Here is a 56,871-nt window from a genome sequence, read left to right as displayed (position 1 = left end):
TCAACTACAATAAAGATAGACTTTGTTGAGATTTGTATAGTTAGGATAAACTATCATGGCTGCCGCCGTTTTAATTGAAAATTTAAAAAAGCGCTACGGTACGGTTGAAGCCGTGAAGGATGTTTCCTTCAAGGTAGAACCAGGGGAAATCTTTGGTTTACTCGGTCCCAATGGAGCGGGAAAAACCACTACCCTGCGTTCTTTGTGTACTCTGACCACACCGGATGCGGGTATTATAGAAGTATCTGGCATATCTGTTATCAATAACCCTAGGGCAGCAAGAAAACGGCTAGGTTATGTCGCCCAGGAAGTGGCGCCAGATAAAGTACTGACTGGACGCGAACTGTTGCAACTGCAAGCCGCACTTTATCACATACCTGGCGCAGTGGGAAAACAACGAGTGAACACAGTGCTGGAGTTACTCGGTTTGCAGGAATATGCAGATAAAAAGACTGGCACTTACTCTGGCGGGTTACGCAAGCGCCTAGACTTGGCAGCAGGATTACTCCACGCACCAGATGTCTTGGTTTTGGATGAGCCAACAGTAGGTCTTGACATAGAAAGCCGTTTTGTGGTATGGGATTTCCTGCGGAAGCTGCGAGAAGCTGGAACAACGGTATTGATTACCAGTCATTATTTGGAAGAAGTAGACGCTTTGGCTGATAGGGTGGCGATTATTGATCGTGGAGTCGTGATTGCGACAGGAACACCTTCGGAATTGAAAGATAGAGTAGGGGGCGATCGCATCACTTTACGAATCCGCGAATTTTCACCCGTTGAGGAAGCCGAGAAAGCCAAAGATTTGCTGAAATCTTTGTCGTTTGTTCAAGAAGTGATTATTAATAGCGCTCAGGGGAATTCCCTCAACTTGGTGGTAACGCCGCAAAATGATGCTCTGATGACCATTCAGCAAGCTCTGAATTCCGCTAGTTTACCGATTTTTAGTATCGCCCAATCTCGCCCAAGTTTGGATGATGTTTATCTTGCAGCGACAGGACGAACTTTGATGGATGCAGAACTTGCGGCTGTTGGAAGTCGCGATCCGAAGGCGGAAAAGAAGCAGAGTATGAGATAGATACTAGGGAATGGGTTCGTAATGAGCGCTTAAGCGCTTACTACAAGCCCAATTTACAACTAACAAATGTACAGACGCGCCATGGCGCGTCTCTACAACTAACAACTAACAACTAACAACTACTATGAGTGGTACTGTTTTACCTCCAAAATCGGATATCAATTGGCAGCAAATAGCATCACCTCAAGCTTACAAAGTAGATGCTGCTCCCAATGTATTTGCTGAATTTGTGCAAGAAACGCTGGCTTTGACTCGCCGCTTGTTTATTCAATTGCAACGGCGTCCTTCAACCTTAATTGCAGGAATTATTCAACCAGTCATTTGGTTGGTGCTGTTTGGGGCTTTGTTTCAAAATGCGCCTCAGGGTATCTTTGGTAATACGACAAATTATGGGCAATTTCTGGGTGCTGGTATAATTGTTTTTACCGCATTTGCTGGAGCGCTCAACGCTGGCTTACCCGTGATGTTTGATCGCGAGTTTGGCTTTTTGAATCGTTTGCTGGTGGCTCCACTCGCATCAAGATTTTCGATAGTTCTGGCGTCGGCAATCTTTATTATCAGTCAGAGTTTGGTGCAAGCTGCGGTTATTGTGACAGCAGCAGCCTTTTTAGGAGCTGGGTTCCCAGATGCAGTTGGTTTGGGTGCGATCGCCCTGATCGTCTTTCTCCTTGCATTAGGCGTGACGGCTATCAGCCTTGGTTTAGCTTTTGCCTTACCTGGACACATCGAACTCATTGCGGTTATTTTTGTGAGTAACCTGCCATTGTTGTTTGCGAGCACAGCTTTAGCTCCTTTATCCTTTATGCCTCAATGGTTGCAGGTTGTGGCGACGCTGAATCCCCTCAGCTATGCCATTGAACCCATTCGCTACTTGTATCTTCACAAAGATTGGGGATTAAATAGTGTAGTGATGCATGCTTTTTGGGGTGATGTCACCTTTGGCGGTGCGTTGCTTGTGTTGCTAGGCTTTGCCGTTGTCGCATTATTGAGTATTCAACCCCAACTGCGACGGACTCTTGCTTAAGATAGAAGCATTATCTAATTTTGCGCGATTGTAGGGGAAAAATACCTTAATCCCACGCCTGCAAGGTGTGGGTTTCCAAAATTCTTGGAGGCTTTTATGAAAAAACCATTTTTACCGCTTAAGCAGATTGTTGTTGTGACCGTTGCTGGAATCAGCTTAGTTTCCTTGCTATTGCCTCAACCCACCTTAGCTCAATCTAGAAGTATCCTACAAGACCTCGATCCACAACAGAATGACGATCCATTATCACCTCGCAGCGATGAGGTGAATAATTCGGGTTTCTTTAATTTAATTCATCGCGTTCAACAAGGAAGTACGGTTTGGAATGCAGATGAACAGAATCAACAACTGAATGACGCTGCAGCAGCATTCAAGAAAAAGCAAGAACAGTTCTATCTGCAAAATCCAACTCAACAGCAGCCAAACCAACCACGCTTTCAGGTGAATACACCTCAGGTTATTACACCGCAATCGGGTAAGTAAGGTGACAAAAAAAGAACACAGAACGCAGAACTCAAAAACTTTTTATTATTCAGACGTGTGTTCTGTGTTCTCCTCAATGACTAATAGCTTTTACAGCCCCAATGCCGCTAAAACATCGCTAGCGTGAGAGGATGTGTTGACACTAGAGTCAACATGAATAATTTTGCCGTTACCATCAATGACGTAGGTAACGCGCTTGGCATAACCACCACCATCAACATCGTATGCTTTAACCAAGGTTTTATTGGTGTCAGCTAGTAGCGGAAAATTGAGATTATATTTTTCGGTGAATGCCTGATGAGAAGCTTCATCATCTACACTGACTCCTAGCACCACAACATCTTTGCTCTGATAATTGTCAATGGCATCTCGAAAGCTACAGGCTTGTTTAGTACAGCCTGGGGTATCGTCTTTGGGGTAGAAATACAAAACCACCTTTTTGCCCTTGAAATCAGATAATGAGACAGTGTTGCCGTTGGTGTCTTTGACGGTAAATGTAGGCGCATCACTACCAACTGCTAATGGCATAGTTTTAGTATTTTCCTATACAAGGTTAACTTCAGGGTAAGTTATTGTTAGTAACATTGTTCGACTTTCCCTGATGGCGGTTATTGTATCAAACTTTATACACTTTTTTTATTGCATCTGCTCTAGTGGTTTATCGCATTTAATGTAGTAAAGACTTTAGTCATAGGTTCTTTAAGCGCTTAAGCGCTCACTACGAAGCCTTCAAAATAAATGCGATAGACCACTAGGTCTTCCATTGCATTTTGCACTTCATTTCTTGTAGGTAGAAAAATACAGAACACAGAACTCAAGAATTATTCTGCCTTCTGCCTTCTGTGTTTTGCGTTTTGCACTCTTGAGAATCTATTCTGAAATACGTTCTAAGTTCTATATTTTGGGACTAAACCTTACCATTGATTGAACTTAGCTGCATGGATCCCAAATATTTTGTTAAATAGGGCGAGAAAACTTCGTAAATTAACGTTAGGGGTTGCCCATGATGCCAAAACAAGTAGTGGCGACCCCAAAAAGGCCCAGTCTCATTAAAACCTAACTCCAAAGCTTTCGAGTTACCGGAGTAAATCCCTTGGACATCCCGATACAACTCTGTACGGAGACGAGCTAAACTTGCCCAAATAGGTAACGAACGATTTTGCAAATACTCATCTACATGAGAACCTTCCCACCATGAGGTGGCATACGCCAACCGCTGACCAGAGGCAGTACGCAGCCAGACCTGCCGCCGCAGCCTTGGTCCTGGCACAGCTTGTATGAGGTCGGGGGCACCATCCAAGTCCATGCCAATTAATGACATATCGATGACATCCACTTCCGTAGGCTCGCCTGTCAGCAGTTGTAAGTGTCTTGTTGGGGAGCCGTCACCTAAAAGGAGTAATTGCCAAGTCGGTGCCAGCTGAGTGTGTGGCAAACCTTGTTGAATGACTTCCTCGCCACCTTGCCAAAGCGGAGTGAGGCGGTGCCACCCCGAGGGTATTGTTAAGTTGTTTATCGGTGTAACAGTCGCTGTCAAGGTTCTTTACAAAACTTCACTAATCTCTATAAAAGCATAAGTTGAAGTTCTAAGTACGAGAAGGAAAAAAAATAGGTATTTTTTACTATTTACCAAAATCTAACTTAGGACTCGGTAACACTAGTTGCCTCAACAGGGCGTGGAACCCACCCACAGTGGTGGCTCCTTAGGACTCAGAACTAAAAAATGCGGATGGCGAGACTCGAACTCGCAAGGCAAAGCCACACGCCCCTCAAACGTGCGCGTATACCAATTCCGCCACATCCGCAAGCTTTCTTTGACTATGAAAGTATAGCATAAGAGAAACAATTACAGTAAGGTGATACCCAAGTTAGAGAAAATTTAAGTTCAGATATTTAGAAATATCTCAAATGGGTATACTCGACGGACAGAAATGTAGTAGCTGCACAAGTGATATTAAAAAGGGGTATAGCGACGAGCGGTGGCAACCGCAGCTGCTCGGAAATTGAGTCTAAGCTGTCGCGCACGGTACGAAAAAATGCCAAACTCGGGAAACTAACTCCAGATTAGCAGCAGCAATATTGCTAGTCTAGTTAATACCCGTAGAGGCAAGCAGCCAAATCCTTCCTGATTTTTGGGAAGAGGTTTGGGAATCTCCAGTCAGAATTTGAGATGAGGCTCTGCGTAATTTCAATTTTGACGGCAGAAAATGTCAATCTACATGGACTGATATCAAAGCTAGAAGATGAAGTTTGACAAAATATTAATTGCTAATCGGGGAGAAATTGCGCTTCGCATTCTCCGCGCCTGTGAAGAAATGGGGATTGCGACAGTTGCGGTACACTCCACCGTTGACCGTAATGCTCTACACGTCCAACTTGCCGATGAAGCGGTTTGCATTGGCGAAGCTGCCAGCGGTAAAAGTTATTTGAATATTCCCAATATTATTGCAGCGGCATTGACACGTAATGCCAGCGCTATTCACCCTGGCTATGGATTCTTGGCTGAAAATGCTCGGTTTGCAGAAATCTGTGCTGACCATCATATTGCTTTTATAGGTCCATCTCCCGAAGCTATTCGGCTCATGGGGGATAAATCTACTGCGAAAGAAACCATGCAAAAAGCTGGGGTTCCTACGGTACCTGGTAGCGATGGCTTGGTAGAGTCGGAACAAGAAGGCTTGGTGATCGCTAGAAAAATTGGCTACCCAGTGATGGTTAAAGCCACAGCGGGCGGTGGTGGACGAGGTATGCGCTTAGTAGGTTCTGAAAATGAGTTCGTCAAATCCTACCAAGCAGCCCAAGGTGAAGCGGGAGCTGCATTTGGTAATTCTGGGGTCTACCTAGAAAAATTTATTGAGCGTCCCCGCCATATTGAATTTCAAATATTGGCTGATAACTACGGCAACGTCATCCATTTAGGGGAACGGGATTGTTCGATTCAACGCCGCAACCAGAAACTTCTAGAAGAAGCCCCTAGCCCGGCTTTAGACCCAGACCTGCGAGAGAAAATGGGAGAAGCTGCTGTCAAAGCTGCCCAATTTATTAACTACAGTGGGGCTGGAACCATTGAGTTTCTCTTGGATAAATCCGGTCAATTCTACTTTATGGAAATGAACACCCGGATTCAAGTCGAGCATCCAGTGACGGAGATGATTACTGGGATAGATTTGGTTGTCGAACAAATCCTTATTGCCCAAGGGGAAAGACTCAAGCTGACACAAGACCAAGTCGTCTTGCGAGGTCATGCGATCGAGTGCCGCATTAATGCGGAAGATCCTGACAATGACTTTCGCCCCTCTGCTGGACGTATCAGTGGTTATCTCCCTCCTGGAGGTCCTGGAGTTCGCATTGACTCCCATGTTTACACCGATTACCAAATTCCTCCTTACTACGACTCACTCATTGGCAAGTTAATCGTTTGGGGCGCAGACCGTCCTACTGCTATTAACCGCATGAAACGAGCACTGCGAGAATGTGCCATTACGGGACTACCCACGACTATTGGATTTCATCAGAAAATTATGGAACACCCGCAGTTTTTGAAGGGGCAAGTCTACACTAATTTCGTACAGGAGATGAAAACTTTAGTGCAGTAGTGTTTGTGACTGAGTAGTAGTTAGTAGTTAATTTTTGACTGGCAACAACTAACCCTATGGCTAACGCCACGCCTTACGGCGAACGGGTATCTCCTCCCCTGAGGCTACGCCAACGCCAGTCACCTGCGGAGGAGCCAGTGCGGTCTTGGGGTCTCACGCCACTCCCCTCAAGTCGGGAAACCCTCCTGCATAGCGCTGGCTCACCACGGGGGTGGCTCCCCAAGTGGAGCATCTGGCGTTGGAAACCCTCCCGCAGTGGTGGACTCACAACTAACAACTAACAAACCCCAAAGCCTATTGGACACGAGACAGCATGGTCAGCAGTCCTTGCTGACCCAGGAGAATTTCCCGTAAAAAACTGAGGATACCTACCCAAATGATGGGGGTAATGTCCACTCCACCGATAGGTTGTACAATCTTTCGCAATGGCACCAAAAAGGGTTCAGTAGGCCAAGCTACTAGATTAAAAGGCAAACGATTCAGATCAACCTGAGGATACCAAGTCAGAATAATCCGGAAAATAAACAAAAATATCATCAGTCCCAACACTGGACCGAGAATCCAAGCAGTAATGTCAACACCAGTCATGATTTAAGCTTGACTTTTTTGTGTAAATAAAGGAAAGAACTGAAACAGGGTGAGCAAATTTTAAGCTTTGTAAAGCCTTTCTCTAATTTTAACTAAATGCTGTTACCCAAAGGGGAATATAGCACTACTACAGTCTATCCTTGACAGGATAGGAGTCGCCGTTAACCACTACGGTGAACTACTCCCTACTGCCATAAATGGCTTCTCAAGGGTCTGATAGACTATTAAAATTGTGATAAGAGTGTAAAAAAAGGTTGAAATCTATGACGCCATCTTTAGCAAATTTCCTTTGGAGTCTGGTTTGGGGTACAGCAATTGTCGTTATCCCTGCCACACTAGGATTGATTTTTGTTAGCCAGAAAGATAAAATCCAACGCTAATAAGACTTTTGTAGAGACGTGGGATACCACGTCTCTATTCTTAAAACTGGTTTTGTGTGAGTGAATTGCTTAATTGCAGATTCTTCGCAATTCATCATAATATTTATACTAAGCTGACAAACACAGGGTTCTTAGCTTTAGGTCATAATGTAGAGACTAGAGACGCGTTAGCAAAGCTCCACGCAGAGCGAGGCAACTTCGCGTCTTTAAAGTATATTGTGTCTAATTACAGTAGAGATTTAAATTCTGACTCGCTAACATAGATTTTGATATTGGGTAAACAACAATGCTAATGTTTGGGCTGAACTCAGCCAGTGTTCTGGCTCAGGTAAATTTTGGGGCAAACTCAGCCAGTATTCTAGGAATTTTCTTGGCTGTGGCTGGGGCAGCACTCTACTTTCTGCGCTCTGTGCGTCCAGAACTCTCACGCGACCAAGATATCTTTTTTGCTGCGGTGGGATTACTTTGCGGCTTCATTCTCGTCTTTCAAGGTTGGCGTCTTGACCCGATTTTACAATTTGGTCAGTTGCTGTTGGCAGGCTCAACGATATTTTTTGCGGTTGAAAGTATTCGTCTAAGGGGTATAGCAACCCAGCAAGCCAAGCGTAACACCCCTATTGTGGATGACGAACGAGAAGTCAGCGACAACTACAGGTATAACAGGAAATATAAGGCACAGGTAGACGCTGAATTAGAACCCCTGCCTTATGAAGATGATTACGATGAGCGCCCCGTGCGTGGTCGAATTTCGGGTAGTAGGGATAGCCGTTCATCTCGTGATGATTACTACGAAGATGAAACCCCGCGTCGTCCAGAACGTCGCAATGGCAGTGAAAGGCTGACAACAACTGACAAAACTGACAAAACCCGTCGCCGTAGTTCTGGGCGTTCTGTGCGCCCCTCGGAAAGGTTTGATGATGAGGATTGGAGTGCTTCCAAAACAGTTGATAATTGGGATAGTTCAACTACTGAAGAAAAAAGACCTCCTCGTCGTGGTAGTAACGGACCAGTACGTCCAGAAACGCGTGATGAAGATGTTCCTCCCAGACCTAGAAAACGTCGTACACCAACTGAATCGTCTCCCCGAAGAGAACGTGAGGATGATGAGGTTATTTCCACAGAATATGTAGATTACAAACCAATAGACCGTTCAGAGCGTTCGGGTGATGATCTTGATAATTCATCGAATTTTGATGATGATGTATAAATCAGCTTAGGTGGAGGACGCAGGGGTAACGGGACAAGGTTGAGGTGAAAAAAGTTACACCTAGTTTTTGGCTCCAAAGGCAAATTCCTTGGGGTCTTAGTTTTGCAATGGCAAGTTTGCTTGTATCCTGTGGTTACAGCGATACCCCGATTGGACCAACATCTCTCAACAGCCGCTACACTGAACAGCAACCGGCATTGAGTGGAAATGGTCGTTTTTTAGCATTTGTATCTAATCGCAATGGTAGTCATCAACTGCTTATCTACGACTTGGAACAACAGCAGTTTGTTCAGACACAAGGCTTAAATCGACCGGAGACAATTACCGAAAGTCCTAGCCTTAGCTACACCGGACGTTATACTGCCTACATCACGAGCGACCAAGGTAGACCAGTTGTGGCTCTCTATGATCGCGCTAGCCAACAGTCACAAATCCTTACCCCAATCTATCGTGGCTGGGTCAGAAATCCAAGTATCAGCCCAGACGGGCGTTATGTTGTTTTTGAAACTGCTAGCCGTGGTCAGTGGGACATTGAAGTTCTAGATCGCGGACCAAACATTGAGTTAGATATTCCCAATGGCGCAGCCGTGGCTACACCCCCGTGAGGAGTGGGGGAGTGGGGGAAGCAGGGGAGTAGAATAATTTTTGACTCTTGACTTTTGACTAATGACGAAACACTCTATTTTTGTCCCTGTATTTGCCATAACGAGTTTGTTAGGTGGCTGTGCTGGCTACCCGCGCTTAGTGAATTATGGATACGATCCAGGAGGTCAGAGTCTTAATAGTTCTGCTTCGGAATTAGAACCCCAAATTTCAAGAAGATACATTGTTTTTACGAGCGATCGCCAGGGCAGCCAAGATGTTTATATGTTTGATGCGGTAACTCGTAGTTTGGTTGATTTGCCTGGCTTAAATTCCTTTGATACTGTCGCTTCTCATCCTGCTGTTTCTGAGAATGGTCGTTATATCGTGTTAATCGGTAGTCGTCAGGGGCGAGCAGCTATTTTTCTTTATGACAGAGAAACACGTCAACTAAGAAACTTGACTGCTAACTTGCAAGCAGAAGTCCGTAATCCAACAATTAGTGCTGATGGCAGTAGGATTGCTTTTGAGTCTAGTGTTAATGGACAATGGGATATTTTAGTTTATAACCGTTCTGGGCAACCGTTAAATGTGCCTCAAGACCCACGTTAGTGGGGAGATGAGGGAGATGGAGGGGAGGAAACGGGGAGGGGAGGAAAGAACCAACATCTCCACTCCTCCACTCCTCCACTTCCCCTACTCCCCTATTTCTTGCTGCACGGCTTCGATGAGCGATCGCACTTGTTGAGTTCCTTGGGAAGGCTCAAATGCTAAGGGGAATTTACCTCGAGCTAACATTCGCAACCCAAGAGGAGCAAGACTTAGGAGTCCTTTGATGTCTCGGAAATAGTTCCCCAGCACTTGTAAGCCAAATTGACGCTCATCAATCCACCCACCTTCTTTGACTAAGTCTACTAGGACTTTGCGATGGCGAATTGAACGGCTGTCGCTAGCTTGTTTGTGTTCGAGAATTTCCTGCTTAATTTTAGTGATTTGTTCTAGTGGGGCAACACCCATTGGACATACAGAATTACAGTAAAAACAACGGGTGCAACCCCAAACTCCTTTAGTTCCTTCATTATATTTTTCTAAACGAGTTTCCGTTGTGCTATCACGAGAGTCTGCCACCATGCGGTAAGCTTTGGCAAGGGCGTGGGGACCCACAAAATCTGGGTTTACTTCACGAGCATTGCACTCAGAGTAACAAGCTCCACACATGATACAGTTACCAGTTTCATCAAGGCGCAATCGCTCTTGGGGTGTTTGTAAAAATTCCCTTTCTGGGACACTACGTCCTGCTGTACTCACATAAGGAGCAACTTTCTCAAGGTGGTTCCAAAAACTGTTCATATCCACCACTAAATCTTTGATGACAGGCATATTGCCCATTGGTGCGATCGTTATTTCTGGAATAACATTCGCATGACATCCTGTTATTTGGCTCTGTTGTAATTTGGCAATTTCACTGCCAACATTTTCCTTACAAGCCAAAGCCGAACGTCCATTGATTCGCATAGCGCAGCTACCACAAATTGTATTGCGGCAATTTTTGCGAAACGCCAATGTTCCATCTTGCTCCCACTTAATACGATTGAGACAATCTAGAATTGTATTCCCCCCTTCGGCATCCAAAAGGTAAGTTTGCACAACCGGCGAGGAATTTTGTTGCTGCCTTATGACCTTAAAAAGAACTTCCATTGCCACCAACCAAAGTTTTGAAATTGTTATACATACCTATGAAATTATTCCCACATATGGGTTGGTTCCAAACAAGTGAGCTATACTCTTGTTGCCCTTAATTCAAAGCTAGCTGTTAATAGGCTGATGATTAAACTACTTAAACTCTAGTTTAAGGATAATCATGGAAATCTTAGTTATATCAGCGCCCCATGGGTTTAGCACCTGATGTGTCAACAGCTAGCCCAGCAGAAGAAAGTAATCGCTGCTTGACAATTAATTCATCTGTTTGGGCTAATGCACAAGGGGAGTAGAAAAAAGGGACAGGGTGAGTAGGACTTAAGTTCATCCCTTAACTGAAAATTTTCAAATTAAATGCTCCTTAGGTTATAACTGTATTTTAATGTCAACACGAGTGAAAGAAGCCCTGACTGGAAAAATCGTTCCGTCGGTCGCAAAGTGCCAATTTTTTGGTTATATAGAATTGTTAAAGCTCTTAATGAACATCTTGACCTCTTAATCAAGAAACTCAAAGGATGTATCTCACTTGTTAAAACTGCTTGTCTAAATTAAATGAATTTTTATAAAAGCCGTTCAGTAATACTCATCCCGAGGTTAGGGTTTTAGAAAAAAGTGTACTAGCAAGTTTAATTCAAAATTAAACACTACTTTTGCTATTATTAAACCATGCTACTATTTAATATAAAATTACGAGGCAACAAAACCAGTATCAATCGCCATATAAGTGCGGCTGTTACTGCTTTGTTTCTTTGTCATAAAGTGGAGGCGAGAAATTTCGTGTCTCTACTGGCAGGATAAAAGGTTGTATGTCGGCACAACCCTATGAAAGTACTATAATCTGTCTTATGCTTCCTGAGTATGAGGGGGGAAAACCCTACGAGTCAAGGGTAATAAAGGCAGATATAGGAAAGTAAAAAGCCTGCAATTTGTTGGATCTACGACTTGTTTCTAGTGGTAGAACACAACGGCAAAAAGGCGAGAACTCTGAGTGACGGCTTCCGCCGATTGCGCGGAGCGCAGTGCCTCTTGGGCAATCACAAGTTCGGTGGGGAGGAAAATTCTCACCTCTTTTTGCCTCCCCAATTTGTAAAGGTTGCTCAAAGTTTCACCACTGTATTAGTGCCAAAAAAGAGAATTATTTCATTTCAAATGGCAAATAATGGTTAAAAGTGCCGTAAAATTACCAAAATTAATGCCTGTGACAACTAGAACTGGAATTTGTTGTGGGGAACCATAACAGATGCTCTTATGGCTCTTCTATTTGGAGGAATCAGCCCTTGATTTTAGAGTCTTAAGTAACTGCGTGCAGATGTTAAGAAGCCAAGTACTGGCAAAAGACAATTTGTTTATTTGTTTGGAGAGAGTGAGGATATTTAGAGCGTAATGACTGAAACCGCTACCGCACCATTAACTGGAAAAGCACTGCTAGCTAAAGTAAAAGAACTTTCTAATTTACCACGGCGCGAAAGAGCCAAGCAGTGTGGTTACTATACAGTTACTAAAAATAACCAAGTTCGTGTCAATCTTACCGATTTTTATGACGCTTTGCTATCGGCTAGGGGAATTCCCCTAAGTCCAGAAGCACCTAAAGATGGTCGTGGACGTGAACCGACCTATCGGGTAAGTGTCCATCAAAACGGTCAAATTGTTATTGGTGCAACTTACACCAAAGCAATGGGCTTAAAGCCAGGTGATGAGTTTGAAATTAAGCTGGGATACAAGCATATTCACTTAATTCAAGTTGATAGTGATAAAAAGCTACTCCAGCATGATGAAGATTTAGAAATCGATGAGGATCTCGAAGACGAGGAAGACCTAGAAGACGAAGACGAATACGAAGAAGAGGAGGAGTAAAGTTTTCTTATAGTAGAGACAAGTTTAAGGTAAAAGCCTTATAACTTGTCCCTACGTCTAGAGTAAAAGCTTTTAAATTTCTTTAAGCTCAAAAATACGATGAGACATTTTGCATAATTCACTAATTTTGGTACAAGCTGGATTAAAAATAGAGAAAAGCTAATGGTCAGCAAGACTTGAGGCAGTTGCAAAAGAAGTGATAACACTGCTATCCCTGTTCTAAAACTGCTACAAATCAAGAAACCTTTTCTCTTGCCAAGCCTGAAATCTACTATGCAACAAGTCTATCGTCTTTTTTTACGTGATTTTATATCGTTATTTGAGCCATCAGCCAACTTCTTACTGTCATCTTTAAAAGATGCACCAGTATTCATTGTTGTAATGGCTTTTTTTATTGTTTGGGTGGGCTGCTGGTTGCCAATATCAGCATTAACAGCATTTGCCCTGAATTGGCAACTCTCTAAACCTTTGCAGCCAGAACAAAAATTACCTTTACTGATATCTCTGTACCTGTTAGCCCCCTTCATTTTATGGGGAGCTAGTTGGCTAACTGACAAACCTTTCTCAGATTACGGCTTTATTGGAAACATTTCAACACTATATTCTTTAATACTGGGTTTAGCCTTGGGAGTCTTGAGCATAGCAGTGGTCTTTTGGGGGCAATTGTGGTTGGGATGGTGCTGTTTTCAATGGTCGAATATCAAGCTTATGCAACCTGTGTTGCTACCTATCTTATTAGTGGCGTTGTTTGTAGGTGGTATTGAGGAGTTAGTTTTTCGCGGGTTTGTGTTTACTGAACTAAACAAGGATTATTCTATTTGGGTAGCAGCGCTCATCTCTAGTTTGATTTTTGCGTTTCTACACTTGGTTTGGGAGCAAACAGAAACGACACCACAATTGCCTGGACTTTGGTTTATGGGAATGGTGTTGGTACTAGCACGGTTTGTCGATGAAGGTAGTATAGCCTTAGCTTGGGGACTCCATGCCGGATGGGTTTGGGCGATCGCCACTTTAGACACAGCAGATCTCATTCATTACACGGGTAACGTCTCGGACTTAATAACAGGTAAGAATAAAAAACCCCTTGCGGGTGTAGCAGGAATTGTTTGTTTACTCCTGAGTGTGGGGATTCTTTGGGTTTTTTCTGAGAATATTGCATTTCGCCCATAGACTCCATCTATGTGACTTCTCGTTACAGCCGTTTGCATTTCAATAGACCACATTGCAATGAAAGTGCATGCTACGTCTGGACAGGGCTTTCAATTTTGGTTATGTGGTTCATTTATTTGAAAACCGCTTTCAAAGGAGTGTAGGGGTGTAGGGGTGTAGGGGTAGAATGTGTTTTGAATGCAGGAGTTAAAAAAGAATTCTTTGCCTTACCCCCAGCCTACGGCTCGCTCTCGTCCCAAGGGGACACGCTGCGCGAACGCTAACACACCCTTATACCCTTACCCCCCCCTAGTTTTTGTAAGTAATCACAAAGGTGCAACCAAGCCTGTATTACGCGGAAGAGAGCATTTGGGAGTACGACGAACAGGTGAGGTCTTACTATCTGCATCACTTTTACAAAGAACAGCCAGGCTTAAATATTGCTAACTCTGCGGTACGCGAAGAAATTCGTAAAATCATCGGCTTCTGGCTGCAACTTGGCGTGTCTGGCTTTCGCATAGATGCTCCCCCATTTTTGATTAACCCATCGTATGCGTTAGTAGAGACGCCAGAACGCGCGTTTCCACAATTTGATGACGGGCGCGAGTGCAGCTTTACCTACAAGGAGGGATGAGGAAAATTGCTGAACTCCTGAAATTGTTAGCAGGGGAAATTTTTCGGTATCGGTGGATTGCAAACTCTCAAGCTCGGCTTTAAGTAGATTACGACGGAGAAACCTTTATGGCAAAAATTGGATATCATGCTTCCCACGAACAGTTCAAGCCCAGTGAACTGCTCAAGTACGTCAGTTTCTCCTAAACCTTATAAATGAAAAACTTTTGGTGAGACTTGGTTGAATTATAGTTCTTATCCTAACAAGAAACTTAATGAATTGCTCTTTTAAAGGGTTATTCATTTGAAGACCTTTTTCTCGCATCTCTTGAATTAAAGAGATTATTCCCTGTTTCATCCCTGGCTCTTCTTCAAGATAGCTGGGTAGAGAATTCGCCATTTTTTTAATCAAAGCCGATACTATTAAAATAGTTTCTTCACGGCTGATTTCTGGGTCAATACATTGTTTAACAGCTTGCTCATACTTATCAATTGCATCTATCAAAACTTTACAACTTAATTCAGTATTAACCACTAACTGCTGATTATCATTACTTAATTTGTTAAACTTATCGTCCTTGGAAAGGTTTGTATTTATATATGATTCTTCTTCCATATATGTAATAAAATTTTATTTTCCCTTTCAAAAATCAAGATATACAGATCAACTATCTCTAAAAATTTTGTTATTTACAACAAGTATAAATACTTTCTACAAACAACAGTAAAAAAGTTAGAAAAGTGGGATTCCCGGTGGATAGAAAAAACCTCGCCTGACAAAATGACAGTGGAGGGAGTATTCGTGATTATTATTGCAGCATATGCTATCTTTATCAGTCCAAACACAGGATATTACGCAAAATATTACTATTTTTTAATAAAAATTTATAAAAAGATCTACGCCAAGCAATAATATCATGTTCGGGAAATTACCCATAATAAAACTTGTTTGTAATAAGGACTTTAGTACTTGCTTTCTCAAGCAAGAGGACTCTTGTCCTCACTAGGAATTTATTAAGGTTATTTAAACGGACATAATATGACTCATGGTTTAACTTCTCTTAGCACTTCATCCATTGGATAGTTTTGGTCATCAAATACTAGTGAGACTTCAGTTCTCGTTAATGGGAAAGGTTCCAATAGCTTGCCTTTCTGGCAGCTTTCCAGCCGCCACCAAAGAGTTTGCACAGCGATTTCTTTACCATTCACTAACTCAAAAGTGATTTCACCTATGTTATTTAATCCTACAACTTCTTTACCTTGTCCTTTTTTACCTATATAATCTCGATAGTTTTTTGCCATTGCCAGGTATTGTTCCAAAAGCGGCTTGCGGTCTTGTCCTGGTAGAGGCGCTTTGACAGAATATGATTGGACAGGATGAGAGCTTCGCAGTTGATTAATTTTTTCCGATTTGGCTAACAAAAAGTCAATTCGATACCACCATTCAGGTTTTTTGGTGATTTGTAATGCTCTAAAGCAATCGCGCTCTTGCACTAAATTTACTTTGGCTGGACTACCTTTAAGCCTCCAAGGAAGATGTTGAACTGTGTTGTCTACAAGAGTGTAAAAAACACCAATTTCTAGTTCCTTCCCTCCTTTGTTCTCCCACCCTAAAATCTCTATTGTTGGTATATATTTGATAATCCTAAAAGGAACAAAACCCTTGGTGTGTAATGAACGACTACCACCTAATCCTTTGGCTTCATTCTTAAGCGAACTGCTAGTAAATTGGGCAACAACTAATTGTAGAGATGCTGCATCCAGCGTCTCTACATAGTGAGAACTTTGGAAAGGACGTATTGCCAAGTATTGCAAGCGAGCTGCAAAACTGTAGTGAACATCACCAGATAAGATAATGACACGGCTTTTTTGGGCAGGTAACGCCCGTAGTGCTAGTCTGGCAAACAGCCTTTCAATTGCTGTTTCTTCTAAACCCCAAGCTTCTGGGTCGAAACCCCAAGCAGCACACCCTAGTTTTTCTGTGACACTTTTAGCTATTTTTTGTACGGCTTCTAAAAAGGGTAAGCCAATGACTGGACCGGGTGATATCACCAAAGTTACCTTTGCATTTTCTGGACGAACGACTTTTGATATTTGTTCATCGCAACCTTCAACGCTTAAAAGTGCAGGAAAATCAAAGTCCTGACCTGGGAATGCCCGCCAAGTGCGTGTGTCTAGAACTAAAACTTCATATTCTGGACCAGTTACAGTATAGTGCCATTTCAAAGAACCTTCTTGATAGGTAACTCGTCTAGGATGACTTGTTCTAATATCTGTTAGGGATGGCAAACCAACGCGCAAAGTAATTTCTTGTTCGTGTTGTGCGGTTATCCCAAAGGAAGTTGACCACGCCTCGGCTGCTTTGAGGAGTGCATCTCCTGGTTTGCCTTGTTCAAACTGTTCTGGTGTGTTTCCCCAAGCTTGGCAGACAGCATAGGCAAGTAAAGCATTTTGCAGTACCCGCCTACCAAGAGGTTTATTGAGGGTGCGATCGCACCACGCCACATTTAAAAACCAATCATCAGTAATTTCATGATCATCAAATATCATGTATGTAGGAATATTTGCTAATGCACGCCGAACATCCTTAAGTGTTGCCTGAAAATCTTGTAAATAGCCAACGTCTTCTCTAAATGAAGTTCGACCTCTTCCAAATCTGGGTGCATCGGGATGAACATCTTCAAATGTTGGGAAATCTTCGGGTTTAGTCCACAGCACATCACTCCAAGCAAATAAATACATTGTCAAGAATTCACCTAATGTGAATAAATGACTTTTGGCAAGATTGGAAATCGTGTTAATTTTGCTCAGACTTGCCGTAAACCCAGCAGTATGTGTTGCTAAATTGTTCCGCTTTCCTGGATTTAACTCCTCAACATTTTTGACATCTGGTAATCTTTCCGTCCATCCCAAAAGAGTTTGACTAGCATCCATTAACATGAAAAGTAAGGCATCTGCCACATCATCTACATAGATTTGATCGCCTGTGAGGAAGAGTTGATGCGGTCGTTTTTTTGGGTCTTGTTCTAGCGCTTCTTTAATCATTTTATCTACTGCCACCAGTGCATCAAGACTTTCACCATGAGGCTTGCGACAAGAACCGTGAATGATTCGCACATCATTTAAATGACTAGGCACAAGTGCAAAACTAGGCAACTCGTATTGAGGATATGTAATGTTTTTAATTGACCCTTCTGGAGTTAATACACCAGGTTGATGCAGCGTTTCTCCATAACCAAAATATAAGTTGTAAAGATAATTATCGCCATATAAAAGTATATTTGATGAAGTTTTAGCAGTGACAGCAACTATATGCAAGTGAGTACCAAATTGAGTCGTTTGTCTACTACCACTAAATAGTCTTTTTTTGTGAGTATCAAATATTTCTAAAGTAACATTACGGCTTTCTTTCAAGGCTAACCATACAGTTACTGCATTAGGTTCAGTGCGTCTGAGAATTGGTCCTGCAAGAATAAGTGGCAGCTGATTAATTCGTTCTTGTAGAGATGTCCATGTCATGAATCTTCTGCCATCAATAATACAGTTTGAGAATATTATTGCCCTAAAATATGTCGCTTTTAGAGAAATAATATTCTACAACTTTAAGACCCATTTACGAAACAGTTCTACGATAATGCGCCAGCGTCCCTCAATTTCTTCAACGACATCATGACGCTTTAGAGTATTAAGTGCTTCTTGTAAAGGAGCAATTTCTATGCTTGTACTTTGAGATAACGCCTCAAGACTTAGCCCTTCTGGTGATGGTGCTAAAGCCCTAAGTATCGCCTGCTGACCAGCAGCACCCCGCACCGCCTGACCCCAAACGCCATCAAAGTAGTAGCGTCCCCGCTGGAAAAACTCAGAGTCGTTGACAACAGCCTCGACCTCCTCTATTTTAAGGATATGATCTTGGGCACGTCCTGTGTTAAAAACCTCGTCATTGTAGCGCCGGACGAGTTGGAAACCTACAAGCTGTACTAAATAAGGTTGTCCGTGCGTGAGTTCGTAGATTTTATCAAGAGCTTCCGGCGTGTAGTCGAGCGGAAAGTCTTCGATAGCTGGATTTGCTAACATCTGATGGGTAGGTTTAGCTTCGATGAAACCAACGTGGATAGGAATGACGCTAGCGAAGAAAGGTTGAAAGTAATCTGCAGTCATCTCTTCCAACGTATGCAACCCTGCGAAGGCAAAGGCGATTTTAGAGCTTTTGTGCGCTAACCCCCGGAGATACCCCATAAAGTCTACAGGAATTTTTCCCGCCTCAATCAGTTTCTCGATTTGTTCAAACTCGTCTAAGGCGACAATTAAACCCTTAGTTCCTAGTTCTCCCTCCACCTGTGTCAAGTATCTTGAAAACGTCCGTTGCGGAAGACTCAGCAAATCCTCATTGCTTGGAGGTGGAATTTGCATCACTTCAGAAATGGCATCAGAAATCGCCATCAGCACCTCTACCACTCCTTGGGGAGCATCTGCAACTTCTAGGAGGTTGACATAAGCTACCTGTACACCTTCTCCTACAAACTTGGCGACATTCCGCAAGATGGAAGTTTTGCCCATCCGCCTATGACCATAGATAACAACAGACTGGAGTTGAGAACTTCTCACCCACAACTCCTCTAACTGTCTCATCACATCTTCTCGCCCAACAAACAGTTCTCCCTCTACTGGAGGACCGACAACATAAGGGTTCTTGACAGGTTCAATGATGGAAATTTTCCCGACATCCTTGGCTATCCTCTCCAAGGCTGTTTTCCAAGTTTGGGCAATGTCCACAATTAACCCGCGTTCTGCTTGCGGCAGAGTATCAGGATTATCTAGAATTTCTGTGAGTTCCCCTAAAGCACGGTTGAGTGCTGAGGAGCGTTGATAAGCAGACTGACTGCGCTGTATAATCTCGGCATTCTCAACGACACAACGTAGAGATGTGAGAGTTTGCCAGGTAACTGGACGCAGCAGGGGTTCTTGTGGAAAGGGAGGAATTTCAACTGTAGCGATCGCATCTGGTTCCTTTGCTTTGTTAAAAGCTGCTAAAGTTTGGGCAAGGGTGAACATTTCTTCACCATAGAGAAGAGAACGCACTGTTTCAAAAGCCTCCTCAGCTTTCGCTAGTTCTTTTTCATGCAGATACCAGAAACCAGCTGCAGTCGCACGGGCTGGAGTGTCTAAGCGAGTGTCTGTGAAAAAACGAGGTTGGAGTTGTTCTTTCCAACGACGAGGAAAGAAAAAGAAAAATGGCAAAGAAAAGAAATCTTCGACAAACGTTGACTTGAGCGTTTCATTAAGAGAAGCAGAGGAAAAACGCACAAGTTGCCAATCAAAAGGGTCTTCTGCTAGCTGAACGACACGAAAGACGACTTGCTCTGGAGGCGTTTCTGCTAACACCTGATTTACAGCTTGAATCACGGGGATGAATTGAAGAGTGTAAGCCAGCAGTTGGTTAGCATTATGCAAACCAGTCTCCCACTCTCGACGCAGCCAATTTTTCAACCGAAAAGACAGGGAGTAAAGCGGAAGTGCGGTAACACGGGGGATTTGCCATTGTCTATTGTGGGGGAACCGCACAACAAAAGGTAAACCCAAAAGCCAATTTTCCGGACGGAGTATCGCCACGCCAAACGCCACGCCAAACGCCACGCCTAACACCACGCCAAACGCCACGCCAAACACCACGCCTAACACCACCCCAAACGCCACGCCAAACGCCACGCCACTCGCCACGCCAAACACCACGCCACTTGCCACGAATGACGCCACGCCAAACGCCACGCCGCCCGCCACGCCACTCGCCACGAATAACGCCACGCCTAACCTCACGCCAAACGCCACGCCAAACACCACGCCAAACGCCACGCCACTCGCCACGAATGACGCCATGCCTAACCTCACACCACTCGCCACGAATGATGCCACGTCACTCGCCATGCCAAACACCACCCCACCCGCCACGCAAATCGCCACGCCACTCGCCACGCCATACCAATTAATAGGAATGTGCAGTTGCTGAAGAAACCCACCCAGAAAAAGCGATGTCACAACTGTTAACACCAACCCTTGGAAAAGCAAATTCCGTTGAATAGGATTTTGACGCAGCAACTCCCATTCCTTTCGCCAATTCATTTCCCATGAAGGAATATACCCACCCCCGAAAGTGTCCACGTACCACCGCAAAGCTTGGGGGAAGTAAAACACCCAGTACAACAGGCGCAGGTAATCCAGGGGGTTCCACAGCGAGAGGGGGCGCTTCAGTTTGGGGGCTAAGTCTAAGCGTGGTACAGGGGTTTGTTGGTTCATTGCAGGTTCTCCGCCATTCTCACTCAGCCGCACAACCCGCCAGGAAATGAATTTCCTGGCTCATAGCCAAAGTCCTCTGAAGAGGACTGCAAACCATAACGATTGTGAGAGTCCACTTGAGTGGACTTGCGCTATCAGCCTGGGATTTTAATCCTAGGCGGTCGTGGACGATATACGATAATTGTGCAAGAACTGAATTCATTCCACACCTTCCACATACCGCGCATAAGTTCGATAGCACAGCTGCATGAGTTTCCGAGGATGTCCGCCGCTTTCCTCCACAAGTTGCACAATTTCCTCCTCACTAAACCTCACAGAAGTCCCTGCCAAACGACTAGCAATAAAAGCACGCATGGTGGTTTCATCCCAAGGCTGAATGTGTTCCTCTTGGCAAATCCCTTCCAGCGGCGATGTCTTACCTTCATCATGACTATCGTTAAATAAGTCGTTGAGTGGTTCAGTCGCAGCTAAAATCAGCTTCAGCGGGGCATTACTCCCCTCGGCTAACCCGCGCAACTTATCTCGTACTCCACGGGTAAACCCTTGCCAAGTCATCTTTCCTACATTGTCTAAGGAAAGTAGCACTTTATTTTTATGTCCTTTCAAATTCCGGTTTAAAATAACCCCTTTGCTTTCCGGGATACCCACCTCGTGACACAACTCACTGTAGAATTCATCTTCATTATCGACTTCATTCAAATCTAAAAAAACTGGCTGACGCGGCGGTTGTAGACAATTTTTCGCCTGTTGGCAAATAGCCCATAGCAGTGAGGATTTGCCGATACCTTCTTCTCCTATCACTACTACACTACTACCGCTGTTAAGCACCTCGAACACCCCCTGCATTTCGCGTTCCCGTCCAAAGAACCGTTGTGTATCTTCTACTCTGCCGTTTAGGGGAATGAAGGGGTTGGGACTTGCCTTTTCAAATCTCGGTTGTGAGTCAGGAATTAGGTCTTTTTTTACATAAATAACTGGTTTGAGATGTTCTGGAATACCTTGTAGTCGAATCTCTACACAGCCAAACTTATAAGCATCTTCAATCGAACGATTTGCTGCTAATGCTGTGTAAAAACCAACAGCAAAGGAAATTGCAGCTTTATCGCCAATTGCGTCATTCATCCCAATCACAAACGGGATATGTTGAGCGATCGCCTGTGCCTGAATTTCAGAATAGCAAGCATTCAGCACTACACAATTTACGTGCTTTGCGAACAACTCAAACATTGCTGCCAAAGCATCAGGTGTCACAGGCTGGAATTTGCCTACTTCATTCTCAAAGCCAAGTTCTCCCTGACTTGTGCCATGTCCAGAAAAATGTATAATATTTGGCTCAACATCAAATATAGCTTGAGTGATATCCCCTACTCTTACAGACTCTCGCTGTTCTAGCTGATATTTTTCTGGCGCTTTGGCTATTCGCAATCTTTCTTTAATATCTCGTAACTCTTGCCCTAAACGTAGCCGAGAAGCATCACTCGGATCGGCTGCTAAAAACAGGATTTTTACAGAAATAGCACCGTTCATTCAGGCAATTATAAGAGTTAAATTACTGAAGAATATAACACCTAATGACTGAGTAACGCTTCTAGGGTGTGAGCATTTGCCAGTATCAACTATGAAATCATGTTATTTCTTTTTGAATTGTATTCGGATGTGGGGTGTAATGAATTCTCTAATCCCTCTACACCCTACACCCTAACCTAATACCTAATTCTTGGATCTACATAAGCATTTACAATATCAATCACAATACTTGCAATCACAACAATTGCCGCAAAAAATACCAGAACTCCCTGCACCAAAGGATAATCTCGCGAGTTGATGGCATCATATAACTTATTTGCCAGTCCGGGCCAAGAAAATGTGACTTCAGTCAAAATCGCTCCACCTAACAAAGAAGCAAAGGTCAACCCCATAACTGTAATCACGGGAATAAGAGCATTTTTTAAAGCGTGAGAAAATAAAATTTTTCTTTCAGGAATACCTCTTGCACGCGCAGCTTCTACATAATCTGCTTGCAATGTTTGCTTTAAATTCACTCGCACAATCCTCTCAAAAATACCACTTAGCAAAACTCCCAAAGTGATACTAGGAAGTGCAAGATAATGTAAAGCGGTGAAAAATTGACTTAAATTTATACTTAATAAACTATCAATTGTATATAAACCAGTGATACTTTGTGGGGCTGGCATAGTTGTAGGAAAGCGCGTTCCCAAAGGAAACCAACCCAATTGCACTGCAAAAATTAATTGCAGAATCATCCCCGCCCAAAACATGGGGAGCGAGTATGTGATAATACCAAATAATCGCCCTCCAACATCCAAATAAGTTCCAGGACGAGAAGCAGAAAGAGTTCCAATCCCAATTCCAACTATCAGTGCAACTGCCATACTGCAAACCGCTAATTCCACAGTTGCTGGGAAATATTGTCCAATGACCTCCCAAACAGCTTGTCCGCGACTAGCTAAGGAAGTTCCCAAATCTAGACTTAGTAATTGTCCCATGTAATTCAAATACTGAAGCCATATAGGAAGGTTTAAACCCAGTTGTTTTCGCAATTCTTCCTTAGCACTTTCTGGCGCACGTCCGCCGAGAATGGCATCTACTGGATCTCCCGGAGTTGCTCGTAGTAAGAGAAACACCACTGTGGTCACAGTCCATAGCATCAACGGAGCCAAAAGTAAACGGGTAATAATGTAATACTGTAAGGCTTTAGAACGAGACATAATATTTTGCGAGTTGTTAATTGTTAGTTATTAATCGTTAGTTAAGAACAACTAACGACTAACTTTTGACTACTTTTTAATTGTTTTGTAAATGAGATTTTGAGTTGGATCAAGTTGCACGCTACTGACTCCTTTGCGAGCAAATACATAGTCTTTGTTTTGCCACAGAGGAACATAAGGGACATCAGTTGTTACCTGTGCTTGAATGTTGGCAAAGATTTTCTTCCTTGCTTCGGGGTTTTGTTCCTTGCGTTGGTCTTCAATCATTTTATTCATGGTTTCGCTATAGTAAAACGACCCCTGACTCTGACTTCCTCCTTGTTCACACCCTTTAGCATCCGACCCTTTATCGCAATCCAAAAACGGTTGAATGTAATTATCCGCGTCCAAAAAGTCGGGATACCAATCAAGCAATGCGGCTGGATACAAACCCCTGCTTATATCTTTAAAGAAGGTAGCGGCTTCTACAGGGTTGACTTCAAATTGCAGCATCCCCTCCATTTTTTGGTCGGCGTAAGCTTTTAGTGTCTGTGCTGCTAAATTGCGAGTCGGAGAACTCGCAGGATACCAAAGTGGTATTTTTACGGGATTCTGTTTGGAGAAGCCAGCCGCAGTTAACAGTTGTTTAGCTTTATCTAACGCGCCATCGCCGTATTTATCTTTAAATAATGGCTGGGAAACATCAAACGTCGTCGGTACCATGCTGTATAAGGGATCAGCTTGACCTAACAAGACGCGCTGATTTATGAGTGGACGGTCAACCATCGAAGCTATGGCTTGTCGAACTTCTGCTTTATCCAGAGGCTGTTGATTCCGGTTTAAAACTAGATAACTAACCACACTACCCTGCGCTGTAATCGCTTGCCAATCACCTTTTTTAGCACCGTCTTCCAAGCTGCGAATTTGGTCGGGTTCCAAAGACAAGTACGCAACATCGACTGCACCTGTGCGGAAGGAATTATACAAATTCGCTGAACTGCTGAGAATTTGCAAATTAATGCCAGTATTTGCTGGCTTTTCTCCCCAATATTTATCAAAGACATCAAATTGTAAGGAATCTGTGCCATATCGCGCTAACTTATATGGACCCGTACCAATAAAGATATTTGGCTTAAATTTTCCTGCACCAATTTCGTAAGCTTTGGGTGAAACTGGAGAAACTCCCGAAAATGCCAGCAGTGATGGGAACGCCGCAAACGGTCTTTTTAGCTTTATTGTTAACTCATACTCACTAGTGGCTTTTACCGTGTCCACTACATCTGCAAGTAAGAATGAAGGTTTCCCACCGTTTTTGATAAAGCGTTCAAGACTAAATGCCATTGCTTTGGCGTTAAAAGGAGTTCCATCGTGAAACACAACTCCCTGACGCAGGGGAATGGTGTAAGTTAAACCATCAGGACTCACCTTGGGTAATGCTGTCGCTAACTGCGGCTTCACGTCGGTGCTTCCAGGTTGATAGCCGTAGAGGCGATCGCTCATGTTGTACACTAACCCAAGCGATGCTAATTCATAAGCATCAGCTGGATCGAGGGTACGGGGTTTTTGTGTTGTCCCTATGGTAATGCGACCATTCCCTGTTGAGGTATTGACTGAATCAGATGATGTTGTCGTGACTTGTTGGCTTCTTGAGCAACTTACCACTAAAAGTAAACATAAACAAAATAAAGAAAGGAATCTAGTAATTTGACTCCACTGTCTCACGGACAAGGAAAACCTGCTCATAAGCAATTTAAAATTTAAAAGGACAAAAGCTGGTGTTGGCAAGCATCTTACCTAGTATTTGCCTGTCATTTAAATATTTGACCAAACTAAGGGTGTAGGGGTGTAGGGGAAAAAGAGGGAATTGTATTTTTGTCCACTCTGCCCCGGAACCAATAAGGATACAAGCCCCTCAATTTATTGATGGAGACCCCTACACCCTTATACCCTGCCCGTAGGGAATTGACAGCTTAACATTGATATTTTTGAACTCAGTGGTTTGATATTTTACTATATGTTTGACTAATTGCCCCACGCTAGTTTTTCCAATTTATACTTTAGTTGATACCTTTTTATGAGTTAGAGGTATTTTTGCTATCAACAAAGACTTCGTTTCTGTACGTAATAGGTTGAAATCAACAAATGGGTGCAAGGACTACATTTAATTATCAACTTTATGACAGCGCTTAAGTTGAAAATAAAAAATCTTAGACAAACATATAGAGTTTTCTGTTCCAGAGTAACTGAAAAAAATATTTAATTAAACCTCCAAACATTAGCTAAATTTGTTTTAAATTCACAATATACAGCATCTACATTTGTTAAGCTTTTCCCGTAGGCTAAAAGGTGTACGTTAGTGAGTTGCCTACGTGCATCCCTATCCAGAAAAAAATACCTAGCTCAAGGGAAACAGACTGATACTAACATGACAATCAAGAATAGTAGATTGAGAGTCTAATAGCGAGACTAAGAGTGTGAAATACTTCTTTCTATCTGAGGGTTGGACAGTTGGCAGAGTGTGGGCATCTGATGGTCTTTGGCAGATAACCGCATGGCGACGCCAACCAGACATTCAGCGCATGAATATCTGTTTAGTAGAACAAAACGAAGTGTTGTGGCTTTATCGGGTTGAAGATGTCATTTTAACCGTGGAAGTGAAGCCGACAACACAACTACAAGTCAGTAAATCAGGTCAAGCCATCGGTCAAGTGGTGCTCAAGCGGTTAATGAGTGCCGAACAGGTTATTGACCGCTTGGGGACAGCATCAGCTAGATGTCAACTGCAAGATATTCAATTTGTGGTTTAAATGTAGGGACGCAGGGGCGCAATAGATTTTCCTGCGCCAGTGTAGGGGTGTAGAGGGTATTGAGGCACTTTAGCCCACAGCGCACTCCACAAACAGTCAAGACCTCTAGAGTTACGTAGCTTGAAACACTGTCAAGCTACGTAAATGCTTATGTTTACACGCTTGCAAACAGCTCTATCAAACGTTACACTTTTTTAAACATTCTCATTTTTTGCTTGGCGATCGCTACTCTACAGGATAAAACTCCTGAAGAGTGTAAGTATTGCCAAAGTAACCACACTGTCTGACTCATAAGACAAACCTGTGGAAAATTGATGTGGCAATAAGAAAAACTGAAAAATTGCTTTGTAAACATAAATCATCGAGGAGGAGCGTAGTCGATGGGACTACCCTGGTACCGAGTACATACAGTTGTTCTGAATGACCCGGGGCGGCTGATTTCTGTACACTTGATGCACACAGCCTTGGTGGCAGGCTGGGCTGGTTCGATGGCTTTGTATGAACTGGCCATCTATGACCCCAGCGACCCAGTACTGAACCCCATGTGGCGTCAAGGTATGTTCGTGCTGCCCTTCATGGCACGCTTAGGTGTCACCCAATCTTGGGGCGGTTGGAACGTCACTGGCGGTCCATCAACCGATCCTGGTTTTTGGTCATTTGAAGGCGTCGCTGCTGCTCACATCGTTCTTTCCGGTTTGCTGTTCTTAGCTGCCGTTTGGCACTGGGTTTACTGGGATTTGGAGTTATTCCAAGACCCGCGCACTGGTGAACCCGCCCTCGACTTGCCAAAAATGTTTGGCATTCACCTGTTCTTGTCTGGTCTACTCTGCTTTGGTTTTGGTGCTTTCCACCTTACTGGATTGTTTGGACCTGGAATGTGGGTTTCTGATGCCTACGGCTTAACAGGTCATGTCCAACCAGTGGCACCGGAGTGGGGACCAGCAGGCTTTAACCCGTTTAACCCTGGTGGTGTCGTCGCTCACCACATTGCTGCTGGCGTCGTAGGTATTATTGCTGGTTTATTCCACCTGACAGTTAGACCCCCCGAAAGGCTTTATAAGGCTTTGAGGATGGGTAACATCGAAACTGTACTGTCCAGTAGTATTGCTGCTGTATTCTTCGCAGCATTCGTCGTTGCCGGCACGATGTGGTACGGTAACGCTACCACCCCAATTGAACTGTTTGGTCCTACCCGCTATCAGTGGGATCAGGGTTACTTTAAGCAGGAGATTTCGCGCCGGGTACAAGGTAGCCTTGCTCAAGGTACAGACCTTTCTGAAGCTTGGTCGCAAATTCCGGAAAAACTCGCATTCTACGATTATGTCGGTAATAGCCCTGCTAAAGGCGGTCTATTCCGTACAGGTCCGATGGATAAAGGTGATGGTATTGCCCAATCTTGGCAGGGTCATCCGGTGTTCAAAGATGCTGAAGGTCGCGAATTGACAGTGCGTCGCCTCCCCAACTTCTTTGAAACCTTCCCAGTCATTCTGACTGACAAGGATGGTATTGTCCGTGCTGACATTCCTTTCCGTCGGGCAGAATCCAGGAATAGCTTTGAACAATCAGGCGTTACCGTTAGCTTCTACGGTGGGGACTTAGATGGTCAAACCTTCAAAGACCCAGCTGATGTGAAGAAGTATGCCCGTAAGGCTCAAGGCGGCGAAGTTTTTGAATTTGACCGGGAAACCTTGAACTCTGATGGTGTATTCCGCACCAGTACCAGAGGTTGGTTTACCTTCGGACACGCTGTATTTGCGCTGTTGTTCTTCTTTGGTCACATCTGGCATGGCGCTCGAACCATCTACCGAGATGTGTTTGCTGGTGTTGATGCGGATCTCGAAGAGCAAGTTGAGTGGGGTCTGTTCCAGAAAGTGGGTGACAAGACAACCCGCCGCAAGGAAGCTCTCTAAAATTTTGTAGCAAATAGTTAAGAATGGTCTAATGAAAGGGACTATGGATTGGTGACTGGGAACCGGAAGAATTCTTCCTCATCCGCAATCCCTAACCCCCCATTCCCCAGACCATTCTTTCCTGTAGCTTGGTACACTAAAATTGGTGGGTAAATAGGCAGGAACTAAAGCTATGGAAAGCGTTGCATACATTTTAATTTTGACTTTGGCAATAGGAACTCTCTTCTTTGCGATCGCCTTCCGCGAACCTCCTCGCGTTCAAAAGAAAGAAGAGAAATAGGACACCAAGTCCTCTGAACGGATGAGGTGTAAAATAAAAAGGCTGTAGGGGAGGGGAAACAAAAACGAAAAATCCCTTACCCCTTCGCATTTTTGGAGGGTTTCACCATAATATTGATAAATAACTATTGACTAGATAGAGAAAAAAGTATTAATTAATGTAAAAGAAGAAAGAATTAATGGTATAATGTATGATCTGGAAGGTAATGTGTTCAGATCAGCTTTTTCGCGCTAGGATGAAAAAGGATGTAAGTGTGGAATGCCTATTTGGCTCTTGCATATACATCGCTAGGAGGCAAAACCTTTACGGAGACGAATAACCGGGAAACAATCAGCATGGTCAATCAGAAATTAACCGCTCCTGAAATTGGATTTACTCACGAAGATTTCGCCGCTCTACTAGACAAGTACGATTATCATTTTAGCCCAGGTGATATAGTACCAGGTACAGTTTTCAGTATAGAGCCACGCGGCGCTCTGATTGACATAGGTGCTAAAACAGCAGCATATATACCTATACAAGAAATGTCTATCAACCGGGTCGATAGCCCGGAAGAAGTATTACAATCAAACGAAACGCGGGAATTTTTCATCCTCACCGATGAAAACGAAGATGGTCAGCTCACGCTCTCCATTCGCCGTATTGAATATATGCGGGCTTGGGAACGCGTAAGGCAGTTGCAATCAGAAGATGCAACTGTCCGTTCTGGTGTTTTTGCCACCAATCGTGGTGGAGCTTTGGTGCGAATAGAGGGGTTACGTGGCTTTATTCCTGGTTCCCACATCAGCACCCGCAAACCAAAAGAAGAGTTAGTAGGCGAAGATCTGCCGTTGAAGTTCCTAGAGGTAGACGAAGAGCGTAACCGCCTTGTTTTATCTCATCGTCGTGCGCTAGTTGAGCGTAAGATGAACCGCCTAGAAGTTGGCGAGGTAGTGATTGGTACAGTGCGTGGTATCAAACCCTACGGTGCATTTATCGATATTGGCGGTGTCAGCGGTCTACTGCACATCTCCGAAATTTCCCACGAGCATATCGATACACCTCATAGTGTCTTCAATGTCAATGATGAAGTGAAAGTCATGATCATTGACTTGGATGCAGAACGTGGTCGTATTTCCCTGTCCACAAAACAACTAGAACCCGAACCAGGTGACATGATTAAGAATCGTAATCTGGTCTATGACAAGGCAGAAGAAATGGCTGCCAAGTATCGGGAACAAATGTTAGCTAAGCAGCAAGGGATTACTGCCGTACCAGTAGCAACAGAAAATACTGACGAAGTTGTGGCTGAAGACATACCCGCAGCAGTTGAAGAAGACATACCCGCAGCGGTTGAAGAGGAAACACCTGCAGCGGTTGAAGAGGAAACACCTGCAGCAGTTCAAGAGGACATACCCGCAGCGGTTGAAGAGGACATACCAGTAGCAGTTCAAGAGGAAATACCAGTAGCAATTGAAGAGTAACGGATTGCTGTTGTGCTTGCCTACAGCGGCTGCTTAAAAAGAAGCATTGGATAAGGACAAAGAGGGGTTCTCCCTCTTTTTTCATGACTCATTGTTGACCACAAGTGAATGTCCCCAGCTTCCGGTAAAGACAAACGTTTCAAAAGGCTTACGCTGACGTGGAGACAACTGGCGCTGTCGGTATTGTTCTGGTAGTGTTTCGGAATGACCAGGGTATCCAACTGCCATCGCCGTAAGGCGGGCGCAAAGCGCCATCGCCGCTACTGGCTCATATCCCTCAGGAATGTTGTACAATTCCCTTGCCTTTTGCACATCAAATCCTGCCATTTGATGGATAAACAGACCCAGAGAAGTCGCCTGAATTGCTAGATGACTAGCTGCCGCCCCAACATCATGAAATGCATGACGGTTTTCTACACCATTCTTCTCAAAGTAAAGCTTCGCCACTGAGATCATCAAAACGGGAGCGTTCTTCGCCCACACTTGATTTCCCTCTGCCAAACAACTCAGCAGCAGACGCTTGAATTCCTCTGGATTATCCGCATTACTACGCTAGTGGCGATCGCCTTCGTGGATAAATTTGGTCGCAAGCCGTTGCTCATTTTAGGGTCAATCGGCATGACTTTGACCTTGGGAAGGAATCGAGTTAGAAGACATGTAATTGGCATAGAACTAGTACGGGGCAACAGAAATCTTCTCATGGTTTATGATTCATTGGTACGATAACCACACTTTAAGCGACGGATACCACGACAGTTACAAAGCTTAGAAATGCTTAATACTTCGTTACGATAGAGACATAAAGAGAGGTTAAACCAAACCTCTGCAAATTGAAATCAAAGGTGAACGGTATGAACGGGACTATTCGCGTAGGCAATCTCTTTGGGATTCCCTTCTACATCCATCCGTCCTGGTTTTTAATCCTGTTCCTAGTGACTTTAAGCTATAGCAGTGGACTAGCGGCGCAATTTCCCCAACTTGGAGGGGGATTAGCTTTACCACTAGGATTGCTGACAGCGCTCTTGTTATTTTCCTCTGTTGTTGCTCATGAATTAGGACATAGCTTTGTTGCTATTCGTCAGGGAATAGATGTCAAATCAATCACACTATTCATATTTGGTGGGTTAGCAAGCTTAGAAAGAGAGTCGAAAACCCCATCTGAAGCTTTTTGGGTTGCAGTGGCGGGTCCTCTAGTTAGCCTATTGCTATTCGCCACACTTACAACTATTGGTTTTGTGGCTGCTCCAACAGGACCATTGGCAGCGATTCTTGGTGTACTGGCTTATATTAACCTGGCATTAGCTCTGTTTAACCTCATTCCAGGCTTGCCTCTAGATGGCGGAAATATACTGAAAGCTATTGTTTGGAAGCTTACAGGCAATCCTTATAAAGGTGTGGTTTTTGCCAGTCGAGTTGGGCAAATATTTGGTTGGGTCGCCATAGCTTCTGGTTTACTCCCACTAATATTATCTGGTAGTTTTGCTAGCTTCTGGAACACGTTAGTCGGTTTCTTCTTACTGCAAAATGCAGGGAATGCAGCTCAGTTTGCCAGAGTACAGGAACAGCTTACAGGTTTAACAGCAGCCGATGCAATCACACTTGAGAGTCCAATTGTGTCTGCTCATCTAACCCTGAGAGAGTTTGCTGACGAGCGTATCTTGAGTTGGCAAAACTGGAGTCGGTTTTTAGTGACTGATGAGAGTGGACAATTGGTAGGAGCAATATCAGTTGAAGATTTGCGCACCATCAACACAGGACTGTGGTCAGAAACTCAAATCCGAGAAGTCATGCGACCAGTAGAACAGTTTCCCACTGTGGAATCTGATAAACCCTTGTTGGAAGTGGTGCAGCTTTTAGAACAACAGAAGTTATCTGCACTTCCCGTGATTCGTGACAACGGGATACTCGTTGGACTTCTAGAAAAAGCTTCAATTATCAACCTCCTTCAAAGGAGAGTGCAAGCGAATCCTGCATAATGTAGATTATTTTGACACACTCCAAACCCGGTTTCTTAAAGAAACCGGGTTTTTGAGTTGCTCTATAATTTCTCTGTCATAATTGTCAAACATTGATGCAACGTAAAAATACGTTATAGTACCAATGTCGATGGTATAAAATAGTTTTTAAATTATAGCGGTTTGCAATTGGGTAAGGTACACAAAGAAATAATGAACCACAGATGCACACAGATGCACACAGATAAATTTGTACTTCATTCAAGTGAGAAGCGCTATAAGTTATTGTTACAAACAATCGCCAGGAGATACCGTACTACAACCCAACAGCTAGACTAGAACAACAGGGTAACAATCACAGGAACATTATGATGAGTGACCGAGATTACACCTTAATTCTTGATAAGAGCGGTAGCATGTCCATTCCTGACCAAGCAGGTGGTAGAAGTAGATGGGAGATAGCCCAAGAATCTACACTTGCTCTAGCAAGAAAGTGTGAGCAATTTGACCCTGACGGCATCACTGTTTATGTCTTTTCTAGTAGATTTAAACGCTATGAAAATGTAACTTCAGCAAAAGTTGCACAGGTATTTCTGGAAAATGACCCGGTTGGCACAACGAATTTAGCAGGTGTACTACAAGACGCAACCAATAATTATTTTCGGCGCAAAGCTGCTGGTCAAACCAAGCCGAATGGCGAAACAATTCTAGTTATTACCGATGGCGAACCAGATGACCGCAAAGCAGTATTTGAGGTGATCATTCAAGCATCTCGCCAGATGGAACGCGATGAAGAATTGGGAATTTCTATAATTCAAGTAGGCTCAGATGCCCAAGCAACTAAGTTTCTCAAAGCTTTAGATGACCAAATGCAAAGTATCGGTGCTAAATTTGACATCTGCGACACAATCACTTTGGATGATATGGAAGATATGAGCCTCGCTGATGTGTTGATGAACGCAGTTACTGATTGATTAGTCATTGGTTTTAGACAAATGACTAATGATAAATATGGAGAATATAAAAATGTTAGAAAATCGTGATTATACCTTAATTATTGACAAAAGCGGCAGCATGGCAACCCCAGACCAAAAGGGTGGGAGAAGCAGATGGGCTGCTGCACAGGAATCGACCTTCGCCTTAGCGAGTAAATGCGAGCAACTTGACCCAGATGGTATCACTGTTTATCTATTTTCTGGAAAATTCAAGCGCTACGAAAATGTGACATCAAGCAAGGTGATGCAAATTTTCCAAGAAAATGACCCCTCTGGTACAACTGACTTGGCTGGTGTTTTGAAACACGCAACTGATAACTACTTTCAACGCAAAGCTGCTGGTCAAACTAAGCCAAATGGTGAAACTATTTTAGTTGTGACTGATGGTGAACCAGATGACCGCAAAGCAGTCATGAAGGTGATTATTGAAGTTTCTCGGCGCATGGACCGCGATGAAGAACTTGCTATTTCTTTTATTCAAGTAGGTACAGACTCACAGGCGACTCGCTTTCTTAAGGTATTGGATGATGATTTACAAGGAGCAGGTGCAAAGTTCGATATCTGCGACACCATCACTATAGATGACATGGAAGATATGAGTTTATCAGAAGTCCTACTCAATGCTATCAATGACTAAGCATCTCCCTAACTTTGGACTGAATTGAGGAGCAAACTGAATGTGCAGTAGTACTAAGTACAGCTTTGCATTAATTCGTGGCGTTTTAATTTGTAGTAAGTGCTTTAGCACTCTTGGTGCTGACTACGAACGATATGCATCATCTTCATTTCGTTACCAACTTTTGCAATCCTGTACTAAGGATTTAACATCATGGATTCCATGGACAAACTTCTCGCTGAACTGAAAGCTGAATACGAGGAACAAAAACCCGAACTGCATTCACCTCAGCCCACCTCAGCAAAACCAGTCAGCAAACCGCCATCAAAATCAGAATCGTTAATAGATAGCCTTTTAGCAGAAGTCAAAGCTGATTTTGAGCAACAAGATTTAGCTGAAAAATTGCAAAGACAGCAAGAACTAGAACAAGAGCAAATTAGACAAGAACAACTTAAGGCTAAAAAGTTGGAGGCATTGAAAAATCAAGCCAAAGATTGGCTAGCTAAATTAGACCCGCTTTCATCAGAAGGGCTTTGGTTTGAAAGATTTGCTGAAGGATATCCCTCCAAATTAGAGGCTACAATCGAATATTTACAAACGAATGAATAAATGTTAAAATTTCAGCAATCTTATGATTTACTTAGTATTGTGTGCTTTATAATTGATAAGGAGAGTGTTTCTAAAAAAGTGTAGTTATCAAATATTTCCCTTTTTACTATTTATTTGAGATACGTGCTTTACACCCCATTCATGCATTGCATAAAGGATTGGTTGAAGACTTTCTCCTAAAGGCGTTAATGAATATTCGACTTTTGGAGGAATTTGTGGGTAAACTTTTCGATGAATAATCGCGTCTTCCTCCATCTCCCTAAGTTGCTGGGTCAGCATTTTTTGAGTAATTCCATCTAAACCTCGCTGTAATTCGCCAAAGCGTTTCACACCATCCATCAATTCTCTAATAATCAAAACCTTCCAGCGTCCACCAATTACCTTTAGCGTGGTTTCCACCTCACAAGTCAGTCTGCTATGGTTTTCCGCTTCAGCTTTCATAGTTTCTTTTAGGTAAGTACCTTACTTTTAAGTGCCTACTTTCCATGTTAACTTTACTTAGTTTAAAGTTAGTACGGATAAAAAATTTAACTGCTAACAAAGGGACTGGTTCATAGTTGCGTTTATGCGTAGCTACAAGCCTAATGACCAACCCCAAAACCCTCATTTGCTATTGGGAATTGATTCATGACACATATTCTGCATATTGACTCTAGTCCTCGTGGAGAACGTTCTTTTTCGCGCAAGTTCTCTGGTGAGTTCATCACAGCTTGGAAAAACACCCATTCTGGAGATACAGTGACCTACCGGGATTTAGGTCACAATCCAGTTCCCCATGTAGACGAATCTTGGATTGCAGCCGCTTTTACACCACCAAATGCTCGCACACCCGAACTGGCTAAGGCAATTGAATTGTCTGATACTTTAGTTGATGAGTTTTTGACAGCTGACCTCTATGTCTTTGGTGTGCCGATGTATAACTTTAACGTACCCTCTGCGTTCAAAGCTTACATTGACCAAATTGTTCGCGTTGGTCGCACCTTCGCTATCACAGAGCAAGGCGGCTTCAAGGGGTTGGTTGACGGCAAAAAGTTGCTAGTTGTCACAGCTCGGGGTGGTAACTTTTCACCAGGAAGTCCTGCTGCACCATACGATTATCAGGAACCCTACTTGAGAGCGGTTTTTGGTTTTCTGGGAATTACAGATATTACATTCATTAATGTGGAAGACCTCAGCGCGGATGATCACGCTCGCGAGCAGTCTTTTGCAAAAGCAGATGAGGCGATCGCCCAAGCTGTAACTAGTTGGTAATTTCATATCTTGCAGCTGTTGCCGACACCATCTTAATAGTGTCGGCACTTTTGTCAAGTCCCGATAGACAGAGTACCAAAAATCAGATGTATATTGTTCGGTTTATCTAAGGCAACTTCCGTGGGCGCAAGAGCTGATTTAGGCGTGAAGTTAAGCGGCTCAAGAGGCGGTAGCTCCTGCGGACAACATCTAGAACAAAGTAGGGCAAACGGAGCCGAAGCGGGGAGAGGAGAGGGCGATACAGCCAGTAGTATGCCTTCTTCAGGTTATTCCACTTTGAGCAGTTCTCCTCATGGAGGAAGTCTGAAACGTCCACAACCAGTCCTCTCCCTTTGTGCATCATCACATTGCGCCCGTGGACGTCATGGGGGTGGAGACCACGCCCACAGGCATAGTCCAGGGCAGAGTCGATGTCCCGTATGACCTGCTCTGGAATCCTTAGACCAAGGTGCATACAGTCGTAGAGAGTCACTCCACGCAGCCGCTTCAGGACTAAGAAGCCATCTCCAGCGTACAGACACTCGGAGAAAGCAGGGTGGGAACCCAGGCGGCGGTAAACCTCCACCTCCTCAAAGAAGCCTGGGCGTCCGGGCGCGTAAATCTTTACCACCTGATCTGGATAGTCAGGGTGATAGACCACTGCCGCGTAGTTCCCCGCCCCGAGAAGCTGCCAGGGGTTGGGGAGATGGCGGACTTCCACCGGGTTGTGGGGATCGACGCTCTCAATCCGGAAGTTGGGAAGTAACTCTTGGTGGATACTCTTTATCAGCCGATTTATGTGCGCTCCATCCATACCGGGTTCCTTGAAAGTAGCTTCGCTGTAACCAAGCGCCATGCAAGAGCAAAAACCTTATATACATAAATAGCTTACACCCTTATCCCCTAGCATTTCCTTTGTGTTCGTACTATCTTGGAATAAGAATTATTTTCAAGTACAACACGCAAGTGAAACCAGCTACAGGAAAGGAAGCAGCCCAAGCAGCTATATTGCTAAAAGAATATGGTTGCTTTGTGGGTGCAAGCGACCACAGTGTTAGTAAATCAGTGTATGGACATGACCCTGATGGAAATGAGTTTGAAATTATGTGGCTTTTGCCTAGAGACGCTTCGGGAGAGATGAAGCATCAAGCGATCGTTGCACCTTTGAATTTAGCGCAGGAAATGGAGACGTATAGTTTTTAGATAGTTTTTCAAACGAGGTACGCAAGTACAGAGAAAGCACAGGAGAAAAACAGAGGAGGGACAAAGTAAGCTTACGTTGCTCACAGCTTCGATAGAGGCGTTCCTATTTATTTGGTGCAGTAGCTCCTGGGTTATGTATTTGTTGCTACCACTTGGTGCTATCTCCATGTTAGACTTGGCAACAGATGATTCATAGACTACATGAGGCACATAAACGTACCACGTACTCTTAGCTTGTCCCTGATTCGGCTGAAGTGGCTGCACGAACGTCACTTTCCAATGGTCACCGCCATATCTTTGGGCATTACGATCAATAGACGAGACGCGAAATTGCTGAGATGCTTTGGCTTCATACCTGTCTTGTTCTGCTAAATTGGGTGCTTGTGTCCGCCAGTCTTGCTTGAAAGTTGTATTTATCCTCGCTCTGAGAGTGGCTGAGGTTGATGGAGCTTCTGATAATTGTACATGAGGTACATAAACGTACCACGTACTCTTAGCTTGTCCTTGATTAGGTTGAAGTGGCTGCACGAACGTCACTTTCCAGTGGTCGCCACCATATCTTTGGGTATTGCGATCAATAGACGAGACGCGAAATTGCTGAGATGTTTTAGCTTCATACTTGTCTTGTTCTGCTAAATTGGGTGCTTGTTCTCTCCAGTCTTGCTTGAAAGTTGTATTTATTCTCGTTCTTATAGTGATTGGCATTGATGCATCTCCTCATATCACAACTTGAAGCTTTGAAGCTTCAGTTATTTGTCAATTTATGACCTCAAACTATCACAAGTCATACTGAGGCGTTAAATATATCACAAATCTATTAAAGAGATATTAGTACGTAATACAATTTTACGTTTTCCAAAAAAGCTTCAACCTGGTAAATAAACTCACAAAACACGCAATCGTTAACGTATAAACCACACCTTTCAAAAAACCTATCAAGGGGGTCTGTGTAAACTGTAAAATGAACGGTTCAAGTTGAGTTAATCTAAGAATGGGCAACAGAAAATTAGCAAACGCGACATAGGCAATCATCGGATTTTGCCCATTATCTATTAACAATTGAAGAGATTTTCTGTGTTTAAAAATATCTATGAGTATAGTGAAGGTAATCAGGAGAAACAGTGCGATCGCCGTGGTAACAAAGTAGTAACTTAACGTAGAGGGGTCTTTCTTAATTCCATTCTCAAACGGTTCAAAGACTAAACCAAGTGCTAACCAATAAACAGCCCATTGGTAAAATGATTTCAGTAATCTTTCCGTGTCATTAGATGGATTGACAAATAAAAACCCGCTGATTAAACCAAGAACTGCGCTTAGTAACGTTGTTTGCCATACCCATCTAGCCTGTAAACCAATCAATAGACCCGAAGAAATAGCTAGCATTAATAGAATGATGCAATAAAAACGGGGTTTATTCCAGTTTTGTTTAATCTCCTCATCTCCCTCTTTGAGGACTGGTGTTTTCAGCCAAGTTAGAATTAAATCTCCTGCAACTGTCCCAGGAATAACAATAAACAAATACTTCAAATAATCAAATTGAAAAATCCAGGGAACAGGCGATGCTTTCCAAAATACAGCAATCCAACTTTCCTTAACAATAGCTGATAGCCGTAGAGCAATCAATAAGCCTAAAAATCCTAGACGTAACAACAAATTATTCTTAGTAAAAAACCAGGCTAGTGAACCAAAAACCGCCATATTTGTCAGGACGACTAAGATAATATCACTCCTTGAAAGCGAAAATCCACTTCCATCTGGATATCGGAGAAAAGAGACGAGGATAATTGCTGCTATGGAAGCACCAAGGGAAATCCATTTTGTGAACTGCCTAAATTTGAGGTTTACAGACAACCGAACAAACATCAAAAAAAGTATCAAGAAACCCAACAAAGCTATCCACCATGTTTGTTCGGTTGGTTTTTGATTTATCGTAAACGGTCTAATATGTTGAAGGAATATCGCAAATATTCCTAACAAAAACCCTCTTTTAAAAATGTATAAAAGAACTTGTTTTGTAGTGAATCCTTGAGCAAGGCGACTCGATAGCGCCAAGGGAATAGCTGTTCCCATACAAAACAAGAAAATTGGAAATACAGTATCTACCCAAGTTAACCCAGGCAGATTAGCATTAAAAGTATGGGTAGGTGGCGGCTCTTGAGCATGGTACATCCAAGCTGGCAAAATCTTGTACCTTATAGTCCCTGATAACACCATTCCTAAAATCGCAAATCCGCGCAGTGCATCTAAAGCATAGGCGCGTTTGGGGCTGGTAACAGTGATAGTATTCTTTTGTTCCATAGAACTTACCCATTTTAAGTTCTAGCATTTTGATCTACTCTTTGTTTGATGAAATCCTTCAGCTATTTCTAGCATTTGTTGAAATGAGATTTGTCCGTTTATCGGTATACGAGGAATTTCATAGTAGTTTTTTAAGCAGCCGTAATCTAGGATTTTATTATCGTATAGATAGCTTGATAAATAATATTTAGATGCATAGTATTGCACCTGTTTGTTATAAGCTCCATAAGGGTATGCAAAATGAGATGCTACTTTTTGTTGTGGGTCTAAGTCGGATGTACATTTTCTCAGTTTAATCTGGGCTTGCAATAGTTCCTTAATTAATTCCTCACGAGTCAGTAACGTTAAGTTTTTATGATTCAATCCATGAGATTGAATATCATAAAAACCTTTTTTCAAGCCATCTCTCAATTCCTGACATCCTATGTGAATTGAAGCGGTACTCCTTTGCCGATCTAAAGTGGCTGGATTGATAAATAAGACAACTTTTACTTTCTTCCCATATTTCTCTTCGAGCTTACTCAAAATGGGTAGTAAATTCGTGTATACTGTTTTATAACCATCATCAAATGAAATTAGGATAGGCTTTTGGTTCAAATGCTCCTTAGGAACTTTTTTTGATTTTTTTAAGAAAAAATCATATAAATCCTGAGTTGTTAAAAACCAATAATTATTACGGATTAAATACTCTAGAATTTTTTCTAAATCTTGCTTGGGGTAATGCATCACTCCTAGAGACGATTGAGGGGCAGAAGTTTTAGCATCAATGATGCCATGAAACCCCAAAATAGGAATGACAGGTACAGTGAAAATTAAATTTAGAACAGAAAAAAGAATTATAACAACTAGAACCAAACGTAAGGAAAAATTTTTATTTGTTTGAGAGTTCACTTTGATTCATTCAATTGAGCTAATCTGCTTGGAAACAGAGCCAGGTTTCTCTTAATTTAACTAGTTATGAACTAGTGGTACAGCGTATAGAAGTATCACGCTTCGCTTGACAAGCGCTTTCTTCATGTTGTCTGCCACTATTCAGCCTCCATGACCGCATATTCGGAAGCATCAAGGCTACACAACCCATCACAGCCAAAAGATGCATTGACAGTGGAAGGCGCATAGACCGTACTAATTCATAGGAGGCCTATAACCTGTCTCCAGGAAATTTAAGTAATGTATCTAAGTTTACGATAAATAGTGCCTTTTGCCTCAAGTTTGGCTCGTCTTTGTTGTCTGTCTTTTTGCTTATTCTAAATCTGCCATGCCTTAAGCCATTTATTCACAAATGTGTTGAAGAATTTTTTCACCTGATGCTTGCGACGCCACCGCTGGAAAGCGAGTTCATATTCTTCGCCTTTAGTTTGAAAAGTATTCCAGCCATCAAGACCTGCCGCTAATCCACAGCATAGCAAAATGTACAGTGACCAGGAAAGACCGCCACCACGCAGTAGATCCACGGACAACAAAAAGGCATTGACAATTGCATAATTACCAAAACGCTTCTTGAATTTACTTTGGCGGTAAGTGTTAAAAGCTTGCCGATGTTGTATTTCTCCTTGTTGTTCCAGCCAGTCTCGTTCTGCTTGTTTAAGTGTCTCTAGGGAGATTTCCAATTCTGCGGCAATTTCTAGCAGTTGCTCATAGGAGAATTCTTTGTCTTTGTCGTCAGCTTCAGTGGCGATCGCCAGATTGAGAATTTGCTGTATGTCTTCTTGGCTATAAGTCCGGGTTACTCTAGTCTCAAAAGCTGCCATAGTCTTTTTCTTTTATTTCTTTCAATAATAAACTTTTGTCCTATAGATGCATTACCACTATGCGATCGCCTACGGCGGGCGCTCTGCGCGTAAGTCCTGCGGACTGGCTACGCCGCCCGTTGGGCATTGGCGCAGAACGCGGCTCCCTCTGACAGCATCACATCAGCAATGCTCTCCCTACTACAGCAGTCCTAAATCATTTGTGGTTTCTCACAAATGAAAAATGACGAATGACTAAGGACAGCCTTCTCGTATCCCAGAGGCTGCGCGAACACGAAAAATCTCACAACTCAAATAGGATTGCTATATTTTTAGACTAGCAAATATAGCTGGTGATGTGATGGTGAGTTAGGGAAGTACCACAAATCTGGAATTTGGAAGGTTGCTAAACCAACCTTCCTCTGTTTAATTCCTTATACAGCGGTTTGCAACTGAGTGAGGTACACAAAGAAATAATGAACCACAGATGGACGAGCCAGCGCCTTGCACAGAGAAGTTGCAAGGAGGGTTTCCCTCCGGGCAAACTGAGCGCAAAGCGCACGCTACGCGTTAGCAAAGCTCCTCCGCAGGAGGCACGGGGGGTTCCCCCCGTTGTGGCGACTGGCGTACAGATGGACACAGATAAATTAGTACTTTATTCAGATGAGAAGCGCTGTATACGACAAGGAGTTGCAATTGCTATTTTGTATTAGTCCGCGTTGAAGATGCACACACTTCCTAGTCTTGCATTGAGAAATGAAATTAGGTTGAAAAAGTGTTGATTAAGGGAGCCTATTTGTTATACCAAGCTTGTCGCCACTTCTTCATTTGGTCAATCTCTGTCTGTTGTGAAGTCCTAATCTCTTGAGCCAATTGCTTAATCTCAGGACGCTTGGATTTACTCAAGGCATCCTTAGCCATTTCCACAGCACCTTCATGGTGAACAATCATTGCATTCATAAAGCGCATGTCGAATTCAGCATCAGCAGATCCCAAATCCTCAAGCATTTTCATACTTTTCTGTTGTTCTTTTGACATTGGTGCTACAGGTTTACCTTCGCCGCCATAGGCGACAGGTTCTGCGCTAGCTTTGGGATACCAAGCTTGTCGCCATTTCCGCAACAGCTCATTTTCTTCTCTATTTTGAGAAACAATAATATTGCGTGCCAGACTCTTAATCTCACGGCGTTGAGATTTTTGCTCGGCTTCTTTTGCCATAGCAATTGCTCCTTGGTGATGCAACCTCATCCCATCAATAAACCGTAAATCGTAATATTCATCTGCTGGACCTAAATCCATGCTGTGATTCATACTACTACCATGATGCATACCGCCGCCGTGGTTCATCTGCTGCTTGTCGTTAGCCTCAGTGGTAGTGGTATTTGGGGCTTGGGCTTGATTTTGGGAAGCAGTTGTAGAACAAGCTGTTAGGGATGCAAGTGCAACAAATGTGAATGCAAAAAAACCAGTTTTCCAAGAAATAGCTTGCATAGATTCGACATTCATCTAAGGAAGTGTTCTTCTACTATTTTGAAATCTCTAGTTAACTAGAGTGTCAACTACCTTGTCAAAGTAGCTGACCATTAAGGCAAGAACTGTACCAAATGTTTAGTATTGCAAACCAAAATGAAATTGGGATGAAATCCTTTTTACTCCTAAAACAGTTATACAGACGTAAATGAAATCAGCATGAAATCTGACTATTTAATTAGTAGGAAATACTCTTCATGCCATTAGCGGCTTGCAAATCTCAAAAAAAAATATTAGTACGTGAATTTTAACCATTTGTAACAAGCTCAATTCCTTTAGGTAACCTCACCTTACTTTGTCCTTAACCAAAAAATAGGAATATTTGCTTTGTAAGACCTGAAGTTTTCTGTTTAAGAACAGCAAATGCAAAATTTCAAGCGTAAACGATATCTCTTACTCAGCCTGCTGGTAGCAGCGGTCATAGTAGTAAGTGGTATCCAGTTAGCCAGCGCTAGGCTTGCTACTACTAGTCTTGTTGGTGACCTTTCTGATGGTGCAGCATTACTACCTACAGGTCAAGTTGTGACGCCAACAGCTGCACCAGGTTCCACTTTTACAATCCTTGATACTGATCGGCGCTCAGATGATAATGCAGCCGCAGCCGAAGCTGTAACAACTGCCCTCAGTTCAGACGGCAAAACCCTACTAGTTCTGACAAGCGGCTATAACTTGAATTTCCGGGATGAAAAAACCGGCGAATACTTTACTTATCCAGTGTTAGACCCTCAGACAGGGTTGCCAAGTACCATCACAACCCGGAAGGCAGAATGGGTATTTGTGTTTGATATCAGCAGCGGTAATTTGGTTAAGAAACAACAAATTAACATTCCTAACACTTACAATGGTTTGACTTGGGCACCAGACAATCAGCGCTTCTACGTCTCAGCCGGGATTGACGATCGCATCTACGTTTACAAAAACGACGGTAGTCAGTTCGTCCCAGATGCACCCTTCATCCTTCTAGGTCACAACACAGACCAAACTGCACCCTTTCCTAAGTATGATGGTGGGCTGTTAAAAGATTCCCCAGCTCAAGCGGCAGCAGGATCACAACAAATAACAACAGGCGCAGTTGTGGCAGGACTTGCCGTCAGTAAAGACGGCAAAACCTTAGTAGCTGCTAACTTTCAAAACGACTCTGTGTCGATTGTTGATACTGACACCCGGCAAGTACTCCAAGAAATAAAGTTTTTTGTACCAGGTAGCAAAGTCGCAACAGGGGAGTTTCCCTTTTATGTTGCAATTAAGAGTACAAAAAGCGGCGCCGCTGCTAAAGTCTTTGCAAGCAGCCAGCGCGACGACGAAGTATTGGCTGTTGACGTTACGACTCAGGCAGTAACCCGCATTTCTGTAGGTAGCCAACCTAACAAAATAAGACTTTCACCTGATGAAAGCCTACTGTATGTGGCTAACGGCAACAGTGACTCAGTTTCCGTCATCGACACAAGTAGTAATAAGGTCGTACAAATCATCAACTTATCTCGACCCAGGGATAAGTACAAAGGTGGCAACCCAAACTCTCTTGCTTTCAGCCCTGATGGTAAAACCCTCTACGTCACTTTGGGCGGTGAAAATGCTGTAGCGGTGGTGAACTTGAGAAACAGTCGGGTTATTGGGCGCATTCCCACAGGCTGGTATCCCAACTCCGTCAGTGTGAGTGACGATGGTACAACACTCTACGTCGTCAATGCTAAAGACAATGCTGGTCCCAACCCCTCTAACAGCAGAACTACGACAGCAGGGACAGCCCGTAACACAACGTTTAGAAACGAATATAACTGGGCGCTGGAAAAAGCAGGCATTGCGGTAATTCCAGTTCCAGATGCTGGCACTCTGGTTTCTCTATCGGAGCAAGTAGACGAAAATAACGGTTTCAAAAACCGTCGTCCCGACCCAACGATGGCTTTCTTGCGTAACCAGATCAAGCACGTTATCTACGTAGTTAAAGAAAATCGTACGTACGACCAAGTACTCGGCGATTTATCTGTTGGTAACGGCGACCCAGAACTCACTTTATTCCCACAAGCGATTTCTCCTAATCATCACAAGCTAGCACAGGACTTTGTCACTTTTGATAACTTCTATGATAGTGGTGAAACAAGTGGCGTGGGCTGGAACTGGTCTACCTATGGACGAACGACAGATTACACTGAGAAAACTCAGTCGGTGTCCTATGGCAACTCCTCCGATAGTGACGGTCTCACCTACGACTACGAGGGCACAAACCGTAACATCAACATTGCATTACCAGATTCCTCTAAACCTACACCACAATTGAGTACACGGGTTACGGAAATTCTCGATTCTTCTGGTAATTCTTCCATTTTGCCTGGTTCCAAAGACGTTAACGCTCCAGAAGGCGATGGCGAACTAGATTCAGATGCAGTTGGTGGCTATCTGTGGGATGCAGCGCTGCGTGCTGGCAAAACTGTCCGCAATTACGGCTTCTTCATCGATCTCGCCTATTACAGTACCAGTAACGCGCAAGTCGATCCCACAAAGTCCGATCCCAATAACCCACTCTACATCCCCATTTCCCCAACACCTTTTGCTGATAACATTCCCCAGTCACCAGTAGCCAAGGTCGTGTTGCAGGATAAAACTGACATCTATTTCCGAGGTTACGACCAGAAGCACCCAGATATTTATTTGTACAACGAATGGGCACGCGACATTGATAGCTATCTGGAGAAGAATGAGCTGCCCAACTTATCATTGGTACGTCTGCATCACGACCACTTTGGTAACTTCAACAGCGCTGTGGCTGGTTTGAATACTGCCGAGTTGCAAATGGCTGATAATGACTATGCTGTTGGCTTACTAGTGGAAAAAATCTCCAAGTCACCTTTGTGGAAAGACACAGCCATCTTTGTCATTGAAGATGACTCTCAGAACGGACCTGACCACGTCGATGGTCATCGCTCTGTCGCTTATGTCATTTCACCTTACACTAAGCGAAAAGTCCTTGTCAGCACCAACTACAACACTGTCAGTATGTTGCGAACAATGGAGGATATACTGGGGATTGGCTACCTAGGCATTAATGATGCCAATGCCACGCCGATGTCGGATGCATTCACTAGACAGCCCGACTTTACTTCTTACACAGCTGTTGTGCCTGGTAACTTGTGCCGCGAGCCTGTAGATCCAAGCCTCGTACCAGCTTGCAAAGATCCCAATGCACAAAAGAGCGCAGCTATTCCCTCCCGACATAACAAATCCTGGTGGGCGCAAGCAACCAAAAACTTCTTTTTTGGAGTTGAAGATAAGCTTGATCCTGAGAAATTTAACCGTGTGCTATGGGCTGGTATTAAAGGCGACAATATGCCTTATCCAACAGAGCGCAGTCATAACAACCTCCGCGAAAATCGAGCGCAACTGCTCGACAAATGGCGTTTGAGTGACACCCACCTTTCTGCTCTAGCAAATTAACGTTGTCCTCAAGGTGGAAATAGCCTAAAAGCCTTATCCTGTTAAGCTTTAAGCTAATACGGGGTATGTAGTAATCACTAAAGTGATTACTACATACATCTTTTGTCTAGAACCTAGCAGGCGTTGCCTTAGTGAGGTACTAGGGGCAACACAACCCAATCTCTAATCACTCTTAACCTATTGCTTGCCCAAAGTTAACTTAATTCATGCCTTGATATAACCTGTCCTTACTGAAAATATCTGTTAATTTTTGACATACTTGCAATCTAACAATAGATCTCACAATCGTTGTCTATAACGCTGAACTGGAATCGGAGCTTGATTAATGGTGCTAAATCGAGTGGGGCAAATCTCATTTGTCATTGCTGCTGTACTTTTAGGTTGGGGAGTGGAAATTGCGGCACAAGCTGCGCCGAAAACGCTAACAATTTATTCAGGGCGAGAAGAAAAAATTATGCGTCCCCTGATTCAAAAAGCTGAGAAAGATTTGGGGATACCTATTGAGGTGCGCTATGGCGACTCCACAGAATTAGCGATCGCTCTGCTCGAAGAAGGCAAAAATAGCCGTGCTGATGTGTTTTACGCTCAAGATGCAGGTTCCTTGGGAGCTGTCGCCAAGGAAGGGCGAACCCAGGTTCTCCCTGCTCAGTTACTGAACAAAGTTGAGCGGCAATTTCGCTCTCCCGCAGGGCAATGGGTTGGCATTTCTGGGCGATCGCGGGTGATTGATTACAACACTAAGCTTGTCAAAGCTAGCGAACTCCCAACAAGTGTCATGCAACTAACCGATCCCAAGTGGCGCGGTAAAGTCGGCTGGTCACCTACAAATGGTTCTTTCCAATCATTTGTAACTGCCATGCGGCTTATGCAAGGCGACCAAAAAACCCTAGCGTGGTTAAAAGCAATGAAAGGTAATGACGCCAAAGCTTATAGCGGCAATAGTGCCATTGTTGAGGCTTTGGGACGGGGAGAAATCGCTTTGGGGCTAGTGAATAACTATTATTTATATCGATTTACCAAAAACGATCCCAACTTTCCCGTAGCAATCCATCATACACGCGGTGATGCGGGAGCATTAATTAACGTGGCAGGTTTAGCAGTGCTAAATACAACCGACCAAAAAAGTGATGCGGAAAAGTTTGTTGCTTATATGCTTAACCCAGAGGTGCAAAAGTACCTCACTCAGGAGTTTTACGAGTATCCGTTGGTAAAAGGTATTCCAGTATCGCAAAAGCAAATTCCACTTGAGCAACTGCAATCTCCTCAGCTTGATCTGAGCAAATTATCAGATTTGAAAGGAACGCTCTCATTGCTCCAAGAAGCAGGTGTGTTGTAAATAGGGACGGGGGGACAGGGGGAAGTCTAATGAATCTCTTTTTTCCCTCCACTCCCTTCACCCCCTCCACTCCTCCACTTCCTGTGATCCCTACCAGAAGCTATGCAAGTTAGAGGCAGAAAAACTCATCAGCCACCTTTGTTTCTTGTAGGCGCAGCCTTACTGACGGCTTTGGCGATCGCGCTGCCTTTGACTTACCTAGTGATCAGGACGGCTGGTGTGGGCAAAGAACAGTTATTTGCCTTAGTCTCGCGTCCTCGCACGCTTGTAGTCTTACTAAACAGCGTTGGCATAGCCGTGGCAAGTACTTTATTTTCAACTGCGATCGCATTGCCACTAGCGTTTCTCACAATAAGGACGGATTTACCTTGGCGGCGATTTTGGCTGATTGCTACCACTTTACCTCTGGCAGTGCCTGACTATGTAGGTGGTTTTGCCTTGATTGCTGCTTTTGGACCAAAGGGTAGCTTGTTGCAACTTTGGCTAGAACCTTTGGGAGTGCAGCAGTTACCAGAAATCTACGGTTGGACTGGAGCAATTTTGGGACTCACTTTGTTTTCCTATCCATATTTACTGCTGAGTATCCAGGCTGGGTGGCAAGGCATCGATCCAGCAATTGAGGAAGCTGCAAAGAGTTTGGGTTATAACCAACGGGAAACCTTTTTTCGTATCATACTGCCTGCTTTGCGTCCGTCAATTGTGGCAGGGGGATTACTAGTCGCCTTAAATGCCTTGCAGGATTTTGGGACAACTTCAGTGATGCGGTTTGATACATTTACGCGAGTCATTTTTCTGCAATACAGATATACATTTGATCGCAATCAAGCGGCGGCTTACGCTTTGATGCTAGTGGGTTTGGTATTGCTGCTGTTGTGGTTAGAATACAAAGCACAATCCCGATCTGCCTACTACAGTCGTAATACTAAGTCCTACCGTCTGCCAGCATTGATTCATCTCGGTGTTTGGAAAGTGCCTGCAATTTTGTTTTGCTTCGCCGTGGCTAGCCTGGGTTTATTGTTACCAATAGGTGTCATTTTGTTCTGGCTAGTGCGAGGATTCACAGGCACAGCGGTGGATGAGATTGTATCTTTACCACAATTGATGCAATTAGCTTGGCACTCGACGGTAGCGGCGGGATTAGCAGCGATAATATCCACCCTTTGCGCCTTGCCAGTGGCAATCCTCTCAGTCCGTTTTCCAAGCCGCATCACGACCGCCATTGAGCGCACAAGCTACATCGGCTTTGGCTTACCTGGAATTGTGGTGGCATTGTCCCTCGTATTTTGGGGAGCAAATTACCTGCCTTGGTTGTATCAAACTTTGCCAATGCTGGTCTTTGCTTACTTGGTGTTATTTGTTTCCCAGTCTGTAGGAACTGTAAGAAGTTCGCTGCTTCAAGTCAACCCCCAATTAGAAGAATCGGCACAAAGTTTAGGCAGAACTCCTTGGCAAACTCTGATAGAAATTACGTTGCCACTTGTGAGTCCGGGGGTGCTAGGTGGAGCAGCTTTGGTGTTTCTGACAGCAATTAAGGAATTACCAGCAACGTTGCTCTTAGCTCCAATTGGCTTTAATACCCTAGCTACGCATATCTGGAAAGCGACTGAGAGTGTTTCCTACAGTGATGCTGCTGCTGGCGCACTCGTCATGCTGGTGATTTCGATGAGTTCTACGTTGTTGGTGTTGTCTCAAAGTCGCTACAAAACACTCTCGATAGAGGCACGCCGTAGCTTGCAAAGGGAGGTTGATTAACAGTGTTCAGTTATCAGTGAAAGGAGGTTGAGCGCGTTTTATGATGCCATTGGCAATTTTACGTTTGGAGAATGTGACTCTAAAGTTTTCCCAAGCTGCCCCTGTTGTTAATAGGGTAACTTTGGCATTGCCACCAGGAGATGTGCTGGGGTTACTTGGACCTTCTGGATGCGGGAAAACCACGCTCCTGCGAATTATTGCCGGATTTGAATCACCGCAAGCGGGAACTGTGGAAATCGCTGGGCAGCTTGTCGCAGGTCATGGTAAGTGGGTTCCACCAGAGCAGAGGTATGTGGGGATCGTATTTCAAGACTATGCCTTATTCCCACATTTATCAGTAGCAGAGAATGTTGCTTTTGGCTTGCGGTTTGCTAAAACCATTCGGCGGGAACGGGTGGCAGAGTTGCTGGCATTGGTGAGACTCACAGGACTGGAAAAGCGCTATCCTCACGAGTTGTCTGGTGGTCAGCAACAGCGGGTAGCACTTGCCCGTGCTTTAGCTGCACAACCTAAACTCTTACTATTGGATGAACCACTGAGCAATTTAGATGTACAAGTGCGGCTGAAATTGCGGGAGGAAGTGTTAGAAATTCTCAAAGCAAAGGAGATTTCAGGTATTTTTGTGACTCATGACCAACAAGAAGCACTGGCGATCGCTGACCAAGTTGCAGTCATGCGCCAAGGTTCCTTAGAGCAAATAGGAACGCCAGAAGAAATTTACCGACATCCAGCCTCTCGCTTTGTCGCGGAGTTTGTTACCCAAGCAAACTTTCTTCCAGCTAGGCGTAGAGGACATCTATGGGAAACTGAGATTGGATGTTTTGCACTGCAACAGGATTCCAAAGACAATATTCATCCTTTTGCAGACAAAGGAGATTTGATGATCCCAGAAGAGGACATCATTTTGCAGCCAGATCAGAATGGTTCAGTTGCAATTGAGACGCGCCGCTTTTTGGGTCGCGACTATCGGTACTGCTTGCGAACTCCTTCTGGGAAGAAGTTATATGCACGAACACCAGCCACCCTAGCCCTGCCAATTCATACACGAGTGAAGTTGTCTGTGGTTGGGCATTCGTTGAAAATTTTTCCCACTGCTAAGGCAACTGCATTTTAAAGGTGTTGGATAACAATAAACCATAACTGTGAGGTCTGAAATTTTATGAATTGGGAAATCTTTCTTGCCAGTTTTGCGGGATCTTTGATTGAATTGGTCGAAATTCTTGGCATAGTCATCGTGGTTGGTAGGGTAGCAGGCTGGCGTAATGCCCTAGTTGGTTCAGGCAGTGGCATTGGTTTGACTGTGCTTGTCTCGCTCATCTTCGGGAAAAGTTTAACGCTTATCCCTATAGATATTTTGAGGATTGTTGCGGGAGGTTTTCTGCTGGCATTTGGGCAGAAGTGGACGCGATCAGTTGTTAAGTACTATGGCGGCATTCCTAAGAAAAAGCGTGGAGATGACGAAGAAGAGAGGCTGGAAGCGAAACTGGCAAGCGAAGGCGACCAATCTGGCTGGAACTGGTTTGCTGTTGTCACCACCTTCAAGGGTGCGCTGTTGGATAGTGTAGAGGTGGCGATCGCAGTCGTCACGTTAGGTGCTACAGGTGGCAAATGGATAGAATCTATTAGTGGTGCAATAATAGCGGCATTTGGGTTAGTTGTGGTTGCATTCTTATTTAGAACCCCACTTAATAAAGTGCCAGTCAAGGCAATGAAGTTTGTAGCTGCAATGCTGCTGATGGGATTTGGCATCTACTGGCTGTGTGAAGGACTGAATGTAGAGTTGCCTGGTGGCGACTGGGCAATTATCTGGTTACCCTTTGCTTGGGGTTCTTTCATGGCTATGACTGCTACATTTTTGCGCTGGCGAGTTGGGTTGCACAAGCCAGAGGAAATTGTCAGTTAAAAGGCAATACGGTTGCTGATAAAACCAGAAGTTTTAGCCGGACACCAATAGAACTCTTGCACTCATTCATTAGTCTCAAAACCAGGTATAAAGACTGTTTTACTTCTGTATTCTGATACCATTTCACGAAATTCTTGATACAAATCTGTAGTGTAGAGACGCGCCATGGCGCGTCTCTACAGAATTGAAATGTATCGGGATTAACGTGAAATGGTATGACTTCTGAATTCTGTTGTCATTTATGCTGCCCGACTTAACTACCCTTTAGGGAAGTGAGGGGGCAGCATTATTATTAAACCTCTTGCAAAAGTCAATTTTCTGAAAAAAACCACAGATGGACACAGATGGACACAGATAATTTATCTGCGTTTATCTGCGTGCATCTGCGGTTCTAAATATCCATTAATTATATTTTTGCAAGAAGTCTATTTAAATTTCCTTTAAAAACTGACTCAACTCCTCTTGACCCTCTAGCTGACTAGAGAATTTAAGATAAATTCAAGATAAAACACGATGCAATAAGACTGTGTTGCTCGTGAGTACATACTCTTAAATATCAAGCAATTGGCATTATGACACGACAACTTCAAGTCCCCAATATGGCTTGTTCTGCTTGTGCAGACACTATCACCAAAGCTGTTAAAGCAATTGATTCCAATGCTATAGTTCAAGCCGATTCTAAAACCAAAATTGTCTCAGTGGAAAGTAGCGCTTCTGATACAGCAATCAAGGAAGCAATTACGCAAGCAGGATATACAGTTGCCTAATTTTTAACATCTACCACTCTTTTTAGAAAGGGTGCGAAGGAGTTCGCAAAATGGATACCCTCACACTGAAACTGCGAGGCATGAGTTGTGCCTCATGTGCTAGAAATGTCGAAGAAGCGATTCTCTCTGTTCCTGGAGTCGTTGATGGTAACGTCAACTTTGGTGCAGAACAAGCGACTATCAAGTATGACCCAAGAAAAACGAGTTTAGAAACAATTCAGCAAGCTGTAGAGGATGCAGGATACTCAGCTTATTCTCTGCAAGAACAAGAAATGATCACGGGAGAATCGGATGCCGAAAAAGCTTCCCGGAGTGCTGAAGAACGCAACCTTACCCGCAAAGTTTGGGTAGGAGGCATTATCAGTATCATACTTGTACTTGGTTCGCTGCCAATGATGACAGGACTTGTCTTGCCCTTCATTCCAACTTGGCTGTCTAATCAATGGTTGCAATTGGTACTGACTGCACCCGTACAGTTTTGGTGTGGATACAGGTTTTATATAAATGCCTGGAAAGCCTTGAAACGTCATGCTGCAACAATGGATACCCTAATTGCACTAAGTACGAGTGCCGCGTATTTCTATTCTTTGTTTGCGACGCTTTTTCCCAGTTTCTTAATCAATCAAGGGTTAATGCCAGAGGTGTATTATGAAACAGCCGCAGTCGTTATCACACTGATTCTACTGGGGAAACTTCTAGAAAATCGTGCTAAAGGTCAGACGAGTGATGCCATTCGCCAACTCATTGGTTTACAAGCAAGAGATGCCAGAGTCATCCGTAATGGTAAAGAAATTGCTGTTCCCATTCAAGAAGTTCAAATTGGGGATGTGATTTTGGTTCGTCCGGGTGAAAAAATTCCCGTTGATGGCAAAGTGATAGAAGGTTCTTCTACCGTTGATGAGTCTATGGTGACGGGCGAAAGTGTACCAGTTAAGAAGCAACCATCAGACGAAGTTATAGGAGCGACAATTAACAAAACGGGTAGCTTTAAGTTCCAGGCAACGAGAGTAGGAAAAGATACCGTTTTGGCTCAAATTGTCCAACTCGTGCAACAAGCTCAAGGCTCAAAAGCTCCTATTCAAAGATTAGCAGACTCTGTGACAGGATGGTTTGTGCCAGCGGTCATTGCTATTGCGATCGCGACTTTCATTATCTGGTTTAACATCATGGGTAACTTGACACTTGCCCTGATGACAACAGTCGGTGTGTTGATTATCGCTTGTCCCTGTGCTTTGGGTTTAGCGACACCCACTTCTGTGATGGTGGGTACAGGTAAAGGAGCAGAAAACGGTATTTTAATCAAAGGGGCAGAAAGTTTAGAACTAGCACACAAAATTCAAACAATTGTGCTGGATAAAACTGGAACTTTGACACAAGGTAAACCCACTGTCACCGATTATGTCACTGTCAACGGTACTAAAGATCGTAATGAGTTAAAACTGTTGCGGTTAGCCGCATCGGTTGAAAGAAATTCTGAGCATCCTTTGGCTGAAGCAGTTGTAAGGTATGCTCAATCACAAGAAGTGGATTTGCTTGACGCGCAGCAATTTGAGGCAATTGCCGGGAGTGGCGTGCAAGCTATTGTTTCTGAGCAATTGGTACAAATTGGCACACAACGCTGGATGCAAGAATTGGGAATTCATACTGATACCCTCCAAAAACACAAAGATGCTTTGGAAGCTTCAGGGAAAACTGCTGTTTGGATTGCCATAGATGGTGAAATGCAAGGGTTAATGGGTATTGCTGATGCCCTCAAACCTTCTAGTGAAGCTGCTGTGAGAGCTATACGTAAGATGGGTTTACAGGTTGTGATGTTGACAGGAGATAACCGCAAAACCGCTGAGGCGATCGCTCAACAAGTTGGTATTACTCGGGTTTTTGCTGAAGTTCGACCTGATCACAAAGCCCAAACAATACAACAGTTACAAGCAGAAGGAAAACTGGTGGCAATGGTAGGTGATGGGATCAATGATGCACCTGCGTTGGCTCAGGCAGATGTGGGAATTGCCATTGGCACAGGCACAGATGTTGCAATTGCCGCCAGCGATATCACACTCATTTCTGGAGACTTACAAGGCATTGTCACCGCGATTCAACTCAGCCGCGCCACAATTCGCAACATTCGCCAAAATCTCTTCTTTGCCTTTATTTACAACGTTATTGGGATTCCCATTGCTGCCGGAATTTTGTTTCCCGTCTTTGGCTGGTTACTCAACCCGATTATTGCCGGAGGCGCGATGGCTTTTAGCTCTGTGTCTGTTGTTACTAATGCTTTGCGTTTACGCAACTTCCGTCCCAAACCTATCTAATTTAATGGAGATGTCTAGTAAATGTTGAACCAAAGTAAAATTTTAGGAAGCATTGCTGCGGGACTTTTGTTTGCTATGACATCAGGCGTAGCCCAAGCGCAAATGCCAGCACATTCGCCAGAGAATACCAGTCAATTTCGTCGCATTGAGCAACCTTTGGTATTAAAAATTGCTGTAACTTTGGGTGGAGGAGCGTTAATTGGATTAGAACTGTGGTGGTTTCTTTTGAGTAAAACCCAAGGCGGCAAAGCCTAGTTTAACCTCACTTTCCAGTGATGGAAGCGTACATCCCGCGACTACAGCATCACATGGCGGGGTTATGCGGCGATGCGATCGCTATACTTCGGGCAATGTCTATGACAAGCCGCTTTGCGTCTACGCAATTATTTAGACATCTCCAGAAATTAATTGTGCGTTGTCTACAACCTTTGTAGAGACGCGCCATGGCGCGTCTCTACATTCTTTTTCGGAGATGTCTTTTGTATTTGGGCTTGACAAAATTTTGAGTACTATAGGACTCCTATTTGATTTTTGAACGACACGTAAGGTGGGCAGTGCGAACGCAAAACCCGGATGTAGTCAGCAAAATACGATAAGCACTGCCCACCCTACAATACTTAAGATTTTTCATAAATCATTTAGGATTGCTATAGCGCACATCCTAATATCATGTCCGGTTGAATAATTGTGTGAAAATTTGTAGTAAGGACTTTAGTCGTTGTTCCCGTGGAAAAGGACTCTTGTCCTTACTACACAAAAGTTTTATGATAAGCAATTTACCGGACATAATATAACTTGTCGCTACTGGTTTGTTTCTATTCTTGCCGTCCACACTGGTAACTAATTATAGTTGCTCAAAACTGGGAGTTGGCGACTCACCTCGCAGTCCCTTGCGGCGCTGGTTTTTAGGAACTCCTCCCGCCATGCCATACTCCACACTGCTTTTGCCATATCGAGTCGCAACTCCTAACAGCATATGTTCTGCCATATCTGCCAACTCGCGCTCTGCTTGGAGCATTTCACTGTATAACTTATCCAGGTTAGAAAGGGCACTGTTGTATGCATTCTCTCTACTTCGCATCCTCTCTATGAGAGTTGAGAAGGTAGGCTGGGTGAGTCCATTGCCTAAATCTAAATTCGGATCTATTGAGTTGATGCCAGCCGCCCGACGCACTGCTTTTTCTAACACCTGGGAGCTTCTTTTTTTACGAGCCATGATATACACCTTGTCATACAGTACGGTTAATATTCTTTACTTTAAAAAACTGACCTGTTAATCAGCCTGAGAGTATTCCGCTAAATCTGCAATGGCTTTTGCTACATAGTTATAGTTGTTATGAGTACGTGATTTACTGAAATGAGAAAGCAATATGCCTTTTTGCTTGCGGAAAACACCAAAATGAGTACATGATTTACTGAAATGAGAAAGCAATATGCCTTTTTGCTTGCGGAAAACACTAAAATGAGTACGTGATTTACTGAAATGAGAAAGCATTTAAGCATAATGAGAAAGCAATATGCCTTTTTGCTTGCTAAATCTACTGAAATGAGTACGCGATCTACTGAAATGAGAAAGCATTTAAGCATAATGAGAAAGCAATATGCCTTTTTGTTTGCTAAATCTACTGAAATGAGAAAGCAATTAGGCATTTTGAGAAAGCATTTAAGCATAATGAGAAAGCAATATGCTTAAATGCTTATTGAAATCGACTTGATCTATTTTCCTGATGCAGTGAGCAGTTATGGCGATCGTCTGCGCCAACTCACTCAGAATCAGCGAACTCGTTTATGGTTACAATTCTTTAGAAACAGCTTTAAGCTCCTCCTAAAATGATTTTGGGTCAGCTTGAAAGCAGTTTTTGCATCTGCTCTTTCAAATCCCGAATTTTGTCATCATTTGGGGCGATATCTAATGACCGGTTAAATGACACCAATGCTGCTTGGTAACACTGGAGGGCTTGATCATCATGAGATAAGTCTTTAAGTAAGTTACCCAACTTCCGTAGCGCAACCCCCTTGTTGTTGTGAGCATAGACGTAATTGGGAGCAAGTGTCAGAGCAGTATCGTAGGATGCAATCGCTTGCTCGTACGTAGTCAGTGCTTGTGTGTGCTGCGATAAGCTCGACTGTAGGTCTGCCAATCTTCCTAGCGCAGTCCCCTTGTTGTTGTGAGCACCCACGTCATTGGGAGCAAGTGTCAGAGCAGTATCGTAGGATGCAATAGCTTGCTCGTACGTCGAGAGTGCTTGTGTGTGCTGCGATAAGCTCGACTGTAGGTCTGCCAAACTTTGTAGCGCAAGCCCCTTGTTGTTGTGAGCATAGACGGAATTGGGAGCAAGTGTCAGAGCAGTATCGTAGGATGCAATAGCTTGCTCGTACGTAGTCAGTGCTTGTGTGTGCTGCGATAAGCTCGACTGTAGGTCTGCCAATCTTTTTAGCGCAATCCCCTTGTTGTTGTGAGCACCCACGTCATTGGGAGCAAGTGTCAGAGCAGTATCGTAGGATGCAATAGCTTGCTCGTACGTAGTCAGTGCTTGTGTGTGCTGCGATAAGCTCGACTGTAGGTCTGCCAAACTTTGTAGCGCAAGCCCCTTGTTGTTGTGAGCATAGACGTAATTGGGAGCAAGTGTCAGAGCAGTATCGTAGGATGCAATAGCTTGCTCGTACGTAGTCAGTGCTTGTGTGTGCTGCGATAAGCTCGAGTGTAGGTCTGCCAATCTTTGTAGCGCAAGCCCTTTGTTGTTGTGAGCATACACGTAATTGGGAGCAAGTGTCAGAGCAGTATCGTAGGATGCAATGGCTTGCTCGTACCTAGAGAGTGCTTGTGTGTGCTGCGATAAGCTCGAGTGTAGGTCTGCCAATCTTTGTAGCGCATTCCCTTTGTTGTTGTGAGCATCCACGTAATTGAGAGCATATGTCAGAGCAGTATCGTAGGATGCAATCGCTTGCTCGTACCTAGAGAGTGCTTGTGTGTGCTGCGATAAGCTCGACTGTAGGTTTGCCAAACTTTCTAGCGCAAGCCCCTTGTTGTTGTGAGTTACAGTATCATCGGGAGTCAGGCGCAGTTGTAGATCGTAAGCAGCGATCGCTTCCAAATATTCCTGTTCTGCTTCCTGATATAGAGATAATGTGACAAAGTAATCACCTTCAGCATATGAAACTCTTCCTAACTGAAAAATGCTTTGAATTATTAACTCGTTTCTAACTTCTAATAAACTGCGACATTGCTCATAGCGACTCTGCTTTAAAGCTTCCTCAAACTTTTCTACCCACTCATTCACACCCCGTTGCCAATCTAAGCGATTAGCATGATAAATCGCTTCTGCCACTTCTCCAAGCTGGCGGTAGTACGTTTCTAACTCTGTATGTGCCTGCTGATGAATTGTTTTAATTTCTTCCTGATTTGATTCGTAATCTAAGCGTCGAACCAAATCATGGATACGATACCAATTCTGACCCCGTTGCTGCGCCTCCCAAACAAAGGAAAACTCTGTAAGAA

56 protein-coding genes, 1 tRNA gene and 1 pseudogene are annotated in these 56,871 nt (G+C 43.7%); 34 read left to right on the top strand and 24 right to left on the bottom strand.

The genetic code is table 11. From position 1 onward, the window contains the following. Window positions 1-55: 55 nt before the first annotated feature. The 3 genes from MAS10914_RS0111300 (at window position 56) to MAS10914_RS0111290 (ending at window position 2,582) form a co-directional block, all read left to right on the top strand. Window positions 56-1,075: a daunorubicin resistance protein DrrA family ABC transporter ATP-binding protein gene (locus MAS10914_RS0111300; protein ID WP_017316042.1), complete on the top strand. Its 1,020-nt coding sequence runs from the start codon at window positions 56-58 to the stop codon at window positions 1,073-1,075. A 124-nt stretch (window positions 1,076-1,199) separates the two neighbouring features. Beyond that, window positions 1,200-2,099: an ABC transporter permease gene (locus MAS10914_RS0111295; protein ID WP_017316041.1), complete on the top strand. Its 900-nt coding sequence runs from the start codon at window positions 1,200-1,202 to the stop codon at window positions 2,097-2,099. A gap of 96 nt (window positions 2,100-2,195) precedes the next feature. Next, window positions 2,196-2,582, top strand: a complete 387-nt coding sequence (locus tag MAS10914_RS0111290; protein WP_017316040.1) for a hypothetical protein — start codon at window positions 2,196-2,198, stop codon at window positions 2,580-2,582. Window positions 2,583-2,672: 90 nt separating this feature from the next. Here the strand turns inward: MAS10914_RS0111290 and MAS10914_RS0111285 are convergent, their stop codons facing one another. From MAS10914_RS0111285 to MAS10914_RS0111275, 3 genes are all read right to left on the bottom strand, one after another. Further along, on the bottom strand, window positions 2,673-3,110 hold the full coding sequence (locus tag MAS10914_RS0111285; RefSeq protein ID WP_017316039.1) for a peroxiredoxin: 438 nt from the start codon (window positions 3,108-3,110) through the stop codon (window positions 2,673-2,675). A gap of 379 nt (window positions 3,111-3,489) precedes the next feature. Then, window positions 3,490-4,119 carry a chorismate lyase gene (locus MAS10914_RS0111280; RefSeq protein WP_017316038.1) on the bottom strand — a complete coding sequence of 210 codons (630 nt, stop codon included), beginning with the start codon at window positions 4,117-4,119 and terminating at the stop codon, window positions 3,490-3,492. Between the two features lie 187 nt (window positions 4,120-4,306). After that, window positions 4,307-4,387: transfer RNA gene (locus tag MAS10914_RS0111275), tRNA-Leu, on the bottom strand. A gap of 438 nt (window positions 4,388-4,825) precedes the next feature. Between MAS10914_RS0111275 and accC the strand changes: the two genes are divergently transcribed. Then, window positions 4,826-6,178, top strand: coding sequence for an acetyl-CoA carboxylase biotin carboxylase subunit (accC, locus tag MAS10914_RS0111270; protein WP_017316037.1), 1,353 nt, complete (start codon window positions 4,826-4,828; stop codon window positions 6,176-6,178). Between the two features lie 56 nt (window positions 6,179-6,234). Continuing rightward, window positions 6,235-6,459 carry a hypothetical protein gene (locus tag MAS10914_RS34125; RefSeq protein ID WP_156818135.1) on the top strand — a complete coding sequence of 75 codons (225 nt, stop codon included), beginning with the start codon at window positions 6,235-6,237 and terminating at the stop codon, window positions 6,457-6,459. 13 nt (window positions 6,460-6,472) lie between these two features. Here MAS10914_RS34125 and MAS10914_RS0111265 read toward each other — a convergent pair whose 3' ends face one another. Further along, window positions 6,473-6,766 (bottom strand): YggT family protein, encoded by a 294-nt coding sequence (locus MAS10914_RS0111265; RefSeq protein WP_017316036.1) that lies wholly within the window; start codon window positions 6,764-6,766, stop codon window positions 6,473-6,475. Between the two features lie 263 nt (window positions 6,767-7,029). On the opposite strand from MAS10914_RS0111265, the gene psbX reads away from it, so the two are divergent. The 4 genes from psbX to MAS10914_RS0111245 all read left to right on the top strand — a co-directional run bounded on the left by psbX (window position 7,030) and on the right by MAS10914_RS0111245 (window position 9,547). Further along, window positions 7,030-7,146, top strand: a complete 117-nt coding sequence (gene psbX, locus MAS10914_RS0111260; protein ID WP_017316035.1) for a photosystem II reaction center X protein — start codon at window positions 7,030-7,032, stop codon at window positions 7,144-7,146. 286 nt (window positions 7,147-7,432) lie between these two features. Next, complete coding sequence (locus MAS10914_RS0111255) at window positions 7,433-8,353, top strand: Ycf66 family protein (protein WP_017316034.1); 921 nt, start codon at window positions 7,433-7,435, stop codon at window positions 8,351-8,353. A 44-nt stretch (window positions 8,354-8,397) separates the two neighbouring features. Next, on the top strand, window positions 8,398-8,958 hold the full coding sequence (locus MAS10914_RS0111250) for a TolB family protein (RefSeq protein WP_017316033.1): 561 nt from the start codon (window positions 8,398-8,400) through the stop codon (window positions 8,956-8,958). A 61-nt stretch (window positions 8,959-9,019) separates the two neighbouring features. Continuing rightward, window positions 9,020-9,547: a TolB family protein gene (locus MAS10914_RS0111245; RefSeq protein WP_017316032.1), complete on the top strand. Its 528-nt coding sequence runs from the start codon at window positions 9,020-9,022 to the stop codon at window positions 9,545-9,547. A gap of 84 nt (window positions 9,548-9,631) precedes the next feature. Here MAS10914_RS0111245 and MAS10914_RS0111240 read toward each other — a convergent pair whose 3' ends face one another. From MAS10914_RS0111240 to MAS10914_RS35495, 3 genes are all read right to left on the bottom strand, one after another. After that, window positions 9,632-10,633: a succinate dehydrogenase/fumarate reductase iron-sulfur subunit gene (locus MAS10914_RS0111240; protein WP_017316031.1), complete on the bottom strand. Its 1,002-nt coding sequence runs from the start codon at window positions 10,631-10,633 to the stop codon at window positions 9,632-9,634. 181 nt (window positions 10,634-10,814) lie between these two features. Beyond that, window positions 10,815-10,961, bottom strand: coding sequence for a hypothetical protein (locus MAS10914_RS35500; RefSeq protein ID WP_017316030.1), 147 nt, complete (start codon window positions 10,959-10,961; stop codon window positions 10,815-10,817). Window positions 10,962-11,581: 620 nt separating this feature from the next. Beyond that, a complete protein-coding gene (locus MAS10914_RS35495; protein WP_232224145.1) occupies window positions 11,582-11,734 on the bottom strand; it encodes a hypothetical protein in 153 nt (50 codons plus the stop codon). Window positions 11,735-12,016: 282 nt separating this feature from the next. Between MAS10914_RS35495 and MAS10914_RS0111225 the strand changes: the two genes are divergently transcribed. From MAS10914_RS0111225 to MAS10914_RS35490, 3 genes are all read left to right on the top strand, one after another. Then, window positions 12,017-12,487, top strand: a complete 471-nt coding sequence (locus tag MAS10914_RS0111225; protein ID WP_017316028.1) for an AbrB family transcriptional regulator — start codon at window positions 12,017-12,019, stop codon at window positions 12,485-12,487. A gap of 273 nt (window positions 12,488-12,760) precedes the next feature. Next, a complete protein-coding gene (locus MAS10914_RS0111220) occupies window positions 12,761-13,657 on the top strand; it encodes a CPBP family intramembrane glutamic endopeptidase (RefSeq protein WP_017316027.1) in 897 nt (298 codons plus the stop codon). 313 nt (window positions 13,658-13,970) lie between these two features. After that, window positions 13,971-14,270: an alpha-amylase family glycosyl hydrolase gene (locus MAS10914_RS35490; protein WP_017316026.1), complete on the top strand. Its 300-nt coding sequence runs from the start codon at window positions 13,971-13,973 to the stop codon at window positions 14,268-14,270. A gap of 171 nt (window positions 14,271-14,441) precedes the next feature. Here the strand turns inward: MAS10914_RS35490 and MAS10914_RS0111205 are convergent, their stop codons facing one another. The 7 genes from MAS10914_RS0111205 to MAS10914_RS0111180 form a co-directional block, all read right to left on the bottom strand. Then, window positions 14,442-14,864: a hypothetical protein gene (locus MAS10914_RS0111205; protein ID WP_017316025.1), complete on the bottom strand. Its 423-nt coding sequence runs from the start codon at window positions 14,862-14,864 to the stop codon at window positions 14,442-14,444. Between the two features lie 428 nt (window positions 14,865-15,292). After that, entirely contained in the window at window positions 15,293-17,767 is a 2,475-nt protein-coding gene (locus tag MAS10914_RS0111200) for a metallophosphoesterase family protein (RefSeq protein WP_017316024.1), read from the bottom strand. Between the two features lie 75 nt (window positions 17,768-17,842). After that, on the bottom strand, window positions 17,843-20,539 hold the full coding sequence (locus tag MAS10914_RS0111195; RefSeq protein WP_026082487.1) for an AAA family ATPase: 2,697 nt from the start codon (window positions 20,537-20,539) through the stop codon (window positions 17,843-17,845). 19 nt (window positions 20,540-20,558) lie between these two features. Continuing rightward, window positions 20,559-20,741: a hypothetical protein gene (locus tag MAS10914_RS34115; protein WP_156818134.1), complete on the bottom strand. Its 183-nt coding sequence runs from the start codon at window positions 20,739-20,741 to the stop codon at window positions 20,559-20,561. Further along, window positions 20,738-22,066, bottom strand: a complete 1,329-nt coding sequence (locus tag MAS10914_RS0111190) for an nSTAND1 domain-containing NTPase (RefSeq protein ID WP_017316022.1) — start codon at window positions 22,064-22,066, stop codon at window positions 20,738-20,740. The genes MAS10914_RS34115 and MAS10914_RS0111190 overlap by 4 nt, the downstream gene beginning before the upstream one ends. A 176-nt stretch (window positions 22,067-22,242) precedes the next feature. After that, entirely contained in the window at window positions 22,243-23,268 is a 1,026-nt protein-coding gene (locus tag MAS10914_RS0111185; RefSeq protein WP_017316021.1) for an ABC transporter permease, read from the bottom strand. Window positions 23,269-23,337: 69 nt separating this feature from the next. Further along, a complete protein-coding gene (locus tag MAS10914_RS0111180; RefSeq protein WP_026082486.1) occupies window positions 23,338-24,990 on the bottom strand; it encodes an ABC transporter substrate-binding protein in 1,653 nt (550 codons plus the stop codon). Window positions 24,991-25,721: 731 nt separating this feature from the next. On the opposite strand from MAS10914_RS0111180, the gene MAS10914_RS0111175 reads away from it, so the two are divergent. From MAS10914_RS0111175 to MAS10914_RS0111160, 4 genes are all read left to right on the top strand, one after another. Then, complete coding sequence (locus MAS10914_RS0111175) at window positions 25,722-26,054, top strand: hypothetical protein (protein WP_017316019.1); 333 nt, start codon at window positions 25,722-25,724, stop codon at window positions 26,052-26,054. 380 nt (window positions 26,055-26,434) lie between these two features. Continuing rightward, window positions 26,435-27,964, top strand: coding sequence for a photosystem II chlorophyll-binding protein CP47 (psbB, locus tag MAS10914_RS0111170; protein WP_017316018.1), 1,530 nt, complete (start codon window positions 26,435-26,437; stop codon window positions 27,962-27,964). Between the two features lie 172 nt (window positions 27,965-28,136). Beyond that, window positions 28,137-28,244 carry a photosystem II reaction center protein T gene (locus tag MAS10914_RS0111165; protein WP_017316017.1) on the top strand — a complete coding sequence of 36 codons (108 nt, stop codon included), beginning with the start codon at window positions 28,137-28,139 and terminating at the stop codon, window positions 28,242-28,244. A gap of 335 nt (window positions 28,245-28,579) precedes the next feature. Beyond that, entirely contained in the window at window positions 28,580-29,707 is a 1,128-nt protein-coding gene (locus MAS10914_RS0111160; protein WP_017316016.1) for a 30S ribosomal protein S1, read from the top strand. Between the two features lie 81 nt (window positions 29,708-29,788). Here MAS10914_RS0111160 and MAS10914_RS30010 read toward each other — a convergent pair. Further along, window positions 29,789-30,247, bottom strand: a pseudogene (locus MAS10914_RS30010) (nitroreductase family protein); the annotation flags it as partial. 15 nt (window positions 30,248-30,262) lie between these two features. On the opposite strand from MAS10914_RS30010, the gene MAS10914_RS35485 reads away from it, so the two are divergent. From MAS10914_RS35485 to MAS10914_RS0111135, 5 genes are all read left to right on the top strand, one after another. Beyond that, entirely contained in the window at window positions 30,263-30,433 is a 171-nt protein-coding gene (locus MAS10914_RS35485) for a hypothetical protein (protein ID WP_408605895.1), read from the top strand. 125 nt (window positions 30,434-30,558) lie between these two features. Beyond that, window positions 30,559-31,683 (top strand): site-2 protease family protein, encoded by a 1,125-nt coding sequence (locus MAS10914_RS0111150; protein ID WP_017316014.1) that lies wholly within the window; start codon window positions 30,559-30,561, stop codon window positions 31,681-31,683. A gap of 347 nt (window positions 31,684-32,030) precedes the next feature. Next, window positions 32,031-32,636, top strand: a complete 606-nt coding sequence (locus tag MAS10914_RS0111145; protein ID WP_026082485.1) for a vWA domain-containing protein — start codon at window positions 32,031-32,033, stop codon at window positions 32,634-32,636. 52 nt (window positions 32,637-32,688) lie between these two features. Beyond that, entirely contained in the window at window positions 32,689-33,294 is a 606-nt protein-coding gene (locus MAS10914_RS0111140) for a vWA domain-containing protein (RefSeq protein WP_017316012.1), read from the top strand. 192 nt (window positions 33,295-33,486) lie between these two features. Further along, window positions 33,487-33,882 carry a salt stress protein, Slr1339 family gene (locus MAS10914_RS0111135; RefSeq protein ID WP_017316011.1) on the top strand — a complete coding sequence of 132 codons (396 nt, stop codon included), beginning with the start codon at window positions 33,487-33,489 and terminating at the stop codon, window positions 33,880-33,882. A gap of 87 nt (window positions 33,883-33,969) precedes the next feature. Here MAS10914_RS0111135 and MAS10914_RS0111130 read toward each other — a convergent pair whose 3' ends face one another. Continuing rightward, a complete protein-coding gene (locus tag MAS10914_RS0111130; protein WP_017316010.1) occupies window positions 33,970-34,323 on the bottom strand; it encodes a winged helix-turn-helix transcriptional regulator in 354 nt (117 codons plus the stop codon). 186 nt (window positions 34,324-34,509) lie between these two features. Here MAS10914_RS0111130 and MAS10914_RS0111125 point away from each other — a divergent pair, with 186 nt between their 5' ends. Continuing rightward, window positions 34,510-35,133 carry an FMN-dependent NADH-azoreductase gene (locus MAS10914_RS0111125; protein ID WP_017316009.1) on the top strand — a complete coding sequence of 208 codons (624 nt, stop codon included), beginning with the start codon at window positions 34,510-34,512 and terminating at the stop codon, window positions 35,131-35,133. A 106-nt stretch (window positions 35,134-35,239) separates the two neighbouring features. Here MAS10914_RS0111125 and MAS10914_RS35480 read toward each other — a convergent pair whose 3' ends face one another. Then, window positions 35,240-35,926, bottom strand: a complete 687-nt coding sequence (locus MAS10914_RS35480; RefSeq protein WP_026082484.1) for a serine/threonine-protein kinase — start codon at window positions 35,924-35,926, stop codon at window positions 35,240-35,242. Between the two features lie 152 nt (window positions 35,927-36,078). On the opposite strand from MAS10914_RS35480, the gene MAS10914_RS30005 reads away from it, so the two are divergent. Then, a complete protein-coding gene (locus MAS10914_RS30005) occupies window positions 36,079-36,315 on the top strand; it encodes a VOC family protein (RefSeq protein WP_017316007.1) in 237 nt (78 codons plus the stop codon). On the opposite strand, the gene MAS10914_RS34915 is transcribed toward MAS10914_RS30005, so the two are convergent. The 4 genes from MAS10914_RS34915 to MAS10914_RS0111095 all read right to left on the bottom strand — a co-directional run bounded on the left by MAS10914_RS34915 (window position 36,283) and on the right by MAS10914_RS0111095 (window position 40,364). Then, complete coding sequence (locus MAS10914_RS34915) at window positions 36,283-37,020, bottom strand: hypothetical protein (RefSeq protein ID WP_017316006.1); 738 nt, start codon at window positions 37,018-37,020, stop codon at window positions 36,283-36,285. The two genes, MAS10914_RS30005 and MAS10914_RS34915, sit on opposite strands and share 33 nt — an antisense overlap. A 141-nt stretch (window positions 37,021-37,161) precedes the next feature. Beyond that, window positions 37,162-38,613, bottom strand: a complete 1,452-nt coding sequence (locus MAS10914_RS0111105) for a DUF5009 domain-containing protein (protein ID WP_017316005.1) — start codon at window positions 38,611-38,613, stop codon at window positions 37,162-37,164. A gap of 21 nt (window positions 38,614-38,634) precedes the next feature. Continuing rightward, window positions 38,635-39,504, bottom strand: coding sequence for a polysaccharide deacetylase family protein (locus MAS10914_RS0111100; RefSeq protein ID WP_017316004.1), 870 nt, complete (start codon window positions 39,502-39,504; stop codon window positions 38,635-38,637). Window positions 39,505-39,860: 356 nt separating this feature from the next. After that, on the bottom strand, window positions 39,861-40,364 hold the full coding sequence (locus MAS10914_RS0111095; RefSeq protein ID WP_017316003.1) for a 2TM domain-containing protein: 504 nt from the start codon (window positions 40,362-40,364) through the stop codon (window positions 39,861-39,863). Between the two features lie 46 nt (window positions 40,365-40,410). Between MAS10914_RS0111095 and MAS10914_RS34100 the strand changes: the two genes are divergently transcribed. Together MAS10914_RS34100 and MAS10914_RS0111090 are read left to right on the top strand one after the other, a co-directional pair. Next, window positions 40,411-40,584 (top strand): hypothetical protein, encoded by a 174-nt coding sequence (locus MAS10914_RS34100; protein WP_156818132.1) that lies wholly within the window; start codon window positions 40,411-40,413, stop codon window positions 40,582-40,584. A 235-nt stretch (window positions 40,585-40,819) separates the two neighbouring features. After that, entirely contained in the window at window positions 40,820-41,056 is a 237-nt protein-coding gene (locus MAS10914_RS0111090) for a hypothetical protein (RefSeq protein ID WP_017316002.1), read from the top strand. 79 nt (window positions 41,057-41,135) lie between these two features. Here the strand turns inward: MAS10914_RS0111090 and MAS10914_RS0111085 are convergent, their stop codons facing one another. Further along, the gene (locus tag MAS10914_RS0111085; protein ID WP_017316001.1) at window positions 41,136-41,849 is read right to left on the bottom strand and encodes a DUF305 domain-containing protein; all 714 of its coding nucleotides are present in this window, start codon (window positions 41,847-41,849) and stop codon (window positions 41,136-41,138) included. Between the two features lie 387 nt (window positions 41,850-42,236). On the opposite strand from MAS10914_RS0111085, the gene MAS10914_RS0111080 reads away from it, so the two are divergent. The 9 genes from MAS10914_RS0111080 to MAS10914_RS35475 all read left to right on the top strand — a co-directional run bounded on the left by MAS10914_RS0111080 (window position 42,237) and on the right by MAS10914_RS35475 (window position 53,806). Beyond that, window positions 42,237-45,305, top strand: a complete 3,069-nt coding sequence (locus tag MAS10914_RS0111080; RefSeq protein WP_017316000.1) for a beta-propeller fold lactonase family protein — start codon at window positions 42,237-42,239, stop codon at window positions 45,303-45,305. Between the two features lie 325 nt (window positions 45,306-45,630). Further along, window positions 45,631-46,641, top strand: coding sequence for an iron ABC transporter substrate-binding protein (locus MAS10914_RS0111075; RefSeq protein ID WP_017315999.1), 1,011 nt, complete (start codon window positions 45,631-45,633; stop codon window positions 46,639-46,641). Window positions 46,642-46,743: 102 nt separating this feature from the next. Then, window positions 46,744-48,393 carry an ABC transporter permease gene (locus MAS10914_RS0111070; protein WP_017315998.1) on the top strand — a complete coding sequence of 550 codons (1,650 nt, stop codon included), beginning with the start codon at window positions 46,744-46,746 and terminating at the stop codon, window positions 48,391-48,393. A gap of 43 nt (window positions 48,394-48,436) precedes the next feature. Next, entirely contained in the window at window positions 48,437-49,507 is a 1,071-nt protein-coding gene (locus tag MAS10914_RS0111065; RefSeq protein WP_017315997.1) for an ABC transporter ATP-binding protein, read from the top strand. Window positions 49,508-49,552: 45 nt separating this feature from the next. Beyond that, window positions 49,553-50,296, top strand: a complete 744-nt coding sequence (locus MAS10914_RS0111060) for a COG4280 domain-containing protein (protein ID WP_017315996.1) — start codon at window positions 49,553-49,555, stop codon at window positions 50,294-50,296. A gap of 572 nt (window positions 50,297-50,868) precedes the next feature. Then, window positions 50,869-51,063 (top strand): heavy-metal-associated domain-containing protein, encoded by a 195-nt coding sequence (locus tag MAS10914_RS0111055; RefSeq protein WP_017315995.1) that lies wholly within the window; start codon window positions 50,869-50,871, stop codon window positions 51,061-51,063. Between the two features lie 50 nt (window positions 51,064-51,113). Continuing rightward, window positions 51,114-53,372, top strand: a complete 2,259-nt coding sequence (locus tag MAS10914_RS0111050; RefSeq protein WP_017315994.1) for a heavy metal translocating P-type ATPase — start codon at window positions 51,114-51,116, stop codon at window positions 53,370-53,372. Between the two features lie 21 nt (window positions 53,373-53,393). Then, entirely contained in the window at window positions 53,394-53,627 is a 234-nt protein-coding gene (locus MAS10914_RS0111045; RefSeq protein WP_017315993.1) for a hypothetical protein, read from the top strand. A gap of 20 nt (window positions 53,628-53,647) precedes the next feature. Next, window positions 53,648-53,806 (top strand): hypothetical protein, encoded by a 159-nt coding sequence (locus MAS10914_RS35475; RefSeq protein ID WP_232224143.1) that lies wholly within the window; start codon window positions 53,648-53,650, stop codon window positions 53,804-53,806. Between the two features lie 410 nt (window positions 53,807-54,216). Here the strand turns inward: MAS10914_RS35475 and MAS10914_RS29995 are convergent, their stop codons facing one another. Both MAS10914_RS29995 and MAS10914_RS29990 read right to left on the bottom strand, forming a co-directional pair. Then, window positions 54,217-54,588, bottom strand: coding sequence for a hypothetical protein (locus MAS10914_RS29995; RefSeq protein ID WP_017315992.1), 372 nt, complete (start codon window positions 54,586-54,588; stop codon window positions 54,217-54,219). 625 nt (window positions 54,589-55,213) lie between these two features. Beyond that, window positions 55,214-56,871 (bottom strand): tetratricopeptide repeat protein (locus MAS10914_RS29990; RefSeq protein WP_033365117.1); only part of this gene is annotated, 1,658 nt, incomplete at its 5' end.

This window comes from Mastigocladopsis repens PCC 10914 (assembly GCF_000315565.1).
GTDB classification, from domain to species: Bacteria; Cyanobacteriota; Cyanobacteriia; order Cyanobacteriales; family Nostocaceae; genus Mastigocladopsis; species Mastigocladopsis repens.
This window is presented reverse-complemented; position numbering and strand designations above follow the sequence as displayed.

What these genes read in the sequence shown, in the direction of transcription:
- MAS10914_RS0111300 (WP_017316042.1), top strand. Translation starts at nt 56, where the DNA reads ATGGCTGCCGCCGTTTTAATTGAAAATTTAAAAAAGCGCTACGGTACG.
- MAS10914_RS0111295 (WP_017316041.1), top strand. Translation starts at nt 1,200, where the DNA reads ATGAGTGGTACTGTTTTACCTCCAAAATCGGATATCAATTGGCAGCAA.
- MAS10914_RS0111290 (WP_017316040.1), top strand. Translation starts at nt 2,196, where the DNA reads ATGAAAAAACCATTTTTACCGCTTAAGCAGATTGTTGTTGTGACCGTT.
- MAS10914_RS0111285 (WP_017316039.1), bottom strand. Translation starts at nt 3,110, where the DNA reads ATGCCATTAGCAGTTGGTAGTGATGCGCCTACATTTACCGTCAAAGAC.
- accC (WP_017316037.1), top strand. Translation starts at nt 4,826, where the DNA reads ATGAAGTTTGACAAAATATTAATTGCTAATCGGGGAGAAATTGCGCTT.
- MAS10914_RS34125 (WP_156818135.1), top strand. Translation starts at nt 6,235, where the DNA reads ATGGCTAACGCCACGCCTTACGGCGAACGGGTATCTCCTCCCCTGAGG.
- MAS10914_RS0111265 (WP_017316036.1), bottom strand. Translation starts at nt 6,766, where the DNA reads ATGACTGGTGTTGACATTACTGCTTGGATTCTCGGTCCAGTGTTGGGA.
- psbX (WP_017316035.1), top strand. Translation starts at nt 7,030, where the DNA reads ATGACGCCATCTTTAGCAAATTTCCTTTGGAGTCTGGTTTGGGGTACA.
- MAS10914_RS0111255 (WP_017316034.1), top strand. Translation starts at nt 7,433, where the DNA reads ATGCTAATGTTTGGGCTGAACTCAGCCAGTGTTCTGGCTCAGGTAAAT.
- MAS10914_RS0111245 (WP_017316032.1), top strand. Translation starts at nt 9,020, where the DNA reads ATGACGAAACACTCTATTTTTGTCCCTGTATTTGCCATAACGAGTTTG.
- MAS10914_RS0111240 (WP_017316031.1), bottom strand. Translation starts at nt 10,633, where the DNA reads ATGGAAGTTCTTTTTAAGGTCATAAGGCAGCAACAAAATTCCTCGCCG.
- MAS10914_RS35500 (WP_017316030.1), bottom strand. Translation starts at nt 10,961, where the DNA reads ATGAACTTAAGTCCTACTCACCCTGTCCCTTTTTTCTACTCCCCTTGT.
- MAS10914_RS0111225 (WP_017316028.1), top strand. Translation starts at nt 12,017, where the DNA reads ATGACTGAAACCGCTACCGCACCATTAACTGGAAAAGCACTGCTAGCT.
- MAS10914_RS0111220 (WP_017316027.1), top strand. Translation starts at nt 12,761, where the DNA reads ATGCAACAAGTCTATCGTCTTTTTTTACGTGATTTTATATCGTTATTT.
- MAS10914_RS0111205 (WP_017316025.1), bottom strand. Translation starts at nt 14,864, where the DNA reads ATGGAAGAAGAATCATATATAAATACAAACCTTTCCAAGGACGATAAG.
- MAS10914_RS0111200 (WP_017316024.1), bottom strand. Translation starts at nt 17,767, where the DNA reads ATGACATGGACATCTCTACAAGAACGAATTAATCAGCTGCCACTTATT.
- MAS10914_RS0111195 (WP_026082487.1), bottom strand. Translation starts at nt 20,539, where the DNA reads ATGAACCAACAAACCCCTGTACCACGCTTAGACTTAGCCCCCAAACTG.
- MAS10914_RS34115 (WP_156818134.1), bottom strand. Translation starts at nt 20,741, where the DNA reads ATGAATTCAGTTCTTGCACAATTATCGTATATCGTCCACGACCGCCTA.
- MAS10914_RS0111190 (WP_017316022.1), bottom strand. Translation starts at nt 22,066, where the DNA reads ATGAACGGTGCTATTTCTGTAAAAATCCTGTTTTTAGCAGCCGATCCG.
- MAS10914_RS0111185 (WP_017316021.1), bottom strand. Translation starts at nt 23,268, where the DNA reads ATGTCTCGTTCTAAAGCCTTACAGTATTACATTATTACCCGTTTACTT.
- MAS10914_RS0111180 (WP_026082486.1), bottom strand. Translation starts at nt 24,990, where the DNA reads ATGAGCAGGTTTTCCTTGTCCGTGAGACAGTGGAGTCAAATTACTAGA.
- psbB (WP_017316018.1), top strand. Translation starts at nt 26,435, where the DNA reads ATGGGACTACCCTGGTACCGAGTACATACAGTTGTTCTGAATGACCCG.
- MAS10914_RS0111165 (WP_017316017.1), top strand. Translation starts at nt 28,137, where the DNA reads ATGGAAAGCGTTGCATACATTTTAATTTTGACTTTGGCAATAGGAACT.
- MAS10914_RS0111160 (WP_017316016.1), top strand. Translation starts at nt 28,580, where the DNA reads ATGGTCAATCAGAAATTAACCGCTCCTGAAATTGGATTTACTCACGAA.
- MAS10914_RS0111150 (WP_017316014.1), top strand. Translation starts at nt 30,559, where the DNA reads ATGAACGGGACTATTCGCGTAGGCAATCTCTTTGGGATTCCCTTCTAC.
- MAS10914_RS0111145 (WP_026082485.1), top strand. Translation starts at nt 32,031, where the DNA reads ATGATGAGTGACCGAGATTACACCTTAATTCTTGATAAGAGCGGTAGC.
- MAS10914_RS0111140 (WP_017316012.1), top strand. Translation starts at nt 32,689, where the DNA reads ATGTTAGAAAATCGTGATTATACCTTAATTATTGACAAAAGCGGCAGC.
- MAS10914_RS0111135 (WP_017316011.1), top strand. Translation starts at nt 33,487, where the DNA reads ATGGATTCCATGGACAAACTTCTCGCTGAACTGAAAGCTGAATACGAG.
- MAS10914_RS0111130 (WP_017316010.1), bottom strand. Translation starts at nt 34,323, where the DNA reads ATGAAAGCTGAAGCGGAAAACCATAGCAGACTGACTTGTGAGGTGGAA.
- MAS10914_RS0111125 (WP_017316009.1), top strand. Translation starts at nt 34,510, where the DNA reads ATGACACATATTCTGCATATTGACTCTAGTCCTCGTGGAGAACGTTCT.
- MAS10914_RS35480 (WP_026082484.1), bottom strand. Translation starts at nt 35,926, where the DNA reads ATGGATGGAGCGCACATAAATCGGCTGATAAAGAGTATCCACCAAGAG.
- MAS10914_RS34915 (WP_017316006.1), bottom strand. Translation starts at nt 37,020, where the DNA reads ATGCCAATCACTATAAGAACGAGAATAAATACAACTTTCAAGCAAGAC.
- MAS10914_RS0111105 (WP_017316005.1), bottom strand. Translation starts at nt 38,613, where the DNA reads ATGGAACAAAAGAATACTATCACTGTTACCAGCCCCAAACGCGCCTAT.
- MAS10914_RS0111095 (WP_017316003.1), bottom strand. Translation starts at nt 40,364, where the DNA reads ATGGCAGCTTTTGAGACTAGAGTAACCCGGACTTATAGCCAAGAAGAC.
- MAS10914_RS34100 (WP_156818132.1), top strand. Translation starts at nt 40,411, where the DNA reads ATGCATTACCACTATGCGATCGCCTACGGCGGGCGCTCTGCGCGTAAG.
- MAS10914_RS0111090 (WP_017316002.1), top strand. Translation starts at nt 40,820, where the DNA reads ATGAACCACAGATGGACGAGCCAGCGCCTTGCACAGAGAAGTTGCAAG.
- MAS10914_RS0111085 (WP_017316001.1), bottom strand. Translation starts at nt 41,849, where the DNA reads ATGAATGTCGAATCTATGCAAGCTATTTCTTGGAAAACTGGTTTTTTT.
- MAS10914_RS0111080 (WP_017316000.1), top strand. Translation starts at nt 42,237, where the DNA reads ATGCAAAATTTCAAGCGTAAACGATATCTCTTACTCAGCCTGCTGGTA.
- MAS10914_RS0111075 (WP_017315999.1), top strand. Translation starts at nt 45,631, where the DNA reads ATGGTGCTAAATCGAGTGGGGCAAATCTCATTTGTCATTGCTGCTGTA.
- MAS10914_RS0111070 (WP_017315998.1), top strand. Translation starts at nt 46,744, where the DNA reads ATGCAAGTTAGAGGCAGAAAAACTCATCAGCCACCTTTGTTTCTTGTA.
- MAS10914_RS0111065 (WP_017315997.1), top strand. Translation starts at nt 48,437, where the DNA reads ATGCCATTGGCAATTTTACGTTTGGAGAATGTGACTCTAAAGTTTTCC.
- MAS10914_RS0111060 (WP_017315996.1), top strand. Translation starts at nt 49,553, where the DNA reads ATGAATTGGGAAATCTTTCTTGCCAGTTTTGCGGGATCTTTGATTGAA.
- MAS10914_RS0111055 (WP_017315995.1), top strand. Translation starts at nt 50,869, where the DNA reads ATGACACGACAACTTCAAGTCCCCAATATGGCTTGTTCTGCTTGTGCA.
- MAS10914_RS0111050 (WP_017315994.1), top strand. Translation starts at nt 51,114, where the DNA reads ATGGATACCCTCACACTGAAACTGCGAGGCATGAGTTGTGCCTCATGT.
- MAS10914_RS0111045 (WP_017315993.1), top strand. Translation starts at nt 53,394, where the DNA reads ATGTTGAACCAAAGTAAAATTTTAGGAAGCATTGCTGCGGGACTTTTG.
- MAS10914_RS35475 (WP_232224143.1), top strand. Translation starts at nt 53,648, where the DNA reads ATGGAAGCGTACATCCCGCGACTACAGCATCACATGGCGGGGTTATGC.
- MAS10914_RS29995 (WP_017315992.1), bottom strand. Translation starts at nt 54,588, where the DNA reads ATGGCTCGTAAAAAAAGAAGCTCCCAGGTGTTAGAAAAAGCAGTGCGT.